At 45.7% G+C, this 44123-nt stretch carries 35 protein-coding genes and 1 pseudogene (1 of these 36 cut by a window edge); 22 read left to right on the forward strand and 14 right to left on the reverse strand.

The genetic code is table 11. From position 1 onward, the window contains the following. The 6 genes from L2744_RS02755 to L2744_RS02780 form a co-directional block, all read left to right on the forward strand. On the forward strand, window positions 1–95 hold the 3' end of the coding sequence (locus tag L2744_RS02755; protein ID WP_248990613.1) for an enoyl-CoA hydratase. Its footprint begins 679 nt before the window's first position; 95 of the gene's 774 nt are visible here — the last part of the coding sequence; its start codon lies off the left edge, out of view; the stop codon is at window positions 93–95. After that, entirely contained in the window at window positions 95–1237 is a 1143-nt protein-coding gene (locus L2744_RS02760; RefSeq protein ID WP_248990614.1) for an enoyl-CoA hydratase/isomerase family protein, read from the forward strand. The genes L2744_RS02755 and L2744_RS02760 overlap by 1 nt, the downstream gene beginning before the upstream one ends. A gap of 150 nt (window positions 1238–1387) precedes the next feature. Continuing rightward, window positions 1388–2290: a 3-hydroxyisobutyrate dehydrogenase gene (mmsB, locus tag L2744_RS02765; RefSeq protein ID WP_248990615.1), complete on the forward strand. Its 903-nt coding sequence runs from the start codon at window positions 1388–1390 to the stop codon at window positions 2288–2290. A 24-nt stretch (window positions 2291–2314) separates the two neighbouring features. Further along, entirely contained in the window at window positions 2315–3073 is a 759-nt protein-coding gene (locus L2744_RS02770) for an SDR family oxidoreductase (RefSeq protein ID WP_248990616.1), read from the forward strand. A gap of 254 nt (window positions 3074–3327) precedes the next feature. Continuing rightward, window positions 3328–3570, forward strand: coding sequence for a hypothetical protein (locus L2744_RS02775; protein ID WP_248990617.1), 243 nt, complete (start codon window positions 3328–3330; stop codon window positions 3568–3570). 60 nt (window positions 3571–3630) lie between these two features. Beyond that, window positions 3631–5661 carry an alpha/beta hydrolase family protein gene (locus L2744_RS02780; protein WP_248990618.1) on the forward strand — a complete coding sequence of 677 codons (2031 nt, stop codon included), beginning with the start codon at window positions 3631–3633 and terminating at the stop codon, window positions 5659–5661. A 7-nt stretch (window positions 5662–5668) separates the two neighbouring features. Here the strand turns inward: L2744_RS02780 and L2744_RS02785 are convergent, their stop codons facing one another. Then, entirely contained in the window at window positions 5669–6070 is a 402-nt protein-coding gene (locus L2744_RS02785; RefSeq protein ID WP_248990619.1) for a MerR family transcriptional regulator, read from the reverse strand. 119 nt (window positions 6071–6189) lie between these two features. Between L2744_RS02785 and L2744_RS02790 the strand changes: the two genes are divergently transcribed. Then, window positions 6190–8424 (forward strand): heavy metal translocating P-type ATPase, encoded by a 2235-nt coding sequence (locus L2744_RS02790; RefSeq protein WP_248990620.1) that lies wholly within the window; start codon window positions 6190–6192, stop codon window positions 8422–8424. 337 nt (window positions 8425–8761) lie between these two features. Beyond that, window positions 8762–10354: an ABC-F family ATPase gene (locus L2744_RS02795; RefSeq protein WP_248990621.1), complete on the forward strand. Its 1593-nt coding sequence runs from the start codon at window positions 8762–8764 to the stop codon at window positions 10352–10354. Between the two features lie 92 nt (window positions 10355–10446). On the opposite strand, the gene L2744_RS02800 is transcribed toward L2744_RS02795, so the two are convergent. The 8 genes and pseudogenes from L2744_RS02800 to L2744_RS02835 form a co-directional block, all read right to left on the reverse strand. Beyond that, window positions 10447–10980, reverse strand: coding sequence for a lipocalin family protein (locus L2744_RS02800; protein ID WP_248990622.1), 534 nt, complete (start codon window positions 10978–10980; stop codon window positions 10447–10449). Between the two features lie 168 nt (window positions 10981–11148). Beyond that, window positions 11149–13827, reverse strand: coding sequence for an FAD-binding oxidoreductase (locus L2744_RS02805; protein WP_248990623.1), 2679 nt, complete (start codon window positions 13825–13827; stop codon window positions 11149–11151). Between the two features lie 105 nt (window positions 13828–13932). Continuing rightward, window positions 13933–14961: a sensor domain-containing diguanylate cyclase gene (locus tag L2744_RS02810; RefSeq protein WP_312018318.1), complete on the reverse strand. Its 1029-nt coding sequence runs from the start codon at window positions 14959–14961 to the stop codon at window positions 13933–13935. Window positions 14962–15267: 306 nt separating this feature from the next. Further along, a pseudogene (locus tag L2744_RS02815) lies at window positions 15268–16336 on the reverse strand (transposase). A gap of 219 nt (window positions 16337–16555) precedes the next feature. Next, a complete protein-coding gene (locus L2744_RS02820; protein WP_248990625.1) occupies window positions 16556–16933 on the reverse strand; it encodes a DP-EP family protein in 378 nt (125 codons plus the stop codon). A 21-nt stretch (window positions 16934–16954) separates the two neighbouring features. Continuing rightward, entirely contained in the window at window positions 16955–20203 is a 3249-nt protein-coding gene (locus L2744_RS02825; protein ID WP_248990626.1) for an nSTAND1 domain-containing NTPase, read from the reverse strand. Between the two features lie 409 nt (window positions 20204–20612). Next, the gene (locus L2744_RS02830) at window positions 20613–21941 is read right to left on the reverse strand and encodes a DUF4785 domain-containing protein (RefSeq protein WP_248990627.1); all 1329 of its coding nucleotides are present in this window, start codon (window positions 21939–21941) and stop codon (window positions 20613–20615) included. An 11-nt stretch (window positions 21942–21952) separates the two neighbouring features. After that, window positions 21953–22810, reverse strand: a complete 858-nt coding sequence (locus L2744_RS02835; protein ID WP_025007478.1) for a lipase family protein — start codon at window positions 22808–22810, stop codon at window positions 21953–21955. Between the two features lie 506 nt (window positions 22811–23316). Between L2744_RS02835 and L2744_RS02840 the strand changes: the two genes are divergently transcribed. The 9 genes from L2744_RS02840 to L2744_RS02880 all read left to right on the forward strand — a co-directional run bounded on the left by L2744_RS02840 (window position 23317) and on the right by L2744_RS02880 (window position 33029). Beyond that, window positions 23317–23664, forward strand: coding sequence for a hypothetical protein (locus L2744_RS02840; RefSeq protein ID WP_248990654.1), 348 nt, complete (start codon window positions 23317–23319; stop codon window positions 23662–23664). A 147-nt stretch (window positions 23665–23811) separates the two neighbouring features. Beyond that, window positions 23812–24510, forward strand: a complete 699-nt coding sequence (locus L2744_RS02845; protein WP_248990628.1) for a TetR/AcrR family transcriptional regulator — start codon at window positions 23812–23814, stop codon at window positions 24508–24510. Beyond that, window positions 24510–25505, forward strand: coding sequence for an HlyD family secretion protein (locus L2744_RS02850; protein WP_248990629.1), 996 nt, complete (start codon window positions 24510–24512; stop codon window positions 25503–25505). Before L2744_RS02845 ends, L2744_RS02850 begins: the two co-directional genes overlap by 1 nt. After that, window positions 25502–26455, forward strand: coding sequence for an ABC transporter ATP-binding protein (locus L2744_RS02855; RefSeq protein ID WP_248990630.1), 954 nt, complete (start codon window positions 25502–25504; stop codon window positions 26453–26455). The genes L2744_RS02850 and L2744_RS02855 overlap by 4 nt, the downstream gene beginning before the upstream one ends. Beyond that, window positions 26445–27569, forward strand: coding sequence for an ABC transporter permease (locus tag L2744_RS02860; RefSeq protein WP_248990631.1), 1125 nt, complete (start codon window positions 26445–26447; stop codon window positions 27567–27569). Before L2744_RS02855 ends, L2744_RS02860 begins: the two co-directional genes overlap by 11 nt. Before the next feature lie 264 nt (window positions 27570–27833). Beyond that, a complete protein-coding gene (locus tag L2744_RS02865) occupies window positions 27834–29123 on the forward strand; it encodes an acetyl-CoA hydrolase/transferase family protein (RefSeq protein ID WP_248990632.1) in 1290 nt (429 codons plus the stop codon). A gap of 296 nt (window positions 29124–29419) precedes the next feature. Next, on the forward strand, window positions 29420–29893 hold the full coding sequence (locus L2744_RS02870; RefSeq protein WP_248990633.1) for an NTF2 fold immunity protein: 474 nt from the start codon (window positions 29420–29422) through the stop codon (window positions 29891–29893). A gap of 64 nt (window positions 29894–29957) precedes the next feature. After that, window positions 29958–30488: a DUF4303 domain-containing protein gene (locus L2744_RS02875; protein ID WP_248990634.1), complete on the forward strand. Its 531-nt coding sequence runs from the start codon at window positions 29958–29960 to the stop codon at window positions 30486–30488. Window positions 30489–31124: 636 nt separating this feature from the next. Beyond that, complete coding sequence (locus L2744_RS02880) at window positions 31125–33029, forward strand: methyl-accepting chemotaxis protein (RefSeq protein ID WP_248990635.1); 1905 nt, start codon at window positions 31125–31127, stop codon at window positions 33027–33029. A 121-nt stretch (window positions 33030–33150) separates the two neighbouring features. Here L2744_RS02880 and L2744_RS02885 read toward each other — a convergent pair whose 3' ends face one another. From L2744_RS02885 to L2744_RS02895, 3 genes are all read right to left on the reverse strand, one after another. Further along, window positions 33151–33639, reverse strand: coding sequence for a hypothetical protein (locus tag L2744_RS02885; RefSeq protein ID WP_248990636.1), 489 nt, complete (start codon window positions 33637–33639; stop codon window positions 33151–33153). Window positions 33640–33711: 72 nt separating this feature from the next. Beyond that, window positions 33712–34266 (reverse strand): DUF1415 domain-containing protein, encoded by a 555-nt coding sequence (locus L2744_RS02890; protein WP_248990637.1) that lies wholly within the window; start codon window positions 34264–34266, stop codon window positions 33712–33714. Between the two features lie 26 nt (window positions 34267–34292). Then, window positions 34293–34886: a LysE family translocator gene (locus L2744_RS02895; RefSeq protein ID WP_248990638.1), complete on the reverse strand. Its 594-nt coding sequence runs from the start codon at window positions 34884–34886 to the stop codon at window positions 34293–34295. A 339-nt stretch (window positions 34887–35225) separates the two neighbouring features. On the opposite strand from L2744_RS02895, the gene L2744_RS02900 reads away from it, so the two are divergent. Then, complete coding sequence (locus tag L2744_RS02900) at window positions 35226–35840, forward strand: DUF4136 domain-containing protein (RefSeq protein ID WP_248990639.1); 615 nt, start codon at window positions 35226–35228, stop codon at window positions 35838–35840. 183 nt (window positions 35841–36023) lie between these two features. Here L2744_RS02900 and L2744_RS02905 read toward each other — a convergent pair whose 3' ends face one another. Continuing rightward, window positions 36024–36845 (reverse strand): DUF2797 domain-containing protein, encoded by an 822-nt coding sequence (locus L2744_RS02905; RefSeq protein WP_248990640.1) that lies wholly within the window; start codon window positions 36843–36845, stop codon window positions 36024–36026. Window positions 36846–37095: 250 nt separating this feature from the next. Beyond that, entirely contained in the window at window positions 37096–37596 is a 501-nt protein-coding gene (locus L2744_RS02910; RefSeq protein ID WP_248990641.1) for a glycine cleavage system transcriptional repressor, read from the reverse strand. Between the two features lie 198 nt (window positions 37597–37794). Here L2744_RS02910 and L2744_RS02915 point away from each other — a divergent pair, with 198 nt between their 5' ends. The 4 genes from L2744_RS02915 (at window position 37795) to phoU (ending at window position 43417) form a co-directional block, all read left to right on the forward strand. Next, a complete protein-coding gene (locus L2744_RS02915) occupies window positions 37795–40053 on the forward strand; it encodes an ABC transporter permease subunit (RefSeq protein WP_248990642.1) in 2259 nt (752 codons plus the stop codon). A gap of 59 nt (window positions 40054–40112) precedes the next feature. Beyond that, the gene (gene pstA, locus L2744_RS02920) at window positions 40113–41771 is read left to right on the forward strand and encodes a phosphate ABC transporter permease PstA (protein ID WP_248990643.1); all 1659 of its coding nucleotides are present in this window, start codon (window positions 40113–40115) and stop codon (window positions 41769–41771) included. 33 nt (window positions 41772–41804) lie between these two features. Beyond that, entirely contained in the window at window positions 41805–42623 is an 819-nt protein-coding gene (pstB, locus tag L2744_RS02925; protein WP_248990644.1) for a phosphate ABC transporter ATP-binding protein PstB, read from the forward strand. A gap of 83 nt (window positions 42624–42706) precedes the next feature. Then, window positions 42707–43417 (forward strand): phosphate signaling complex protein PhoU, encoded by a 711-nt coding sequence (phoU, locus tag L2744_RS02930; protein WP_248990645.1) that lies wholly within the window; start codon window positions 42707–42709, stop codon window positions 43415–43417. Window positions 43418–44123 lie beyond the last annotated feature (706 nt).

The raw sequence follows: 44123 nt of genomic DNA on the forward strand, positions 1-44123 counted from the left end.
GTGAACTCTTTGTCGGATTATTTGATACCGAAGATCAAGCCGAAGGTGTGAATGCGTTTTTAGGGAAACGTAAAGCCGAGTGGAGAAATCGCTAATGAATAATGTAGTAGATCAGGCCACAACCACGCAAAACGTGGTGTTTCAGACCTTAGCCACCGCTTCTGGCAAATTGGTTGGGGTGGTAACACTTAATGTGGAAAAAGCCCTCAACGCCCTAGATTTAGGCATGGTCCGCGCAATGACGGCGCAGCTGAATCTGTGGAAGAAAGATCCCCTTATCGCTTGCATCGTATTAGATGGCAGCGGTGAGAAGGCATTTTGTGCCGGTGGTGATGTGCGCGCTTTATACCATGCTTCCATTGCCGCTAAGGGACAAGTGACTGAGGAGGCGAAGGTTTTCTTCGAAGAGGAATATCGCCTCGATTATCTACTGCATACCTTTGGCAAACCTGTGTTGGTGTGGGGTGATGGCATTGTCATGGGCGGTGGGCTCGGTTTGATGGCGGGTGCGAGCCACAGAGTCGTTACCGAAACCTCGCGCATTGCTATGCCTGAGGTGACTATCGGCCTGTATCCCGATGTGGGCGGCAGTTATTTCCTTAATCGTATGCAGGGCAAGATGGGGTTGTTTTTAGGGTTGACCGCCTATCAACTCAATGCAGCCGATGCCTGTTATGTGGGATTGGCCGATCATTATCTGAACCGCGATGACAAAGAACTGATGTTCGATGCCATGGCAACCTTAGATTGGAGCGATACGCCAGCGCTTAATCACCAACGTCTAGACAGCATGATCAACGAGCTGTCTAACCAAGTGGATATTCCTAAGGGCGAAAGTGTATTAGCCGAAAGCCAAGATATTATTGATCGGCTGATGGCAGGGAGTCTGCAGGATATCGCTACACGTATGTCAACTCTGGTGTCGGACGATGCTTGGTTAATCAAGGCGCGGGATACCTTCCTTGCGGGCAGTCCTATCAGTTGGCATTTAGTCTACATCCAAGGGCAGTTAGGGACTAAGCTCAGCTTAGCCCAATGTTTTAAATGGGAATTAACCGCGAGTGTTAACGTGTGCGCCCACGGTGATTTCTGCGAAGGCGTTCGCGCACTCTTGATTGATAAAGACAAGCAACCCCAGTGGCGTTTTAAGGATGTTAACTCTGTGCCCACAGCGGTACTTGAGCAAATATTGACTTCCCCTTGGGGCGAGGCACATCCCTTTAGCCAATTGAGCTAAGCGTCTGATGGCCGTGTTGATTAAGCACTGAGTTGGCTAAGCGCTGAGTTTATAAGCTTAGCCAAGCTCGCTTTACTCTGTGATAACGACAGCATAATTAGCGGACTAGCATTATCACAACACTAAAAAACAGCACACAGGAGTGACGGCATGAATACAGTCGCATTTATCGGTTTAGGTAATATGGGCGGCCCAATGGCGGCCAATTTATTAAAAGCGGGCATGACGGTTCGCGTATTTGATTTAGTTCCCGAAGCCATGCAGAACCTTGCCGACCAAGGCGCTTTTGCTTCAAGCACGGCCTGCGGCGCGGCGGCGGGTGCCAATGTGGTCATTACTATGCTGCCTGCGGGCAAGCATGTGAAAAGTTTATATTTAGGCAATGGAACAGACAAAGGCCTGCTCGAAGTGGTTGCGGGTGATACCTTGCTCATCGATTGTTCGACTATCGATGCGCAAAGCGCACAACTCGTGGCGGCCGAGGCGGCAAAAAGTGGCATTGAATTTATGGATGCACCGGTTTCTGGCGGCACAGCTGGCGCGGCGGCGGGCACCTTAACCTTTATTTGCGGTGGCTCGGATAACGCTTTCGAACGTGCGCAGCCCGTACTTAAGGCTATGGGCGTGAATATCTTCCACGCAGGCGGTCCAGGGGCGGGGCAAGTCGCTAAAATCTGCAATAACATGCTGTTGTCAGTGTTAATGGTCGGTACTTCTGAAGCCCTGCAAATGGGGATTGACCATGGTCTTGATCCTAAAGTGTTATCCGACATTATGAAGGTCAGCAGTGGTGGCAACTGGACGCTAGAGAAGTACAATCCCTGCCCAGGCGTGATGGAAACTGTGCCTTCTTCTAAGGGCTATCAGGGCGGCTTTATGGTAGATTTGATGGTTAAAGATCTCGGCCTGTCCCAAGAAGCCGCATTATTGAGCAACTCCAGTACGCCAATGGGCGCCTTAGCCCGCAGCTTGTATGTTAATCATGCAAGGCAGGGCAATGGTCGCCGAGATTTTTCCAGTATATTTGAACAATTTGCACAACTTAAAAAATAGACATAGATAACAAGGGATAACCAGATGGATTTAACAGATAAGGTTGTCGTCATTACTGGCGGCGCGGGTGGCTTAGGCCTAGCAATGGCGCAAAATTTTGCGCAGGCGGGTGCTAAGTTGGCGCTTATCGATGTGGACCAAGAAAAACTCGAGCGAGCCTGTGCTGAGCTAGGATCGGACACTGAAGTCCAAGGTTATGCCTTAGACATTACCGACGAAGAAGACGTCGTCGCAGGTTTTGCCTATATCCTCGAAGATTTTGGTCAAGTGAACGTGTTAGTGAACAACGCCGGCATTCTGCGCGATGGCATGTTAGTCAAAGCCAAAGATGGCAAAGTGACTGACCGTATGTCTTACGAACAATTCCAGTCGGTGATTAATGTGAACCTGACGGGCAGTTTCCTCTGCGGCCGTGAAGCCGCAGCGGCCATGATTGAGTCAGGCCAAGCGGGTGTGATTGTGAATATCTCTAGCCTAGCTAAAGCGGGCAATATGGGTCAGTCAAACTACGCGGCTTCTAAAGCGGGCGTTGCGGCTATGTCTGTCGGCTGGGCAAAGGAATTAGCGCGTTACAATATCCGTAGCGCAGCGGTCGCACCGGGCGTGATCGCAACCGAGATGACTGCGGCAATGAAGCCTGAAGCGCTGGAACGTTTAGAGAAGTTAGTGCCTGTTGGCCGCTTAGGTCATGCCGATGAGATAGCTTCCACCGTACGTTTTATTATTGAAAACGATTATGTTAACGGTCGAGTATTTGAAATCGATGGTGGCATTCGTCTTTAATGACAATAATCTTATGGATATGCATAAAAACCGAGCCTAGCTCGGTTTTTTTATATGCTTAAGCGTTATACCCAAACAACCTGAAAATGCACGATTCAGCGGGAATTTCAGGTGGCTTGGGTATATATACCCTCTGCCTGTCTATTTAGCTTGTTGGAGTTGACATTTAGTTGTTAACCTTCAACAATCGCCCTCCAGTTTTTTTACATAATTTTACAACCATGTTTAACGGCATGATGGGGTTGGTTATCCGAATGTCTTGGCAGGAAAAAGCCCTTTGGCTTGAGAAAATAACGAAACGTATGATGCTCGTCGTGGGCACCCTTGGCGTTCTCGTTATTTACAGTGGATTTTTCTTTCTGCTATTGAGTGGTCGTACTGTGGCTGTGATCCCATGGTTTTTCCTCGTCTCGCCTTGGATTTGCATCTACTTCGGTTTGACTCAGGTACAACAAATAAAAGTGTTAAATTGGTTTATCAACAAATTTAAGAAATAGCCCATAGGGTAAATTAGGATTTTGTTTTAGTTTGTGATGTTAGCAAACATGGGGAAAACAATGGGTTTAGGACGCTATTTTCCATATCTGTTAAGCGCTGTATTGCTGCTTGGTGGTTGTGAGCGTACGGATACAACGGACACATCAGCAAAAGAGCATGGCGATCGCATCGTGGCACCTTATGGTAGCTGGCACTCACCTTTGTCTGCGATAGATGTGTTTGAACAGGCTGATAATGTCGCCGAGTTACAGAGTGTGGGTGATGCCATTTACTTTGCCGAATCAAGTGGAAAAGCGCAGGGTAAAGTGGGGATTAAACGCCTTGATGAGTTTGCGAATATCACTGAGGTAGTTCCCCCTGAGTTCAATGTTAAATCCACCGTTCATGAATATGGTGGTGCTGCATTTTTGGGGATTGGTCAGAGTCTATTTGCCACCAAATTACAGGATCAACTTTTTTATCGCTTTGCGCCAAACCAACCCCCACTTCCCTTAACCCCAAATGGTACTCGTCATGCTGACTGTATCGCCTATCCAAAAGGATCGCGCATTATCTGTGTGCGTGAAGATCACCGTCAAGAAGGTGAACCTAAGGCGAGTTTAGTGACGATCAATCTTAATTTTGCGGGTGAAGGGGATACCTTTGTCTCGGGGCATGATTTTATTGCCTCACCTACCATCTCCCCTGATAACACTCAGCTTGCGTGGATAACCTGGGAACATCCCTATATGCCTTGGGATAACAGTGTGTTATGGCTAGGGGATTTAGATCGTAAAGGGCAATTGAAAAATATCCGTAAGATAGCAACGCCCGAGCAGTCCTCAGTGACTCAACCTTTGTTCAGCCCTGATGGACAGCTCTATGTCGTCGCGGATATGAGCAATTGGTGGAATATTTATCGTGTTGAATCAACGGGTTTTCTCGTACCTGTGTTTGCCAAGAATGCCGAGTTTGCTGTACCCGATTGGTATTTAGGCAATCATAATTATGCCTTTGAATCGACCAATACGCTGATCGCCAGCTATGTTGAAGGAAATCAGGCTGCTTTGATCAGGATCTATTTAGACTCTGGTTTAACTGAACCTTTAGCCGTTGATTTTGCGGAAATAACCCAAGTCATTAAGGGCGAAGATGGGGTTTATTTTGTGGGTGCTAAGGCGACACCAGAACAGGGGGTTTACCGAGTCGTTGGCCGTGGTACAGAGCTTGTGTATGCTCCCGCGCTACCGAAACTTGGCCCTAATTATGTTTCACGGGCAAGGGATATTGCTTTTACTACGGGTAAAGATCAGCAAGCATATGGTTATTTTTACGCACCGGTGAATCCTGAGTATATTGCCCCCCATGATACTCGTCCGCCTTTAATTGTGATGTTGCACGGTGGCCCTACCGCGCGCGCCAGTCTTGCCTATCGCAGTGATATTCAGTTTTGGACTAGTCGCGGTTTTGCTGTGCTCGATTTAAATTTCCGCGGGAGCAGCGGTTTTGGCCGCGCCTATCGTCAAAGCCTCTATGGGAAATGGGGGCAGAGTGATGTGGAAGATGCGGTCAATGCCGCCAAATATCTAGTGGCGAAGGGGTGGGTTGATGGACAGAAACTTGCGATTCGTGGGATCAGTGCGGGTGGCTTGACTGTGATGTCATCATTAGCCTTTTATGACGTATTTCATGCGGGAGTGAGTTACGAGGGGATCAGTGATTTCGAGCAGCTCGCTAAGGGAACCCATAAGTTTGAGGCCGGTTATTTAGATCAATTGATTGGCCCCTATGCTGGCAATCAAAACCGTTACCGCGAATTATCCCCCCTAAACCATTTGGATGGACTCAATGAGCCATTACTCATCTTTCAAGGTCTTAGGGATCAGATTGTCCCCGCTCAGCAATCACAAAAAATCTATGAAGCGCTTAAAGCCAAGGGCGTACCAACAGCCTATATCGCCTATGACGATGAACCTCATGGTGGGCGAAAGCCTGAACATAAGGCAGCGGGATTAGAAATGGAACTCGCATTTTATGGGAAAGTGTTTCAATTTACCCCCGCAGGTAAATTACCAGAACTTGTGCTGGATAATGCGGCAGCCTTACATTAGTTCGGTTTTATGAGGTTGATTTAAGCTCAAGGTTAAGGCTATCGATAATGGCACAGTGGGGCTGCTTGCCTCCTTGGCATTGAGTGACCATTTGCTGTAGTTGCGTTCGCAGATTTTGTAACTTTACTATTTGCTGCTCAACATAGGCAAGATGGCTGCTAGTGAGTTGTTTAACATCTTCGGCATTGCGGCTTTCGTTACCCCTTAAACCGAGCAGCAGTTTACAGTCTTCTAAACTAAATCCCAGATCGCGGCACTGGTGCACAAACTTAAGGGATTCAATATCTCGGGTGCGATACACTCGATAACCCGCCTCATTACGCTCAGCGTGAACTAGACCAATATCGTGATAGTAACGAATACTCTTAACACTTAAGCCTGTTTGTTTAGCCACTTCGCCTATTTTCATTTTAACCTCGGTAAGCCGTGATACGTAAAACCTCGATCAGTCAATTCTTCCTTGACTCTCCCGCGATGGGAGACTTTATCTTAGACCTATAGTGTGAAACATCAAGTAAGGGATCTCCCATGTCTATGACCAGACTCTATGTCGCCAATATGAATTGTGCTGGCTGTGTTGCCAAAATTGAAAAGGCCTTTGCCGTCCAACAAGGGGTAGAAGCTCGGGTAAATCTCGCCGATAAACAAGTGACAGTCAATGGCACTATGAGTGCCGATGTCGCGCTTGAGGTGATGGCGAGTGCGGGTTTTCCGGCTGAAGTGATTGTGGATGCCAAGGCCGCAGCCGAAGAAAAACGGATTGAGGACGCGGCCGAGTATCGGCTTAGAATGCGCCAAGCCATTGTCGCGCTCGCGATTGGTATTCCTATGATGTTATGGGGATTACTGGGCGGTGAAATGATGATCAATAGCCCGAGTATGCAATTAGGTTGGGGCATTATGGGGCTTATCACTCTACTTTTGCTGGTGACTACGGGCGGACATTTTTATCAGGGGATGTGGCGGGCACTCAAAGCCAAAACCACCAACATGGATACGCTCATCGTGCTCGGCACTAGTACGGCATGGGCCTATTCCATGCTGGTGGTCATACTGCCAAACGCATTTCCTCTGGATACTCGCCATGTGTACTTTGAAGCGAGTGTGATGATCTTAGGTTTGATTAACCTAGGCCATGCTCTAGAGCTTAAAGCACGTGGCAAAACCAGCGAGGCGGTGCAGCGTTTGCTCGGGCTTCAATCCACAACCGCAATTCGTATCGGCGATAAGGGCGATGAGCTGGTTGAGATAAGCCTGCTCAAACTAGGGGATAAGTTGCGCTTACGTCCCGGTGATAGAGTCGCCCTCGATGGCATTGTTGAAACCGGACAATCCCTATTAGATGAAGCCATGCTCACGGGTGAACCCATTCCAGTCGTGAAAAATATGGGTGATAACCTAAGCGCGGGGACGGTTAACGGTAATGGCAGTTTGGTTTATCGCGTTACTGCGGGGCAACAAGATACGCGACTGGCGAAAATTATTGCACTGGTGCAAGAGGCGCAAACGTCTAAAATGCCTATCGGCCGACTTGCGGATAAAATCTCGGCGGTATTTGTCCCCAGCGTAGTCGCGATTGCGCTGGTGGCTGCGGTTATCTGGTACTTTGTTGGGCCAGCTCCCGCCTTAAGTCATGCGCTAGTCGTGCTAACCAGCGTACTTATTATCGCTTGCCCCTGTGCTCTGGGGCTGGCAACACCGATGTCGATTATGGTGGCGGTGGGGCGAGCGGCGCAAATGGGGGTATTAGTTAAAAACGGTGAAGCACTACAAACCGCGAGTAAGGTTGATTGTGTGGTGCTCGATAAAACGGGCACAGTGACGCTGGGTAAACCCGAAGTGACGGATGTGAATTGGTCACCTGAGTTAGAACCCCATGAACGTGAGCAACTGCTCGGCGCTATTGCTAGCCTAGAGCAACATTCTGAGCATCCCTTGGCGAGCGCGATTGTGAACCATGTTAAACCACTCGTGCCTACATTGCCCGAAACCGACGTTTTTACTAACCATCAAGGCAAAGGGATTGAGGGTAAGGTGGATGGGATTTGCTTTGCGGTGGGTAATTTTGCCCTGATGACCGCGTTCAACGTGGTGGCAAGCGATGGTGCCGCTTTAGATCCTAATGCGACTTCCCATTTTTCGAACCAAGGTAAAACCCCTATTTATGTGGCAAAAGCGGGCAAGTTAGTGGCCACTATTGCCCTTGCCGATCCAATTAAGCCTGATGCAAAGGCAGCCATTAGCGCCATGCTACAGCAGGATATTCGCGTTGTGTTACTCACGGGCGACAACCCACAAACTGCGCAGGCAGTGGCCAGTCAGGTGGGGATAACCGAAGTGATTGCAGGTGTATTACCAGAGCAAAAACAACAACATATTAAAGCATTGCAACAACAAGGGCATGTAGTCGCTATGGTGGGGGATGGCATTAACGATGCGCCAGCCCTGATGAGCGCCGATGTTGGGATAGCCATGGGATCCGGCACTGAGGTGGCGATCGAGAGTGCGGATATGACGCTACTTTCCCATCAACTGATAGTGATCGCGAACTTATTAGCATTATCGCGCGCGACCATCACCAATATTAAGCAGAATCTCTTTGGCGCTTTTGTGTATAACAGCTTAGGTATTCCCGTGGCGGCGGGGGTGCTTTATCCCTTAACGGGGATGTTGTTAAGCCCAGTGATTGCAGGTGCTGCCATGGCGTTATCATCCCTGACCGTGGTGACAAACGCTAATCGATTAAGGCGACAAAAGTTATAACTCCTAGCTTGCCTTGGTGTCGATTTGGCTCAGGTAATGGGCTACGCCAAGGCGAGGCTGAACAATGGTTCCATTGCTGATTGAGATCATCAGTTTGTCATCCGACTTGGCGATGATAAAACCTTACCTATTGGAAAATAGCCCTGAGATTAATCGTTGGATTTGGTCAGTATTTTAATCAAGCTAAAAGTTTGGGTAGGTCCTTTTTAGTTGATAATTTAGCCCAAACTGCTATAGTGCCACGTTTATTTTTACCCCCTCAGGTTCGACAAAATTGGTTTATGCTTAGTTGCATTGCCAAGAATCTAACCAACATTACTCGATTTGGAAGTTCATTTTGATCACAACAGCGAATATCACCATGCAGTTTGGCGCTAAGCCACTGTTTGAAAACATCTCAGTTAAATTTGGCGGCGGTAACCGTTACGGTCTTATCGGTGCAAACGGCTGTGGTAAATCAACCTTCATGAAGATCCTTTGCGGTGATCTAGAGCCGAGCAGTGGTAACGTCTCGTTAGATGTGAATGAACGTCTGGGTAAGTTGAGCCAGAACCAATTCGGATACGAGCAATACACGCTAATCGATACAGTGATCATGGGTCACCGTGAGCTGTGGAAGGTAAAGCAAGAGCGTGATCGTATTTATTCTTTGCCAGAAATGAGCGAAGAAGACGGCATTGCCGTGGCAAACCTAGAGATGGATTTTGCCGAGATGGACGGTTACACCGCTGAATCTCGCGCGGGTGAATTACTGTTAGGTGTGGGTATCGGCATTGAAACCCATTTTGGTTTGATGTCTGAAATTGCACCGGGCTTAAAACTACGGGTGTTGTTAGCGCAGGCGCTGTTCTCCGATCCCGATGTACTGCTGCTCGACGAACCGACCAACAACTTGGATATCGACACTATTCGTTGGCTACAGGACGTATTGAACCAACGCGATAGCACTATGATCATCATTTCCCATGACCGTTACTTTTTAAACTCAGTCTGTACCCATATGGCAGACTTAGATTACGGCGAGCTGCGCGTTTACCCAGGTAACTATGACGAATATATGCAGGCGGCCACCCAAGCCCGCGAGCGTTTAATTGCGGATAATGCGAAGAAAAAAGCCCAAATTTCTGAGCTTCAAACCTTCGTTGCACGTTTCTCTGCCAACGCTTCTAAGGCGAAACAAGCTACATCCCGTGCCCGTCAAATCGACAAAATTAAGCTAGATGAAGTTAAAGCCTCTAGCCGTGTTAACCCATTTATTCGCTTCGAGCAGGAAAAGAAACTGTTCCGTAATGCCTTAGTGGTTGAAAACTTAACTAAAGGTTATGACACGCCATTATTTAAAGATTTAAATTTGATTGTCGAAGTGGGTGAACGTATCGCTATTTTAGGTGAGAACGGTGTTGGTAAAACTACGCTGTTACGTACGCTTATCCATGATATTCCGCAGGATGAAGGCCATATCCAATGGTCTGAAAACGCAAATATTGGCTACTATGCACAGGATCATGAGTCTGATTTCGCTAACGAAATGACCCTGTTCGAGTGGATGAGTCAGTGGCGTAAACCTGAGGACGATGACCAATCGGTGCGTGGTATTTTAGGCCGTATGCTGTTTGGTTCTGACGACATTAAAAAGTCAGTCAAAGTGCTATCGGGTGGTGAGAAGGGCCGGATGTTATTTGGCAAACTCATCATGCAAAAAGCCAATATTCTGATGCTCGACGAACCGACCAACCATATGGATATGGAATCTATTGAGTCATTAAACAACGCCTTAGAAAAGTACGAAGGCACCTTGTTGTTTGTGAGTCACGATCGTGCATTCGTATCATCATTGGCTAACCGTATTATTGAAATTACCTCTAAAGGCGTGAATGATTTCAAAGGCACCTATGATGAGTTCCTCGCGAGCAAAGGCATTGAAGGCTAATTTTTGCCTTAAGTGTTTAAACCCTGTTTGAATAAAAATGCCGCTCATATTGAGCGGCGTTTTTATTTATGGTATTTGCATCGACTAAGCGGCTATTGCTTCACCTCGGCGCTCTTTTGCTCGACATAAATTAAGCTATCAGTATCAAAACCTTTGGCTTTAGCCATCTTGATAAATTGCTGAATTACCTCGGGGGATACCGTTGGGGTTTTGGCCAGTAGCCACAAATAACCGGTATCAGGCCCCGATATAAACGCGTATTGATAGTTTTCATGGTCTAATTCGAAGACCACATAGGATCCATAAAATGGCCCAAAGAAGGAGACTTTCAAATAACCTTCTGAATCACCATTTACAAAGTAGGCTTTACCTTCAGCCTCTTTCCATTCATTTTTTGAGGGGGAAAAACCACGGTTAATCACCATCACACCGCCATCATCTTTCAGACTATATTCGGCGGTGACTTGGTTTAAACCTCTTTCAAAGGAGTGATCGAGCCTCGCAATTTCATACCACTTGCCTAAGTAACGATTGAGTTCAAAGTCACTTACGGGTTGAACATTTTTAGGCATACCTAAACAGCCAGACAGTATTAACACGCTGATCATTAAAAGTAGTTTTTTCACCACAAGCTCCAAAAGTTAACGACTGCTAATGATAGTCTCGCAATATCTTAACCTTGGCAAATTCAATCTATCACTCTAGATTTGTGTGTTGTTTAATTTCGTTTGGCTTATCCAACCTTGGGTGATGCCTACGCTTATCATCAAACCGATAGCACTTAATCGAATAGATTAAATAATCGATTTTCGTGATCGGAAATGGTTTAAGGGATCTTGGCAATAAGCGCCTTTAATTCGCTGCAATTCGGCATAGTTTTGCTCAAAGTACACGGATGTGGGTATTGTCTTGTCCTTATAGCTAATAAAAGCGCCCGAGGTATTGGGAATGTCTGCATCGCGGCAGGCATCAATCCAATCTAAGGATCTGTTGATCCTTGTGTAAACCGAGTTGTCATGGAGTTGGGCTTTTTCCTCTAGATCTGCATTCCACCATGCCTGATATTGGATGATGTAGGCTTTTTCTTTGTAGGGGAAAGCACTCTGATTTTTCTGCGAGTCACTGATTTTTCTGTAAAAATCTCCTGTAATGGCGCCAAGAGTGACATAGGTAAAAAGACCTAATTGACGGTTTCCCTCGAGGGTTTGCGTCGAGGTTAGGCTTTCAAGCAAGTTAATATGTCCCGTTTTAAGCCCCGTCTGAGCCGCTAAACGTGAGGTTACTCTGTGGGGCGCGGGTTGGCTTAAATCCTGCCACTTCACCCCTTTCATCTGCAGGTTTTGACCCCATCCCTGCAACGCCGCTTGGCTTTGCTGCTGTAAACATTGAAACGACTCCCTGTTCCAGCTTTCCATTAATTGTTCACCATAGGCTTTGGTGAGTCCGCCTAGGGTATCAACGCGAACTCTATCGGGCTTTAAACCTAATTCGGAGAACTGATATTTAATAAAGTACTCTAAACTGGCATGATTTCCCTCCCAATGGCCGTACATAATACAGTTATGTTTTACCGAATTAGGGTCAAAACTTGCCACGCTGGTGTCGGCTTGGTTTGATTCTAGTTTTAGCTCAGGCCCTCGTTCGAGCTCGAATTCATCCTCAGGGCTGGCTAAGGATTTAGTATGGATCTTCAAATTGGTGCCGAGCAAACAGGATGTATTGTCGGCATTGATCGTTTCTTCCCAACGTTCTAGCAAACGTAATGTTGGCGTTGTCTCGATTAAGGTTTGTGTGTCGGGCTGATAGCAGTTCCATTCGAGCTCAAACTTAAGCAGGTTTGGGGGAAGGGGAAACGTTTGCACAAAAAAGCGCGTGACTATGCCATAACTCAAGCCACCGCCGCCCTTAAGTGCCCACAGTAGTTCGGGTTTATTGGCTGCCGAGATTACTTGGGTTTCACCTATACCTAATACAATTTCAGCCTGTAATAATGATTCACAGCACATGCCATACTTACGCGTCCAAGGTCCCCAGCCGCCGCCCATAATAAAACCCGACAATCCAACGCTTGCACTGGTGCTATGGGGGATCATCAAGCCCTTTTTAGCGAGATCCGTTGTCAGGCTATTAATGGTCGTGCCTGGCCCAATAGCGACAATGCCACTAATAGGGTCGATTTCAATGCTGTCCATTTTACTGAGATCGATCACTATGGTGTTAGTTTGTCCACTTTCCCCTTCATGATCATGTCCGCCGGAGCGCACACTAATGGGTAAGTTGTAATCGATAGCGGCCTTATAGACGACTTTAACATCATGGGTGCTGGTGCATTTAATAATCGCAAGGGGCCTTTTTTGTAATCGCCGATTGAACAGTTGGCAAGCCTGTTGGTAGTTAATCATTTGCTTACCAGTGCTAACTAAAAAGTGCTGTTCGCTGTAATAGTGTCCATTGGTAATCATATTTTCAGCACGAATGTATGAGCGAACTTCATTAAGAAAGTGCATAAAATGTTTAGCTTGGGTAATCACTATACTTTCGCTAATACGAATTTCAGCACTTAATCTGGTCTCGGTGGATTGATTAATGAGGCATTCACATTCAAGTTCATCTGCAACTGTCATATGAACGGTGGAACGATAAGGGGTGAGTGACTTAAAAATATCAACACTGATCTTTATATCACTGCGCTCACTGGCGATATAATCTACCTGATAAATAAAGTGTGGCCAGGATTCATGGCTTGATTCAATAATATAGGCACAGCGTTCATTGGCTGGAATAATATTAGGGAGTTGCTTTAAAAATATATTGCTACTGGGCGTGTTTTTTTTGAATTCATATTCAGTGTCATTAAAGATGATAAGCATGACTTCTTGTTTTTTGGGTTTAATAAAATTAACCGTCTCGCCATGGTCAGTATGCTTTTTTTGATAAATATGCAGATTACTTTCAGTAATCGCTTTTTGCTGCTCAGGGTGTTGGTAATAATCGAAGATTTCAGCATCTGATAACCAGCGGTTTAACAATATAATGTCAATAATACTGCCATCGAAGGCAGTCTCAATATGATTGTTGGCAAACATCATATCTGGATCATATTCATTATCCGTAATGAGTGGAATATGATGCTGTTGGGTGTGAGTGATTTCACTATCGACATAACATTTTATTTCATTGTATTGGTAGCATACGGATAATAAATGCCAATGATCATCATTAAGCCCTCCGAGAGTTGAAATAGCCTCTATGCGAAGCAATGTTGTGGTAATCGCGCATTCAATATGGCCCAGTGAATTAATCTGGACAGAAAATCCAGTTTGGGTTGGCTCACTGACATACTGATAAATATGGCCGCCATGAGTGGTCTTTAACCAGCATTGAAAGGTAAAAATATCGAGTGGGCAGGTACTTATTGGCAGTGCTATTTCTGTAATACTCGTATTTTTCGTCGATGTTGGCTTATGTTTCATCTGTTGCAGTCCCTATTATTTCCGCTGATGATTTCCCTAATAGGGTGAACAAGATAAACAGGTTCACCCTTTAGTGGCTAAGCCCTAAATACTGGGCTTAGCACTTTAAAGTGATGTATTAATTCGGTCGCGACCATCGGCCTTTGCACGGTACAGCGCGGTATCGGCGGCGCAGAGCATTGCCATTGAGGTGCGAAATTGTCCATTGAGTTCACTCGCAATGCCTTGGCTTGCGCTCACAGAGACATAGTCGCGTAGCCCTTGCTCGGTAAAACGCAGGGCATTAATCCCTTGCTGTATTTTTTGGGCAATAGTGAGCGCCATTTTGGCATTGTGGTTTGGCAGAATAAGCGCAAATTCTTCGCCGCCGTAACGGGCTGCTAGTCCTATGTCGATAGGCACTATGTCAGCGATTACCTTGGCAATTTTGCGTAGACATTCGTCCCCTTGGATATGGCCGAATTGGTCGTTGAACACTTTAAAATAATCCACATCGATAATTACAACGCTGATGGGGCGCAGCTTGTCGGTACATTCATCCCATTGATATTGGAGTATTTCATCAAAGTAACGGCGGTTCGCAAGTCCCGTTAGTGAGTCAGTGGCAGCCAACTTACGCAGTTTCTGATTTTCTTCTTTGTGCTGAGTTAAATCATGTATCACCATCACGAACAATGGCTCATGGCTCGGGATATAGGAGATTGACAACTCGACCTCTTTTGCTTTGCCTGAGGCGGTTATTAGGGTGATTTCCTCGGCTGGGTGCTGCACTGGCTGACCATTGTCTTTACCCACTTGGGTGTCATTACTTAGTAGATTGTTATAGCGAGCTTGATGGTGCTCAGTTAAAAAGTTGCGCCAATCCTGCCCCTTCAACGTGGACTGTGGGCACGCTAATAAGTCAGCGCCTCTGCTGTTGCTAAAACGGATATAACCTTGGGCGTTGACCACAATAACGGCCTCAGTCAGATGCTGAATAAACAGTTGAATGGTTTCAACTGAAGATTGCTCAAACAGGGTAAGTGGTAAAGCGGATTGGGTTTCACTATGCAGCTCATTACTGAACGTGGAATGATGTTCACCCACTAGGGATAATGAGTGTTGTGAGCGAGTCAGTTTAGGTGAGCTTGTCATTGTTGTCATTCTCCGTGAACCTAATGTCATCTGCGCTAAGCGCTTTTCTGATGATGACTTTATTATTCACAAAGAAAAGATACCTTCTGCTTACCTTCTGATTTAACATATTGTTTATAAATGATTTAAATATTACCTTCCTAGTGGTTTTTGAGGCATTTGGTCAGTATTAGAGTGAGCGATACTATTTCAATGCTAATGGTCGAAGCTGAACATTGCCGTTTTAAGCAACAAAGTCAGCTTGAGGATGAGTGTAGTGATAAGAATTAGTATGGATTGAGTTGAAAATTCCAGTCGTTTACAAAGCTAATTAAAGGGGGGATGTAAGGCTTGGCTGTAGGATTTACCACGACACCATTTGCCACCTTGTTTAACCTTAAAGGTGCACATCGCATCCCAACGACCACTTACTCCGCTATATTGACGGCGAAAATCTTTGGCAGAGGTAAGCCACGCATCGGACGCAATGCCTAATTCATTCAGCAGTTTTGGCCGCTGACTATCGATAAAGTCTTTCTTATCTTGGCGAATCGCTCGGCCTGTCCAATCAATAAGTCAAGATAATCGGCAAAGTGAAACGGAATACCAGATTGCTCACCAAGGTGTGCAGCACCCTCAAATTTGGCGAGGGATTTGTGCGTTATTTTATGCAGATTATCGGAGGGCTTAGTTTGTTGATTTGGGATACTCAACGCACTATTGGACAGATTTAGTGAGCTAATTCGTGCTTGAATTGATGTAAAATCAGAGGATTGCAAGGAGTTGGTAATCCCTGCTCGAATAGGGTTTAAATCCACATACATCATACAAGCCAGTAATGCTTGTTCATCTAGTAACGCTTGCGACTTAAAACGCCCCTCCCAAAACGCATCTTTACACTCATCTTCACGATTGGCTTTACGGGCGATTTCTTCATTTAAACAACGCACCTCTTCTTTAAATCAAAGGCAACTAATACTACTCAATCGCTCATGCCATTCGGTAATTCACCCATCGAGCAACATGCGTTCACCTTCAATTAAGGCGTCACCATTCATATACTTAGTGGCAATGGCATGGCCTTTAGTGATTTGGCTCCAGCGGCTGATCATCTCTTTTTGCGTTAACGATTTCGCCTTCTGAATATAAATTTTAGTACTAGGTGATAGTGGTTATTCCCTGTCTATTTCGCAAAGAGGGCATAGGCGCAAATATCGATACAAAAAATAGCGGACAAGGCTTTGATTTTATCTACAATCCAACCGCGTCTATGTTCATAACTGCGGCCAGTGAGTTTATCCTCACCACATAGAAAAGCCCTTCTGACACAGCGATTTATCACATGATAGAAGGGTGTCGCATTAGCATCAATTAACTGTCTTCTGGCCGAGGTTATTATCCGCTCCAAACAGACGCAATTAAGATAATCTAAAGGCTAGTAGAAGAGGGGACAAAGCACAAAAAGATATGGCTGTTCCCGCTTTTTGTTAAAGAAAATGCCCAACCCGATTAAAGGCTGAGCATTTTGATTTAGATTTAATTGAGTTATTCGGTTCAGAAGATATGGCTACACCGAAAAACTCATATAGTAAGTCTGTTAGGAATAATTGCTAATTTACTCTTGGCCTCGATTGATAATTTGTGGGTCTGGACTTAAGAGCATCAGAGTATTAATTGTATTTGTGAGTACAAACTGGAACTTAGTGGTTCCCGGTGTTCTATCTAAATCGACCAGTTGAATAAGCTTGCCATCACTGCTAATAGTAACAGCATCAATAACTCCATCGAAAGGGGTGATAAAACCAAGACCAGTAAATTTAAGCCCTTTATCTGTCTGGTCATTAAGTAGGTAAGTCACAGTGCCTGCCTGAGTGACTGTGACATCACCTTGGCATTCTGTACCGCTGGCATCCGTATAAATAAATACGGGTTCACCATTTTCTAGGGTCACATTAACTTTAATAAATTGAGCTAGGCCTTGTGGTATTGACATTTTTAATTTCCTTGTTGTTGGTTAAAGTTTTATATCTGTAAAGTTTGATTTTTCTAATAATTTTTTAATTTCATCATTTTTTGATAACTCTCCTAGGCAATCAAGGGATTGTGCGTAAGGAACTATATATTTTGGTGACTTATTTTTCTTTATAATAGGGTGTAGTAGTGACTTTGATTTTTTGCATAATATGATAGCTGCATTTTTATCTTCGGTAAATCTCAGTGCGCGAGCCTCTATTAATTGACTTTTTGATAGGTTTGAAATGTAGTGTAAATTTTTTTTGAATTTATTTGATAGTTTTTCATATGCACTTGTTGCCAATTTTGCATATGTAATGCTTTCCTTAAATTTTCCTTGTAATTGTAAATTTTGAGCTGATGTTAGTTGGTACGCTGCATTAATTTCATCTATTTTTGATGATGACATTAGCTCTGTGTCAGAACTCATCACTTTATTTAATGTGTGAATATTATTGTCATTTAAATTGTTTTTTGAAAGAGAAAGTATGATGAAATAAAAATAATATTTTTGTGTTTTCCAAATATCATTTTTTGGATCTTGCTCAAGTGCATTCGATATAGCTGAAAGCCCAAGTCTAGCTTGGTTTAGAGCGTCTTCTTTAAGGTTTTGATAACTATATAACTCAGCAAGAATTTGATAACTACCAGCTAATCTATCGAGTATGTAAGGCTCTCTAATATAGCTTCCTTTTTCTAGTTCCTGCTGAAGCTGGATATGTATTCTTATTGCAGAAAGTCCATCACCTTGCGAGCTTGCCGCACTTGCTAACCAAGATCGGGTATCGGCCACATCCGCAATCAATTGACTATCCTCTGGTACTTTTGCCAAAGCGAGCAATTTAAGCCTTAATGATTCTTCAAAATCCTGCCGCGCTTGATCAAACTCCTGCTGTTTCATCGATACTGAGCCCAGAGTGTTATGGGCGTATGACAGCTCCATTAATGCATCTTTATCCTCTGGTGCTAGGGCGTACATGGTTTGGCTGTATTTTAAATATTGTTCGTAAAAAGGACGTGATGCCGCCCAATCGCTAACATCATATTTAAGTTGTCCGAGCCAAAATGCATTGGCGCCTAGGGTTTTCAGTAGGGCTAGGTTGTTTGGTTGCAAATTCAATAGCGGCAGCATTTTCTCCTGCGCGGCGAGCAGGGCGCTGCGGGCCTCATCGATTTTATTACGCGAATAGGCCACTTCGCCCATGGCCTCTAGGGTTTGACCATGTTGAAAACGGGCATCAAAACTTAAATGTGCATCATCATCTTGATGGGAAAAATCGCTGAAATAGGCCAGCGCCTTGTTACTGATGCCATCGAGTAAATCCATCCGGCCGATGCCGCGCATTTTATCGGCGAAGTCACCGACCATAAAGCCAAGTAAATCCTCGGCGGCGAGACGCTTTTGCTGTGCCAGTTTTTCGGCTTCTATACTACGTACGCTCATCACCCCCGAGATAAGTGTGAGTACGCATAATAGGGCAACTGTGATGCGCCTTGTCCAGCGCAATCGATTGGCACGTTTAGTTGAAGCGGTAATAAAGGTGGTTTCACTCTCTTCTAAATCAAATAACGGATTCTGACTGAGGCTTTGGGCTTCTTTTAACGGTTTGCCATCGGCGAGCAGATAAGCGCTGTGCTTGGCTTCACTGAGCCAGCGTTTAGATAAATGTTGTAGGCGACTCTTAATGCTTAAGCTGTCGTTATGCTCGCTAATCCAAGCGGTTGCCCGCGGCCAACGGCGCAAAAGTGCTTCGTGGGCGATGCTAAAACAGGGCTCACCATTTTGCAGATGCGACACGAATAAGCGGCTATCGACCATGGCTTGTACTAGGGCGGTTTCTGCTGTGCTTTGCAGCTGCGACCAGCGGGCGGTGCGGCTAGTAATGGACTTTTCATCTTCGCGCAGGGTGACTAATAGGGATAAAATCCGCGGCAGGCTGGCTTTTTCGGCATCACTTAAGTGTGAAATCGCCTGCTCGGCATTTTTGCCAATCGCCCCTTCAATACCGCCAAGTGCATGATAAACCGAGACTAACAACTTATCGTCGGCGCTGCGCTGCAGATACAGCGCCTGCAAGGTGTATTGCAACATCGGTAGCGCATCTGGGTTACTGGCGGCATCGCTGCAGAGCATTTCATCGAGCGGCATGGCGGTTTCGCTGTCAACTTCCCAGCTTAAGTTGGCGGCCACCGCAGGCAGGCGGATCATTTGCAAGAGTTCAGTGCGCGTCGGCGGCGCTAGGTCAAAATGGGCGCCCCGGGCTTTACCTGCCATTAGGCTTGGGTAATTGACTAATAAAGGATAAAAATCGTTGCGACAGGCACTGAGAATTAACACTGCATTTGAGGTGGCAAGATGCTCTAACAGTTCAATAAAAGTCGTGCGCTCGCTAACACTAAATAACGGTGATGAGAGCAACACTTCTAATCTGTCGATAAATAAGGCGAAACGCGGTGTTGCATAGGGCTGATTTTTAAGTGCTTGTTTGCACTGCGCGATAATATCTTGGATATCTTCAGTAAGCTTGATTGCCAACGTATCGGCGCTCATCCCCTCGAAGACTGGGGTGTCGTTGACTTCCCAATCGAGCATGGCACTGGCAAGATCGGTGAGCAGTTGCCCTTTGGCGACATCGGCAAAATCTAGGCTGCTAAAGGAGGGGACGCCGACCCCATTAAAGCCATTTGCCTTCATTAAATTTGGCAATACCCCCGCATTAATTAAGGAAGATTTACCGCTGCCACTGGGGCCTAAAATCAGACAGAAGGCACGGCCAAAATGGATTTGCTGGCTAATGCGGTTAAGTAAGGTGGTGATTTGTTCGCTACGGCCAAAAAACACCTCGGCATAGTTGGCGCTATAGGCTTGTAGCCCGGGAAAAGGTGAGCCGCCTTGCCAAGTTTGTGGGCTGGCGGTGGCTTCGTGTCCCACGGGAAAACGCACTTCGGCTAAGGTGCGATAACCACGTTTGCGAATGGTTTCAATATAAGTGGACTCGGTGGCACTATCGCCTAATGCGCGGCGTAGCTGGTTGATAATCTTGTGTAGTGGATTATCACCCGTATCTATCCCTTGCCAGCAATGACTGACAATCTCATCACTGCTCACGACTTCGTTTGCCCGTTGACACAGAAATAGCAGCACATCCATGGCCTTAGGCTCAAGTTGTTTGACTTGTTTGCCGAGGAGCAGACTGTTGGCGCTGGGATTAACTTGCCATTCACCAAAGAAAAATGTGCTGTCACTCATAGGGGGTTCCATTTATTGAGTATTGACCATGGCACTGCAAAAGCTTGCTCTGTGAGTCACTCTTATTGTTATAGATATTGTTACAGCTATTGTTACAAAGAACCGTGTTTTGTCATTCAAAGGTCTGACGTCAAGACCTTGACATTATGCCGATGTTAATTGGTATTTAAAAGGAATAACCCTTGATAATCAATGTAAACTTTATCAAGGTAAGGTGTGGGAAATAGTCTGGAGCTTGTCATTTTTATGTCAACAGTTTGTGCCTTGCTCCGCATGTTAAATAAAATGATGGGCTTTAGGTATGGATTGCAAAATATTAACAATAGAAAAGTGCCCGCGATTGGGCACCTTGCATTAGGTTGAACTTAAGAATGATAATCCTTATTTATCAAAATATTAAGCTAATATGTTAGCGCGTTAAGGTTAGCGCCTTGGCTTGATAGCTTAACCTTGCCATTTGACCTTGATCTTGCAGTTCTAGCTCATTGAGTTCAAAAGGCGGCAGCAAACCCGAGGCTTGGATAAGCTTAGGATCAAGCGTCAGCTTTAACTTTGCCGCGTCGGGCGTGAGCCAACTGGCGGCTTGGGTACGAAGGATCGCTACTTTCTTACCTTCGGCATTGGTGCCCGTTAACGTGCCACTTAAGCCAAAACGTCCTGCCTCGGCCACGGTCAACTCAAAGTTGATTTGGTTTGGTAGCCCTTTATCCCATATTGTGAGCACTTCGGGTTTGATGCTTGCCGAGTTGACATAGGGTTTAAAGGCGGTTTTGACGGTGCGTAATACTGGACGGCCATCGATTTCGGTTTGAACTGTCAGTTCGATTTCACTGAAACCCGCATTACTGCTGGCGAGGCTGATACCCGCTGGCATTACGGCTTGCCACGAATCATCTTGTTTTACCATCGCAAGGTTTTGTATGTTGCCATCGGCCTGTTTTAGTTTTGCTTGGGGGACAAAGCTATTATCACTTTGAGTTAACGTGAGTTTGAGCGCGACTGTCTGCGCATCAGCGGCAATGGCGGTGGGTGCTTTGATACTCAATTGATAGGGCGAGCCTTTTTCCTTCACATTGACTAAGTAACTGGCGCTAGGCGTTAAAGGTTGGCTTACCTGTAAGCGATACTCACCCGGTGTAGCCTTAGCCGACATTTGCAGTGCGCTGGAGTCATCACTTAACCCTGCGCTAGCAAGAGCCTCGGCATTGACCATTGATTTAACTAACGACTCGTTACTATCGATAGTGGTAGCGGCTGCTTTTCCTTGAGCCGCTTTTACCTCAGGTGCAATGCGCTGAATTTGTACACGTTCTGGGGCTATGGCTTCGGCATGCATCAGCGCACCTGAGCTAATATCGCCCCGAGGCGCAATTCGCACTAAGCTGGCAGCTTGGCTCATCGTGAGTGTTACGCCTGCATTGAGTTCGGCACCCGTCACATTGATCCAATATTCATCACTTTGGCTTGCTTGTTCAAGCAAAGGTTGGCTCGCTTGATACTCACCATAAAGCGGCGTGATAAAACTGACGTACTCAGTGTTAGTGTTGATAGCTGGAAGGGTTGGGCTAGCGATATTGGTATCAATGATATCGGTGTCGCTCGGTGCGGCTAACGTTAATCCTTTAGCATACATCGGGCTGGCATTGCTTTCGGGTTCGGGCGTTGTGGCATCATCCTGGCAGGCGGCGAGTAGTCCGCTTAGCACCAAGATACTGGCAATTTTGCTGAGTGTGTGCATCTTAGTGCTCCTTAGATATGGTTGCGGATCAGCGTGTCTAAGTTGAAGCACGCACGGCGGCTCTGCTGATGGCTTAACGGTTCTTGACCACGGGTTTTTTGTTTATCGGTAAACCACACTGTGCCTGCCGCTTTTTGCGAACTGCAATTTAAGAAACCGTCGGAGCAGCTATCGAGCCAGTTTTGGGTGGTTTCCAGCGCGACTTGGTTTTGATAACCCCCGCAGTAACTGTCGCTGTCCCAAATCGCTGAGTCTACGTCTGAGCCCACCACCACTTCAAAGGGTTTGCTAAGGGAAGGGCGACCCGCAGTGCCATAGAGCCAAGTGTTGTTGTAGTTCGCCATCCAGCTCACTTGTTGCTGTTTTACTGCATTGCTGCCGTAACCGAGTAACCAACCTAAGCTGGTTTCGAACACATTACCTTGGTTAACGGCATCGGCTAGTGGTGTTCCGCCGCTGGAAGGTGCAAGGGCGATAACCTTTGAGGTGGCATTGATCACCGCTGGATAACGGCTATCCCACGTTGGATTAGATAAAATCCAGCGCACTACGTTGCCGCCATTGGAGTGGGTGATAAGTATTAAATCGTCGATATTTTTGGTTTGGATAAAGCTGTTGAGTTGAGTCGCTAGACAGCCTGCGGCGCTTTCTTCCCACATATATTGGTCAAAGTCGCAGTTGATCACAGTGTAATTGTTTGGCACTGGGATACCTTGGCGCACCGAATTAACAAATTCTGGCGTCCAGTAATCGGCTAGGGCATTGGTCTGGTGACCCGTGCCGTGGATAAAGGCGACGCCAGTGGCGGCTAGAGTTGCTGGGCTGACGGCTAACAGACCCAAGAGCATGAGGGCTTTTCCGATCTTCATGGGCATATCTCGTGTTGTTGGTCTTGTTGACTTGGTGAGAGTGACTGCGTATCTCGTTTAAGGTTATTAACCTAGTAGCAACATTTAGCGCTGGCAAGTAAATAATCACCATATAATTGAACAGGATGGGAGTTGTTATAGGTATTCTTGTTTTAATGCCAGTAGAAAGAGTGATAACGCCATGATAAGCAATAGCTAATAAACCGTATTAAGTCTTGCCCTGTTTTAAATAACTACTCGCATATGGAAAAGAATTTTCTATGACATGGGTATTCTAAATTAATAGGTTTATCGTTCTGTAACTGCAGGTTTTTGTGACAAATCCTTTGCATCCTCCTTTTTACACTGGGATCTTGATATCCCGCTAGTGCATTTAAGGACTAAACCGATTAGGCTCTTAGGAATAACCAAAGTGGCTAAGACGAGTGTTAGTTCGCGCAGTCAAAACAAGGCCATGTTTATGGGTACGACAATGGAGAATTCGCTTGGCTATAGAACACAATGAGATGGTGAGCACTTTAAATGGATTGCAATGCCGCACTAATTTCACCATTAAAAATATTACCGAATATATGCTGCCTGAGACGAAAGAGGCTTTCTATTTACACCTCGACGGCAAATCGCCGAATCTGATTATTCGCCCCGCATTTGAGGTGTTTTCGGGTGAACTCGCTACTATTGCTGGGGTTCATGCCAAATACGATTACTTTCATAATGGGGAGATGACGCGTTTTCCTAAGCGTTTGCATAGGAGCCTGACCGAAACCCACTACGGTCTTGCCTTTAACTTTGATACGGTTGAAGCGGTGCAACAATTCATTGCTCGCTTAAGTGCCATTGTAAAAGGGGCTTAGGCTTCTATATTAAAGAATCGCAGGTTTTTGCCTTGATACTTCAGCATTAAATTCCTCAATATCAATGAAAATGAGGAATTTAACTGCTGCCTTTTCACGCGGCTTTTCAGTATATTCATCAGTAGATGAATTTTGCTGGAGCTTGCCATGTCGCTCACCCCCGGTCGCCCTAAGGGGCTAGTCCCCTTTACTGTCCAACCCGCATCACCGCCGTTCATTCCCGGTCGGCCGAAGGGGAACTCAGACGCTCGCCAACGCTTAATTATCGCGGCCTTAAGTCTCTTTAGTCACCGCAGTTATCCAACGGTTTCTACCCGTGAGATTGCTCGTGAAGCTGAGGTCGATGCTGCGCTTATTCGTTATTATTTTGGCTCAAAAGCCGGATTGTTCGAACAGATGGTGCGGGAAACCCTTGCGCCAGTATTAGCGCGTTTACGTGAATTATCTGCAGCCCAAGCCCCTAATAATATGGGGGAACTGATGCAGACATACTATCGCGTTATGGCGCCTAATCCCGGGCTGCCACGGTTAATTATGCGGGTGTTGCAGGAGGGCGATGGCACTGAGCCCTACCACATTATGTTGTCCGTGTTCGATCAAATTTTATCCCTTTCTCGGCAATGGCTCGAAACCACATTAGTGGATGCGGGGCTATTGAGGGAGGGCATAGATCCTGATTTAGCGCGCCTAAGTTTTGTGAGTCTTATGGTTTTTCCGCTCATTGCGCCACCGGTGTTGATGCGACAGCTTGGTTTTAGTGCCGATGCCGAGGGTTTACAACGGTTAGCACTGCACAATATGCAGGTTTTTACTCAGGGTTTACTGTGTGAACCGAGGAATGTGTGATGAGTGCCAATCTTAGCTTTATTATGCGTGTGGGAATGAGTTGTTTACTCTTGCTATTGGTGGCTTGTACTGAAGAATCCCCAAGGGTGCTGGGCACAGTTGAGCGGGACAGGCTAACGCTCACCGCTCCCGTCGGTGAGTTGATTACTCAAATAAGTGTGGTTGAAGGTCAAAGGGTTAAAGCTGGTGAAGTGTTAATTCAGCTCGATGTAACCTCAGCTAATGCGCGCCTAGCCCTGCGCCAAGCTGAGCTTGATCAGGCAAAAGCTAAGCTTTCCGAGGCTGTCACTGGTGCGCGTTTAGAGGATATTGATAGGGCTAAAGCCGTACTCGATGGGGCGAATGCCAGTGTGCAAGAGGCTCAGCGAGCCTTTGAGCGAACAAATCGTTTATTTGCCACAAAAGTGCTTAGCCAAGCGGATTTAGATACGGCCCGAGCGGCGCGGGATACCAGTCTAGCGAAACAGGCTGAGGCGCAGCAGAGTCTACGTTTGTTAGAAAATGGCACTCGTAGTGAGCAACTCGCGCAGGCCAAAGCAGCGGTTGCAGCGGCCAGTGCCAGTGTCGCAGTTGAGCAAAAAGCTTTAGCAGACTTGAGTTTAGTGGCGGCGCGTGATGCCATTGTCGATACTTTGCCTTGGCGCGAGGGCGACCGTATCGCCGCAGGCACTCAGTTGATTGGTTTACTGGCGAGGGATAATCCCTATGTGCGGGTATATTTGCCTTCGACTTGGTTAGACAGAGTGAAGGCGGGCGATAGCGTGAATATCCTGGTGGATGGTCGTGAGGCACCGATTGCGGGTACAGTGCGCAATATTCGCAGTCAACCCGCTTATACGCCGTTTTATGCGCTCAATGAACGCGATCGTGCAAGGTTGATGTATCTAACGGATATCACAATTTCCGCCGCGGGTCAGGATCTGCCCACTGGCATGGCATTAGAAGTCGAACTCGATGTATTGCAAGAAGTGCAGCAAAAAGTGGAAACGCCATGAGCCAAACCGATTTTGCTATCCAGACCCAAGGCATGACCCGCGCCTTTGGTGGTATTAATGCGGTAGAAAACCTTGATTTAGCCATTCCCAAGGGGACGATTTACGGATTTCTCGGCCCCAATGGCTGTGGAAAATCCACCTCGATCCGCATGTTGACTGGGCTACTGAGCCCAACGTCCGGGAATATTCGTGTCTTGGGGGAAATCTTACCCGGCGCCGAGGAAAAATTACGTCGCCGCATTGGCTATATGACGCAGAAATTCTCCCTATACGATAATCTTTCAGTGCGGGAAAACCTTGAGTTTGTCGCGCAAATTTATGGACTTACCCGTCGTCAGTCCCAGCAGCGCTTAGCGGAGTTATTGACGCTTTACGATTTAGTCGGCCGCGAGAAACAAATGGCGGGCTCCATGAGTGGCGGTCAGAGGCAGAGATTAGCCCTAGCGGCCGCGACTTTACATCACCCAGAATTACTGTTCCTCGATGAACCCACCTCGGCTGTTGATCCTGAAAATCGCCGCGAGTTTTGGGAGCGGTTGTTCGATCTCTGCGCCCAAGGCACCACGATACTGGTGTCGACTCACTATATGGATGAGGCCGAGCGTTGCCACGGTTTAGCGATTTTGGAGCGGGGGATAAAGCGCGCCGATGGTTCACCGCAGCAACTGATGGCGGCCATGGGCGCACGGGTAATCGAAGTTTCGGGTGATGATTTACGCACATTAAAACAATCGCTTATTAGTGAGTCTGCCGTGTTGTCGGCGGCGCAAATTGGTAGTCGTTTACGGGTATTAGTGCGAAGCGATATAGCCGATCCGTTAGCTTGGCTTAAACCAAGAATCGCAAATAGAGCGATGGAAGAAGTGCGTGCCAGCTTAGAGGATGTGTTTGTGACTTGCACGGGTGAACGCTTGGCCGCTCACGCCAAGGAGGCTAGCCATGTGGCGTAGAATTTTTGCAATTGTGGTTAAAGAGCTGCGGCAATTGTCTCGGGATCGCATGACCTTTGGCATGATAGTGATGATCCCCTTGGTGCAACTGATGCTGTTTGGTTATGCCATCAATACCGATGCGCGCCACTTGCCTGCGGGGCTGGTGAATTTAAGTGATTCGGCCTACAGCCGCACACTGATACAGGCGGTTGAAGCAACGCAAGTGGTGGATTTTAAGCAGCGTTATCTAAGCGCGGCCGAGGCCGAGGCGGCGATCACTCGCGGTGACGTTAAAGCTGTACTGTATTTACCCGCCGATTTCGATGCGCGTTTAGTGCGCCATCCTAGCTTTGCTGGCCAGCAATACTATTTAACCCAACCCGTCGGTCAATGGCTGGTGGATGGCTCGGATACCGTAGTCGCCTCAACCATTCGCAGCTTAAGGCAAATGCCGCTGGATGAAATCGCAGGTATGGCGCTAAAAACCGCTACGCCGAGTTTTGAAGTGGTGCAATATTTCAACCCTGAACAGCGCTCTGTGGTCAACATAGTGCCCGGTTTACTCGGGGTGATTTTGACTATGACCATGGTGATGTTCACCTCCGCCGCCATAGTGCGCGAGCGTGAGCAGGGCAATATGGAGTTTTTGATCACTACACCGGTTAGGCCACTGGAGTTGATGCTCGGTAAAATCGTGCCCTATGTGTTGGTGGGTTTTGTGCAAGTGACGATTATTTTGAGTGCTGGGCATCTGCTATTTGACGTACCTATTCGCGGTGGGCTCGATTCAATTGCCCTTGCCGCCATGTTGTTTATTTGTGCCAGTTTGACCTTAGGTTTAGTGATCTCAACGATGGCGAAAACCCAACTGCAGTCGATGCAGATGACGGTATTTGTGTTGTTACCTTCTATTTTGCTATCTGGCTTTATGTTTCCCTACGAGGCCATGCCCGTTGCGGCGCAGTGGATTGCCGAAGCCTTACCCGCAACGCACTTTATGCGTATGTCTCGGGCGATAGTGCTGCGGGATGCGCAAGTGATGGATCTGCAATTCGATGCCCTGTGGATGATAGGTTTTACCTGTATTGGGTTGCTTATTGCGAGTTTGCGATTCTCGAAACGTTTGGACTAGATCGTGCAATTGTTAGAGTTTTGATATAGCGCAAATTATCGATAAACAGTCCTGTTAAGCCCTTGAAAGAGATGTTACTTAATTAAGATTTACCTTACACTGCGACGCAATATGTGTTCCTCATTTATTTAACACCGCCGCAGTTAGTCTTCTCGATAAACAGGCTTTTCGCGTTTTAACTGGATTTATGCGCGTCTAGGTTTGATATCGGGTGGGTGAGCTAGGATTGGGAACCGCCATTATGCTTAGCGAAGGAAATTCATTATGCCTCCCATTATTTGTCATAGCGCGCTCGATGCGGTTTCATTAATTCAAAGCGGCGAATACCTGTGGACCCATTCCATGGGTGCAACGCCAAGAATTTTATTAGATGCGTTGGCGCAGCATGCACTGACTAAAGATAATCTCACATTATTACAATTACATACCGAAGGTGCTGAGTCCTTAAGCCATCCGAGTTTAAAGGGACATTTACGCCATCGCTGCTTTTTCGGCGGCGTGCCGACGCGGGCATTATTACAAAGTGGCGATGCGGATTATGTGCCGATTTTCCTCTCTGAAGTGCCTAAATTATTTCGCACCGGTGAACAAAAAATTGATACCGCTCTTATCCAAGTATCGCCGCCTGATAAGCATGGCATGTGCTCCTTAGGTATTTCGGTTGAAGCCACTGTCGCGGCTTGCCAAGCGGCGGGCAAGATTATCGCCCATATTAATCCACAAATGCCGCGCACCCACGGCGATGGTTTTATTCATATTGACCGTTTTGCCGCTGTGTATGAGCAAAGTGCGGCTTTACCTATTCATTCCTTTGCGACTGGCGATGCGGTGAGTTTAGCAATTGGTAAAAACGTGGCGAAATTGGTGCAAGATGGCGCTTGCTTGCAGATGGGGATAGGTGCGATCCCCGATGCCGTATTGTCTTGCTTAACCGAGCATAAAAATTTAGGCGTTCATACTGAGCTGTTTTCTGACGGTATTTTGCAGTTGGTTGAAAAGGGCGTGATCAACAACAGCAAGAAGCATTTTTATCCGGGTAAATTGGTCACAGGTTTTGCCCTCGGTAGCCAGAAATTATATGACTATGTTGACGATAATCCTGAGGTCATTTTTATGGATATCCAGCAAGTGAATGACACTGCGATTATCCGTAAAAACCCCAATGTGATGGCGATTAACTCGGCGCTGCAGGTGGATCTTTCGGGCCAAGTATGTGCCGACTCTATCGGCACTAAAATCTATTCTGGTGTGGGTGGGCAGATGGATTTTATCCGTGGTGCGGGGTTATCCGAAGGCGGCCGCTCTGTGATTGCGCTGCCAAGCACTGCTGCGGGGGGAACGCTTTCTCGAATCGCCAGCGTGTTATCACCCGGTGCAGGTGTTGTCACGACAAGAGCCCATGTGCATTACATTGTAACCGAATACGGCGCGGCCAATTTACGTGGCCGTTCACTGCGCGAGCGGGCGCAGGATCTGATTGCCATCGCTCACCCCGATTTTAGGGAGCAACTGAGCAAAGAAGCCTTCGATGTGTGGGGATTAAGGGTTCTTTAAGCAGTTGTTTTAATCAGGCTCGTTTTCTGTTGTAAATCGAATGCCGTTACTTGCGTGACACGCCGTGAAGCCAGCCGTGACGGCGCGTTGATGACATCCATGTCATCAAAGGTCATGTCAGCCTCTACATTCGATTTTAGTCATAAGTGTTCTTGGTTTTTTTATTATATTTTAATGAGTTTAAAGGGATTTTACAAAGTTTAGATTGGCATTGATGCTGGGGGTTAACACTTGAAAGATTTGGGTATCCTCACTTTTTGGGAATGATGTAGTTGTAAAGGGATAGGATGGTTTAAATGGATGATCTTGAATTAAAAGAATATTTAACACAGCGTATTTTGTCTTTCTGCGATCGCTGGAATGTCATAGAAAATAATATTCGCACTCAACATGATGCAGAGGAAGATACGCTAAAACGCGAGTTTCCAGAGCAGGAGTATCACTACGCCAAAAGGACAGATTGGTTTGCTATTCTGAGCGAAAGAATATCCCCATTGTTTGATGAGTTCTGCACCGAAAAGCGTAGGGTGTACGGCGGAAAAGTTAGAAAATCATTTGGTTATCCTTCCAAGTTTAACGGTTGCGGCGAACCGCTTGAAGTGCATGTCGAACTTAAGATCAAGAGTCGAGCCGAAATCTACATTAAAACCAACACTTCCTTCGATGATGAATACCTGTTTGTTGCGTTAAAAAAATCAGGTGATTGGTTAATCGACAGCTATAAAAAACGTCGTTATGGCAATGAAAAATGGGATCTGCAAATTCTGTAGTTAACTTATTGAGCTTAATTTAACCGCTTCTGATCAGCCTAATATTCTTTGGTGAAAAAGAGATATGCAATTAAACAAAGCGTTAATAGCAAGCGTAAAACAAGATGTGGTTGCCTTTGCGGTATCAGAGGTGGAGAAATTTTTGGAAGAGCATCCAGATAAAATCTTTTATGCCTTTGCGTTTGACTGTAATGCTGAATACGCCGAAGTGAATCTCTGTTTTAATACCGAAAATGACTTTCAACGCAGATTATTGGAATATCAATCTGGCTCGTGGGCAGACTCCTATCAAACCGATGAAGAAATCCGCGATCTAAAATTCAATACGGGCGACTGGGAATATCAGTGCTTTAGTACCATTTATGCCGTTGCGGAGGACGTGCTTAACGAAATCCAGAATGCGCTCCCCGATGACGATTACACTGCATGGGAAAAGCTGGTGCAGGAAATTGTGGCGCTATTTTCAGCGTGTTTGATCTTGTTTAAGCAAACTGAGACTTATAAGCGCATCCCAAAGACGGCTGATTTTATCGCCTTTAGTATCGACCATGATCAAGATGTGTCGGATATTTTAGTATCATCAGCCTTATCATAGCACTCTAACTTATTGTTTTAATTTGGCTCTGTGTCTATTGTAAATCGAATATAGTTACTTGCGTAACAGGCATTATCCTCTCCTTAATGACCGTCCATCCGTGGCGGTTCTACGATGAAATATCATCAAAGCTCATGTCAGCCTCTACATTTGGTTTTCTCATAAATTTGAAATTTATTATTATTTTTCAATTGTTTAAATAATTATTGAAGAGTTTTAGATTGGCTCTAGTTTTAGGTGTTAAACACTTGAACGATTTGAGCGTTCTTACACTTTCATTTTTAGTTGTCATTTCCGTAATGCTTTTGAGCGGGAATTCAGCTTCTGGGTATCAGAAGTTTGGCAATTCAGGGAATTTAACAATGGGTGGCTCGTTAAAACTTTGCTCGTTAAAACTTTTTCAGATTTTCTCCCAAATTTAACAATGGATGTATTAGAGGGATTACTCTTTTTGTATTTGAAGATGTGTGTCCCCACTATTTTCATTTATTTGAACAATCTATTACTAATTTAAATGTTATACATATAATGTATTTTATGATTTGGTTAACTAGGTCAATAAACGGCCATGAGGAAGTTATTACAATTACGGTTGGATTTGCTTATTAATTTTTGAATTTGATATGGGGTATTTAAATGGAAGGTTTTCGCCGCTTGCTTGGAAATATTAGCGTAACCAATAAGTTAAGGCTTGGCTTTGGGATTTTATTATTGCTGATCTTCATTGTGGCAGCAGCTGGATATAAGGGACTTACCTCAATCGATATTAGCAGCAGTAGATTAGAGTTTATTGCCAATGTAGATAAAGCATTGCTTGCTGCTAAAACTGCTCGATTAGAATTTATTGCTAGCGGTGATTTAAAGAAATTAGATCAACTCCAGATCCTCATTGAAGACACGAAAAGTGGCTTGCAGGGACAACTGTCAGAATCTAGCGATATTAAAGATAGGGAGTATCTCCAGCAATCCATGGTTGCTATGGATAGATATCATCAATCAATTAATCAGTTTAGTGACGTGTTTAAGCATAAGCAGGAATTGAAAGTAACAGGTGCTCAAGTCGGTGCCAAATTGGTGGCCACCTATGCGGAGTTAGTCGATAGAATGACAAATACTGCACAAGCCACACAAAATACTGAATTATTGAAAGATGCTTTAAGCGTTAGTCAGCAAATGACCATGCTACGCTATTACATAAGAGGCTATGTCTATGACTCTAGTGATATCAATTTAAAAACCGCTAAAGATGCTATCACCAAACTATTACAGACTATTACCACACTAAAAGGCGAAGATACTGCACAAGCTATTCAGATACTTAATCGTTACGACCATGATATAGATGCATTGGTCGATGTTAATCGTGATCTGGAGAACTTAGCACTGTCAATGGGAGAAGCTGCGCAAACATTAATTGTTAATATTCGTGAATTGGTTGATATTCAAAAACATAAGCGAGATGAAGCTGATGCCCAAGCTAAATCTGTGGTAATAGTCACGTTAATTGTTGCATTGGTTGTAGGCCCTTTACTTGCTTGGTTAATTAGTGGTCAAATTGTTGGACCACTTAAACAAACCCTTATCACTGCAAGAAAAATTGCTGCGGGTGATCTGAGCAGCACTATCCACTCAGAACGTAAGGATGAGATGGGGGAGTTGTTGCGTACAATGGGGGAAATGAACAGTACCCTTAAAGAGGTATTAACCCAAATTGGCGATAGCGTTGTGAAGTTGGCTTCATCTGCTGAGGTGCTTTCAGCGGTAACAGAACAAAATAGTGCGGGTATGCAAAATCAGCGCAGTGAAACTGACCAAGTTGCTACCGCGATTAATGAGATGGCCGCGACAGTGCAGGAGGTTTCTGCCAGTGCTGAAAATGTTGCTCTAGCGGCCAAAGAAGCTGATCACACCACTGCTACAGGTAATAAAAAAGTTATCGAAGCGGTAGGCCAGATCGAACTTTTAGCAAAGGAAATCGCCACAACGGCCAACGCGATGGAACGATTACAATCAGAAAGTGACAGTATTGGTACCGTCCTTGATGTGATTAAATCGGTTGCAGAGCAGACCAATCTGCTAGCTTTGAATGCAGCAATTGAAGCTGCAAGAGCAGGTGAAGCTGGAAGAGGATTTGCGGTGGTGGCCGATGAGGTTCGAAGTCTTGCGAGTCGTACGCAATCCTCTACCAAAGAGATTGAAAATATGATTGTTAATTTGCAAAAGGGGACTTTGGAATCAGTACAAATGATGACAAAAAGCCGTACTTTGAGCGATGGTGCAGTGTCATTATCCCGAGAGGCGGAGGAAATGTTAGTGGATATTGCCGATGCCGTTAATCGTATTCAGGATATGACACATCAAATTGCTGCCGCATCGGAAGAGCAAAGTGCCGTGGCAGAAGATATTAACAAGAGTATTGTTAAAGTTAGGGATATCGCCGAACAAACCGCTGACGGCGCTGCAGAAACGGCTCGTTCAGCCGAAGATCTTGCTAGCCTTGGTATCACACTAAAAGGATTACTAAGGCGTTTTAAGTTATAGGTTTGACGGATCTTATTCGCGAGCATTATCGACCATGATAAAGATATTGTCGGTATGCCTGCGGGTAAGTTGTGCTTAACATTTTGATTTGTAATGTTTTACTTGTTATAGCCTACTTGTGTTAGTAGGCCCTGATTTCCAATTGCTCGATTATCTGGTTGCCTTGCTCAAGCCCTACATGGTTAACAATCATCGTTTTAATCAGCTCAACATAGGTTGGCTGGATATTGAAGTTATCATCGAAAAGGGCTTCATCCGCTTCAGTGATAAGGGCCGCAATCTCATTAAAACAGCGTGACATTTGTGCTAAATCGGTAAAAAGAAGACAGGGCTCCCAACGACCTGCTCCATGGTGGGCGAACAGAATATGCTTCTCTCTTAAGTGGAAAATTAAGGGGTCGCCATGTGAACTCGCAAGCACTAACCAATTGTCATCCCAAGCAGGTTCCCGCGCTCGGGTGATACCGTGCCAGCGATAACCCATTTGAAAATCGATTCGGTCTTCAAATCTTGGAAATTCGAATAGGGCAAAACCGATATCGAGTTGGCGTGAGTCAGGAATCGCCGTGCTTAAAAACGGTTTTAATGCTGGTGGGATTATTAAGTCCATCGCGGTTACATTCCTTTGTCATTGAAGCGTACAACTGATTTTTACGCAGTAAATGTGTTGCCCAAAGTACTATTAAGCTGATTTCCCCATGCATTCTGCTAGCAATTTGACGAAAAAATCGCTGCCTTTGCGCTCGCAAAAAGCGATGTTGCGCTCTGGGATGGTTTCGGGATCTGTGTAGCTCGCTAAGGCCAACTCCATGCTGGCTTCGCGGATGATGTGCAAGGTTGGGTAGGGCGCGCGGTTGGTGAAGTTGGCTGGGGCGTCCTGTGGTTCGCCATCGAAACAATAGTCAGGGTGGAAGGTTGCCAGTTGGTAGGTGCCTTCGTACTCATTTTCGATAAGCGCATCGGTTGCCATATCGACGAAGTCGAGATAAGCGTAGAAACCCTCAAAACCTCGGGGGAGAATAAACAGCGTAGTTTCGGCTTCGGGATGCGCATCGAGGTATTGGCATTCTTCAATTAGTGCCTTGAGCACGAGTTTGACTTTAGTTTGCTCCACCACATGATAGCGAATACTGCCGCGCTCGACTTCTCGTCTGGCGAAGGGGCAAATATTGTATTTCATGATCACTTTTTTGACCCAGTTGTCGGTTTGTTGAGTGATCATGTCGATTTCGTTCATAGCGGTGGTTGGCTCGTGCTTAAAAATTAGGGGGCGATCATAGGGATGATAGACGCCACAAGCAAGACTGCCATGGTGATATTAAAGATCTTCTGTTGGCGCTCATTTTTCAAAATCCGCTTCAGGGCAACCCCAAACCCTAGCCAGACAATGGCACAGGGAAAAGCGACACATAAAAACACCGTCGCAATAGTGATCACCTGTGGGGTTAAATCCTGCTGCACTGAGGTAAAAGTTGCAATCGCGCCCACGGCCATAATCCAGCCCTTAGGATTCACCCATTGAAAGGCCGCTGCTTGAATAAAACTAAAGGGTTTAGCAACGGTTTTACCTTCCATCTTGCTACTGCTGTTGGCAATCAACCAAGACAGATATAAAAGGTAACCTATGCCGATGATTTTAATCACTTGGTGGATAATAGGATAGGCTTGAAATACCGCGCTTAACCCTAAGCCAATGGCGAGGATCATGGTCGGGAAACCTAGGCTTATGCCCATAAGATGCGGAATACTGCGCTTAACGCCGAAGTTTACCCCTGAGGTCATTAACATAATGTTGTTTGGCCCTGGGGTGATCCCCGATGAGAAGGCAAACAGCGCGATAGCGAGTATTAACTCCATAGCTTAACTTTATACCTTTAATTTTCGTTATTATGCCGCTGCAATTGACCGTTTTCCGTGCGTCTGTTTTTAGCCATTTTGCAGCGCTTATTGTGGTTTGATGTTTGACTGCGGGGCAGGCGAGGCATTTTAGCGGTTAAATATGGCTGCGCCTATACGATTTCTAAAGTAAAAATAATAACAAAATGTTTTTGCGGATTAAGTCGTATCATAAAAACAGCAAAAATGGTTAACGCCACAGATATATCGGATTATGCTGCTTTAACAGTGTGATACATATCAATTTTTGGTCTTGGAAATAGCAACTATCCTTAAGTATTAAAAATGAGGGAATAGAATATGAAAAATCCTTTACTAAACAAACTAGGCTGTCAATTAGCACTGGTTTTTATCTGTGTCTTGAGTCTTACCGCTTGTATCACTGTGAATGATAATGCAGCTCAGCCGATGAGAACCACAGTGGTGATGTCTGGCGATCTCAGTCAATTACCGCCTTCGGCAATGACCTACACTTGGCATCCTCAATTACAAAAAATCATAGTAGATAAAAGATTAAATCAACAAGATGCACTCTTGCATATGCACACTGTCTTAAAGCAAACCCTGCAAACTAAGGGGTATCGCTGGGTTGAAGATCCACAACTGGCAGATTTTCAAGTGGGGTTTGGCGTCGCCATGGGGACAGAAATGACCGATGAACAAATACTCGCTTCCGTAGGATTAGTGGCAGGGTTATCTTCCCATGGTGTGAATACTAAAAAATACGATAAAGGCTCAATCCTTCTCGTATTTTTTAAACCAACAGGTGTTGCGGAGCAGCCCGCTGAAATGGTGTGGCGCGTACTCGCCCAGGGGTTTGCCAATATAAAAGATATGGATGAACTGACACAGCGTTTCGACGGGTTAATTGAGGAGATGCTGTTAACTTTACCAGCCACTCAAGCGGTGCAATAAGTTAAGTACATAGGGTAGTTGAAAGGGCAGTTGAAAAGGGTAGTTGAAAAGGGCAAGGCGATAACACTTGCCCCTTTCATTTACTGTTTTTTTAATTCAATCGCGATTAGCTTTTAGCCTTGAGTGGAAGAATTTCCTTTTACGTCACCTGTTCTGTTTTTTTAATTCAATTGCGATTAGCTTTTAGCCTAAGTCGACGCTGACTTCGTAGGCGCTAAACTTACGAATGTTAATCACGCCTGTATCGAACATCAGATACTGTCCTTTTATCCCCTGTAAAATCCCACTCACTATGACTTCTTTATCAAAGTTATGGGAGGCAATTTTCTTAGGGAAAGTGTTTATTGGATAATGAATTGGCTGAATGGTTTCATGCAGACGCTCGATGCGGTAATCGCCTTTTTGCATGCCAATTTCATGCAACTTAGCCTCAATTTGCGGGATCAATTCCGCCGCCTTAGCATTTAAATCGATATCGTCGGCATGGCCTTTTAACATGGCTTGCCAATGGGTTTTATCGTTGACGAGTTTAGCGAGTTCGACTTCAACTAAACCTGAAAGCTGCCTTGTCGAGACCTTAAAAATTGGCAAACCTTGGGTGGCACCTTGGTCAATCCAGCGAGTCGGCAGTTGCGTGTGGCGGGTAATGCCCACTTTGACGCCCGAGGTATTCGACAGGTAAACATAATGGGGCACAAAACAGTGGCTTTGCGCCCACTCGGGTTCGCGGCAAGTGCCTTGGTCGTAATGGCAGATTTCGGGCTTCATGATGCACATATCGCAACTAGCAAGTTTTTGCATACACACAAAGCAATGGCCTTGCGAATAACTCTTTTTGGTCTTTTTACCGCAGTTGCAACAATAAATATTGCCCGTGTGAGTCAAAGTTAATTGCTTACCTATCAATGGATTGAGCGGTAGTAACTCATCACCTACGACTAGCTGGTATTGCACTTGCTGCGCGTCATCTAACTGCGCACGCATCTTTTTTAGCGTTCCTAACATGGGTATTCCTATTTTTTGTGTGCATCTTAGCGCCCATCAAGCATCTAGTGCACACTTTAATCTTTAACGTCATTGCGTGACTGGCAGTATACAAGATTATCCAAACCAGTTTAGATAGGAATTTTTGATTAAGAGAGTCGATTGAGGGGCTGATTGGGGGAGCCAATTGAATGAGTGCCACTGTATCCAACACCAAATATTGCCGCTAGCTTTGCTTGGCGGCATTTTGTATTTTGGATAAACAGCAGCGTTAGCGGCTCAATCGGTCAAGTACTAGATCGTCCCCTAAGGCATAGAGGGATTGCACTAGTTGATCTTCTTGGGCGAGTTCGGTCAAGCCTAGACTGATGGTGGCGCGAAATAAGGCAATGCCTGTGTGGCCTGCGGTTTCATACTGGCTGCTAAATTGTTCGATATTGATCCCAAGCGCATTGATTTTGTTTGATATATCGAGTACCAATCCCGGTCTGTCGTAGGCGACAAGACTGTAGCTTAAGCGTTTGATGGGTTTTAGCGAAACCGACGTTTTAGCATAGGTGAGGGTGAGTCCATCGATGCATTCTAGGGCTTCTACTAATTCGTCCATGCGCATTGAGGGGATCTCGAGTAACAAAATGGCGGCAAAGATACCGTCAATATGGCGTAGTTCCGAGTCAAGCCAGTTACCACCATGCCGGCTTACAGCATGGGCAATTTGCTCTACTAATCCTTTTCTATCAGGTGCTTGTAGTGTGATTAAGTAACGTAGCATAGTGATTGACTCCTATTTTTTATAAAAGGCACCTGTTTTAAAATGGGGTGTAACACAACTGTCATATTCGCGTCATATAATCCAACGAACTTAGAATAAAGGATGTTGTTATTGCTCAGTTTACGTTCAAACAGTGTAAGCATAGCACTCGGCAAATCCTAGCGAAAAACGCTAGCTATTAATAAATAGAGGTTCTTAATGGAAAGTCAGGTCACTCAACCTGGTTCTGCGTCTCACAATATGTTGAAAGGTGGACGTTCAAGTCGCAGGGCATTTAAGGATAAAGCGGCTCAAATTGGGGTCACTATTGGCGGCACTATGGTGTTTGTCGCCCTATTGTTGATCTTCTTTTATTTGCTGTATGTGATAAAACCCATTTTTGATAGTGCGGATGTGACTCATCTAAAAAGTGTGAGTTATCAGCATGCCGATACGGCAACGCTTATGGTTGGCGTCGATGAACAAAATGAGGTCATGTACCGTGTCTCCGTTGATGGTCAAGTGGATTTTTACACTGTGGCCGACGGCAGTTTGCTCTCTTCTTTTTCACAGTCGCTGCCTGAGGGTGTGACTGTCACAAGTGCTGCGGTAGCTGCATCGAGTGAACAACGCTTCGCGCTGGGATTAAGCAATGGTCAAGCCCTGATTCTGGGCATTGAGTTTGGTTTAACTTACCCAGATAACAAGCGCTTGATTACCCCTAAATTGCGTTATCCCGCAGGTGAAACGCCTGTCACTGTTGATGAGTCCGGTTCTCCGATTAGTAAACTTACTTTCATTTACACCTCAGATAAGATGAGTTTTGCCTATGAAGATCATCTTGGGGTTTGGCGTTTAAGCCGTCTCGAAGGTGAAGAGAATCTGATGACTGAGCAGATTGAATGGACGACTACGACGTCGATTATTCAAGATGCGCCGAAAACAGTGGTTCAGCAGTTGATGACTCCGGACCAACGTCAGTTGATGTTGCAGATGGGCAACAAAGTCTTTGTGTATGATATCCGTGATGCTGAAGCCATTGAATTAATTCAAGTGATTGATGCTGAAAAGGACAAGTCAAAGGTTAACCAGATTGCACTGTTAGCCGGAGCGAGTTCAATTCTGGTCAGCTATGACTCTGGTGTGGTAGCACAATACTTTCAAGTCAATGGTTCGAAAGGTCGTTTATATCAGGAAATTCGTGAGTTTAATGACTTACCTCCTATCGCATCTATCACCTCTGAATTTTACCGTAAGAGTTTTGCGGTAGTGAGCCCAGAGGGGGAGTTGTCATTACTCTATACCACAAGTCACCGTGAACTCTTTGACGAAAAATTTGACCTTAAAAACCCCGGTAAAATGGGTTTTAGCCCTCGCTCAAATGCCATAGTGGTTGAAGCGGATAAGAAGTTGCATATCTTTAGTGTGGAGAACTCCCACCCTGAAGTGTCATGGACCGCTATGTGGAACAAGGTTTGGTACGAAGGTTACCCAGAGCCTAAATTTGTATGGCAATCAACCTCAGGCTCCGACGACTTTGAAGCCAAACTCAGCTTAATGCCATTAGCCTTTGGCACCATGAAAGCCGCGTTTTACGCCATGCTGTTCGCAGTGCCATTATCGATTGCAGGGGCAATTTATACTGCTTACTTTATGTCACCTAAAGTGCGTGCTTTAGTTAAACCAACAATTGAAATTATGGAAGCCTTGCCAACGGTGATTTTAGGTTTCTTGGCAGGACTATGGTTAGCGCCATTGATAGAGGAACACCTGCCCGGCATTTTAATTCTGTTGGTGTTATTACCAACATGTATTCTGACCTCTGCCTACGCTTGGAGTCGGTTGCCAGCCCAATGGAAACAGCGTCTGCCTGAGGTATATCAAGAGCTCATGCTGATCCCTGTGATTTGTTTTGTCGGTTGGTTCTCTTTCGCGATAAGCCCGATAATCGAAGTCGCCCTGTTCGATGGCAACACCCGTCAATTTATTACTAACGAACTGGGTATCACCTTTGATCAACGTAATGCCTTGGTGGTTGGTATTGCCATGGGTTTTGCGGTTATTCCAACTATTTTCTCTATTGCAGAAGATGCCATTTTCTCTGTACCTCGCCACCTATCAAACGGCAGCTTGGCGCTAGGTGCAACACCTTGGCAAACCTTAACGCGAGTGGTGCTATTAACCGCAAGTCCAGGGATTTTCTCCGCGGTAATGATGGGACTGGGACGCGCTGTGGGTGAAACCATGATTGTACTTATGGCTACGGGTAACACTGCGATTATGGAATGGAGCGTATTTGAAGGTATGCGTACCTTGGCGGCGAACATTGCGGTAGAAATGCCAGAGTCGGCCATTGGTAGCTCCCATTATCGTGTGCTCTTCCTCGCGGCATTTGTTCTGTTCGTGTTTACCTTCTTGTTTAACACCATTGCGGAAGTGGTGAGACAGCGTCTACGTGACCGCTATAGCTCGCTGTAACGGAGATAAGATAATGATACTAAATACTATTTCGCCAGTGACCTTGAGAGGTTTGTGCAATGGGTAAGTGGGTAAAATCAGGCTCGCCGTGGATTTGGATGACGGGCGGAGCGGTGAGCATCAGTTTGATTGCGGTATTAGGCTTATTACTGCTGATTGCATGGCGCGGTTTAAGTTACTTCTGGCCTGCGGATCTTTATCAATGGGAGCTTGAGGATAGTTCGGGTGTCCGTTCAACCTTAATCGGTGAGATTTACGATAGGGAAGAAGTACCAACGGAGCGCCTTATCGCCGCGGGGCATGTGTTTAAAGAGCATCCGGGCGAGTTTGTGAGCCGTTATTTAGTGAAAACAGGTAACCGCGAGTTTGTTGGCTTAGATTTCCGTTGGATACTCGCAACGGACATCATTAGCCGTTCTGTGCCCAGCGATGTGGCCATGATTGAGCGAGCTAAAAACGGTAACTTTTATGGTTATCCGGTTGCAGTGATTGAAGATGGCAAGCGTCTTGATTTAGTTAATGATGCCATTGAATCTTCGTTAGAGGAACATATTGAGCGTGCGGTAGCGCTGTCGGACAAGGCGCTCAAACTGCAAAAACAAGATATTGGTGCTATTAACTATTCAATTGAGAGACTCCGTTTAAAAGAGCGTCGCTACGAGTTAGATGGTGAACTCACCGATAGCCGTAAATTAGAATTAGTGGCGAGCAAAGAGGCGCTGCAAAAAGATTACTTAGTGCTGGAAAAAGAACTCTTCACCCTGCGTGATGAAGCAGCCCGCGATTCGGTTATCGTGCGTGATATGCGCGGTATTGAAGTGGAGCTAAAGCTTGATTCGGTTCTGGATGTTACCTATGTAAATCACTTAAGTTTACTGGGTAAAGTTAGTCATTGGTTTGTGGGTATAGGTCGATTTATGATTGATGATCCCCGCGAAGCTAACACCGAAGGCGGCGTGTTTCCTGCGATTTTCGGTACTGTATTTATGGTTATGTTAATGGCGGTTATCGTGACGCCATTTGGCGTGGTAGCAGCAATTTACCTGCATGAGTACGCTAGGAAAGGCCCGATCACTAAGATGATCCGTATCGCTGTGATTAACTTAGCGGGTGTGCCCTCAATTGTTTATGGTGTGTTTGGTTTAGGTTTCTTCGTTTATATGATGGGTGGCTCAATCGACCAACTGTTTTATGCTGAAGCATTGCCAGCGCCTACCTTTGGTTCGCCTGGGGTAATTTGGTCGGCGTTAACGCTCGCGATTTTGACCTTGCCCGTGGTGATTGTATCGACCGAAGAAGGTTTGAGCCGTATTCCAAGCGCCGTGCGTCAAGGCAGTTTGGCACTGGGTGCCACTAAGGCCGAAACCCTGTGGCGGATTGTTATCCCGATGGCGAGCCCTGCTATTATGACTGGTCTGATTTTAGCGGTTGCACGTGCAGCCGGTGAAGTGGCACCGTTAATGTTAGTGGGTGTGGTGAAATTAGCACCAACATTACCATTGGACTTAAACTTCCCATTTGTGCATTTAGAACGTAAATTCATGCACTTAGGGTTCCATATTTATGATGTGGGCTTCCAGAGTCCTAACGTTGAAGCGGCGCGTCCTCTGGTATACGCAACCTCCTTCTTGCTGGTGACTGTGATTGTGGCACTCAACTTGACGGCCATTAGTGTACGTAATCATTTACGTGAAAAATATCGTTCGCTTGAGCACTAATCAGCGATTATCCTGAAAGTATTAGGACTGAATATGATTTCTATAGATTCGACAGCAATGAAAACGAGCAACTTTGATTTAGCGAACTTAAGCCAGAACGATACCGCACTGGAGATCTGTAACTTAGATTTGCGCTATGCCGACAAGCAAGCGCTATTTAATGTGTCGATGAAGATCCCCAAGAAGCAAGTGACAGCATTTATCGGCCCCAGCGGTTGTGGTAAATCGACCTTATTGCGTTGTATTAACCGCATGAACGATTTAGTTGATAACTGCTATATCGACGGTGAGATTTTGCTGCACGGTCAAAATATTTACGACAAAAAAATCGATGTGGCAGCTCTGCGCCGAAATGTGGGCATGGTGTTTCAACGCCCAAACCCGTTTCCAAAGTCTATCTACGAGAACGTGGTTTACGGCTTACGCTTGCAAGGGATTAATAATCGCCGAGACTTAGATGAAGCCGCCGAGCGCTCACTACGCGGTGCCGCGATTTGGGATGAAGTGAAAGACAGATTGCACGATAACGCCTTTGGTCTATCGGGCGGTCAGCAGCAACGTTTGGTGATTGCCCGTGCAATTGCCATTGAACCGGAAGTATTATTACTCGACGAACCTACATCGGCACTCGATCCTATTTCAACCTTAACCATTGAAGAGTTGATCACTGAGCTGAAAACCAAATATACCGTCGTGATCGTTACCCACAATATGCAACAGGCGGCGCGGGTATCGGACCAAACGGCCTTTATGTATATGGGCGAATTAGTGGAATATGCGGATACCAATACCATTTTCACTACGCCTAAAAAACGTAAAACGGAAGATTACATCACCGGACGTTACGGTTAATCGCCTCTGGGATTTATCGGATAAAGCCGCAGCTTAAGGCTTTTAGCCTAGGTTGATAAACAGTTAAGTAAAAGGTTGGCCAAATGGAAAACATGAATTTAAGTAAGCATATCTCAGGACAGTTTACCGCTGAACTAGATGATATCCGTAATCGCGTACTCGCTATGGGTGGCTTGGTTGAACGTCAGCTAGAGCAAGCGATCGATGCCTTAAGTGCCCTCGATGCCGAGTTAGCCCAGCGGGTGATTGATGGTGACCATAAAGTCAACGGTATGGAAGTATCGATTGATGAAGAATGCACCCGTATCATTGCTAAACGTCAACCTGCGGCCAGCGATTTACGGCTGATTATCGCTATTTCTAAATCCATTGCCGATCTAGAACGTATTGGTGATGCCTGTGTGCGAATAGCGAAAGCAGCACTCGATAAGCGTTTGAATAATCAGCAGCCTTTGTTAGTTAGCATTGAGAATATGGGCCGCCATGCGACTCGCATGTTGCATGCCACACTGGATGCTCTGGCACGTATGGATGCCGATTCAGCCCTAGAATTGCACAAGGAAGATGCCAAGCTTGACCGCGAATACGAAGGTATTATTCGTCAGTTAATGACGTATATGATGGAAGATCCACGCTCAATCCCCGATATTTTAGATGTACTTTGGGCCGCTCGAGCCGTAGAACGTGTCGGTGACCGTTGTAAGAATATCTGTGAATACATCATTTACTACGTTAAAGGTAAAGACGTTCGCCATACTTCCTACGAAGATATGGAAAAGGACATGAAAGGCTAACACACGCATTAATCTGCTGTTGTAATGCCATTCGCTGAATAAAACGCTCCACAGTCTCTGTGGAGCGTTTTGCTTTTAGGGCTTTTAAATGCGGTTTAATAAATGCCGACTGCTTTATAGACTGATTTGACAGGGATAATAGCAATGATGAGTCAATTTGATTTAGCAAAAACGCATTGGAAAATTCTGCAGGGCTAGTATAGCTGAGTGAACTGTAATTTTAGTTGCTAGGCGTTGGCTGGTATCCACACATACAGGCTTGCCATGGTACTTACTCACCGACACGGTGAATAGAAACCTAGGTTTCTGAGCTTATGAACGAGAGCCATGGATGGCGAACTGGCAGTTAAACAAGGATGTTGTTCAAGTCCATCCTTGGATGCTCGACCGCCCCGTCCATGGGGCGGACGGTCGTCTCGCTAATCACCATGGCTCACCTTTCGTGCATTCACGTAACCTGTAGATTTAAAAGATATACGCAACACACTTTTGGACATTTTTGAGTTAAAGCCTTAACTCGAACTCGTCAGTTCCGGATTAAAATTTCTATGGATAACGCCCAATTAGGGTGTGAAGCACGCGACCACATAACCTCGTAGTGTTCAAATTTCTGTGTCATTTCTTTAAGCTATACCAAAAAGAGATGATTTATGACCACACCTACTTTTGATATCAATGCTGCCATTCAAGCACTACGTGAAGGTAA

Origin of the sequence: Shewanella profunda (assembly GCF_023283765.1) — a bacterium.
Lineage (GTDB): Bacteria > Pseudomonadota > Gammaproteobacteria > Enterobacterales > Shewanellaceae > Shewanella > Shewanella profunda.

Bases quoted from the DNA above. Each gene is read 5' to 3' on its own strand.
- L2744_RS02875 (WP_248990634.1), top strand. From the start codon at position 29,958: ATGCAATTAAACAAAGCGTTAATAGCAAGCGTAAAACAAGATGTGGTT.
- L2744_RS02780 (WP_248990618.1), top strand. From the start codon at position 3,631: ATGGGTTTAGGACGCTATTTTCCATATCTGTTAAGCGCTGTATTGCTG.
- L2744_RS02770 (WP_248990616.1), top strand. From the start codon at position 2,315: ATGGATTTAACAGATAAGGTTGTCGTCATTACTGGCGGCGCGGGTGGC.
- L2744_RS02845 (WP_248990628.1), top strand. From the start codon at position 23,812: ATGTCGCTCACCCCCGGTCGCCCTAAGGGGCTAGTCCCCTTTACTGTC.
- L2744_RS02840 (WP_248990654.1), top strand. From the start codon at position 23,317: ATGGTGAGCACTTTAAATGGATTGCAATGCCGCACTAATTTCACCATT.
- pstB (WP_248990644.1), top strand. From the start codon at position 41,805: ATGATTTCTATAGATTCGACAGCAATGAAAACGAGCAACTTTGATTTA.
- L2744_RS02790 (WP_248990620.1), top strand. From the start codon at position 6,190: ATGTCTATGACCAGACTCTATGTCGCCAATATGAATTGTGCTGGCTGT.
- L2744_RS02855 (WP_248990630.1), top strand. From the start codon at position 25,502: ATGAGCCAAACCGATTTTGCTATCCAGACCCAAGGCATGACCCGCGCC.
- L2744_RS02895 (WP_248990638.1), bottom strand. From the start codon at position 34,886: ATGGAGTTAATACTCGCTATCGCGCTGTTTGCCTTCTCATCGGGGATC.
- L2744_RS02900 (WP_248990639.1), top strand. From the start codon at position 35,226: ATGAAAAATCCTTTACTAAACAAACTAGGCTGTCAATTAGCACTGGTT.
- L2744_RS02860 (WP_248990631.1), top strand. From the start codon at position 26,445: ATGTGGCGTAGAATTTTTGCAATTGTGGTTAAAGAGCTGCGGCAATTG.
- L2744_RS02760 (WP_248990614.1), top strand. From the start codon at position 95: ATGAATAATGTAGTAGATCAGGCCACAACCACGCAAAACGTGGTGTTT.
- L2744_RS02915 (WP_248990642.1), top strand. From the start codon at position 37,795: ATGGAAAGTCAGGTCACTCAACCTGGTTCTGCGTCTCACAATATGTTG.
- L2744_RS02885 (WP_248990636.1), bottom strand. From the start codon at position 33,639: ATGGACTTAATAATCCCACCAGCATTAAAACCGTTTTTAAGCACGGCG.
- L2744_RS02785 (WP_248990619.1), bottom strand. From the start codon at position 6,070: ATGAAAATAGGCGAAGTGGCTAAACAAACAGGCTTAAGTGTTAAGAGT.
- L2744_RS02775 (WP_248990617.1), top strand. From the start codon at position 3,328: ATGTCTTGGCAGGAAAAAGCCCTTTGGCTTGAGAAAATAACGAAACGT.
- L2744_RS02820 (WP_248990625.1), bottom strand. From the start codon at position 16,933: ATGTCAATACCACAAGGCCTAGCTCAATTTATTAAAGTTAATGTGACC.
- mmsB (WP_248990615.1), top strand. From the start codon at position 1,388: ATGAATACAGTCGCATTTATCGGTTTAGGTAATATGGGCGGCCCAATG.
- L2744_RS02905 (WP_248990640.1), bottom strand. From the start codon at position 36,845: ATGTTAGGAACGCTAAAAAAGATGCGTGCGCAGTTAGATGACGCGCAG.
- pstA (WP_248990643.1), top strand. From the start codon at position 40,113: ATGGGTAAGTGGGTAAAATCAGGCTCGCCGTGGATTTGGATGACGGGC.
- L2744_RS02910 (WP_248990641.1), bottom strand. From the start codon at position 37,596: ATGCTACGTTACTTAATCACACTACAAGCACCTGATAGAAAAGGATTA.
- L2744_RS02890 (WP_248990637.1), bottom strand. From the start codon at position 34,266: ATGAACGAAATCGACATGATCACTCAACAAACCGACAACTGGGTCAAA.
- L2744_RS02825 (WP_248990626.1), bottom strand. From the start codon at position 20,203: ATGAGTGACAGCACATTTTTCTTTGGTGAATGGCAAGTTAATCCCAGC.
- L2744_RS02810 (WP_312018318.1), bottom strand. From the start codon at position 14,961: ATGACAAGCTCACCTAAACTGACTCGCTCACAACACTCATTATCCCTA.
- L2744_RS02835 (WP_025007478.1), bottom strand. From the start codon at position 22,810: ATGAAGATCGGAAAAGCCCTCATGCTCTTGGGTCTGTTAGCCGTCAGC.
- L2744_RS02880 (WP_248990635.1), top strand. From the start codon at position 31,125: ATGGAAGGTTTTCGCCGCTTGCTTGGAAATATTAGCGTAACCAATAAG.
- L2744_RS02850 (WP_248990629.1), top strand. From the start codon at position 24,510: ATGAGTGCCAATCTTAGCTTTATTATGCGTGTGGGAATGAGTTGTTTA.
- L2744_RS02865 (WP_248990632.1), top strand. From the start codon at position 27,834: ATGCCTCCCATTATTTGTCATAGCGCGCTCGATGCGGTTTCATTAATT.
- L2744_RS02805 (WP_248990623.1), bottom strand. From the start codon at position 13,827: ATGAAACATAAGCCAACATCGACGAAAAATACGAGTATTACAGAAATA.
- phoU (WP_248990645.1), top strand. From the start codon at position 42,707: ATGGAAAACATGAATTTAAGTAAGCATATCTCAGGACAGTTTACCGCT.
- L2744_RS02830 (WP_248990627.1), bottom strand. From the start codon at position 21,941: ATGCACACACTCAGCAAAATTGCCAGTATCTTGGTGCTAAGCGGACTA.
- L2744_RS02870 (WP_248990633.1), top strand. From the start codon at position 29,420: ATGGATGATCTTGAATTAAAAGAATATTTAACACAGCGTATTTTGTCT.